Origin of the sequence: Novispirillum itersonii subsp. itersonii ATCC 12639, from assembly GCF_000381985.1 — a bacterium.
GTDB classification, from domain to species: Bacteria; Pseudomonadota; Alphaproteobacteria; order Rhodospirillales; family Rhodospirillaceae; genus Novispirillum; species Novispirillum itersonii.
Genome location: NZ_KB907343.1, coordinates 1 through 56,179 on the forward strand (window position 1 = coordinate 1; position 56,179 = coordinate 56,179).

The 56,179-nt window shown below is 63.3% G+C and carries 56 protein-coding genes, 1 tRNA gene and 1 riboswitch; of the genes, 17 read left to right on the forward strand and 40 right to left on the reverse strand.

Annotation, left to right across the window (positions count from 1 at the left end; all coding sequences use genetic code 11):
- Window positions 1-995 (reverse strand): cache domain-containing protein (locus G365_RS0111245; protein ID WP_155976236.1); only part of this gene is annotated, 995 nt, incomplete at its 3' end.
- Between the two features lie 229 nt (window positions 996-1,224).
- Window positions 1,225-3,081, reverse strand: a complete 1,857-nt coding sequence (gene thiC, locus G365_RS0111250; protein WP_019645631.1) for a phosphomethylpyrimidine synthase ThiC — start codon at window positions 3,079-3,081, stop codon at window positions 1,225-1,227.
- A gap of 45 nt (window positions 3,082-3,126) precedes the next feature.
- A riboswitch (TPP riboswitch) is annotated at window positions 3,127-3,241 on the reverse strand.
- 320 nt (window positions 3,242-3,561) lie between these two features.
- On the opposite strand from thiC, the gene G365_RS24475 reads away from it, so the two are divergent.
- On the forward strand, window positions 3,562-4,593 hold the full coding sequence (locus tag G365_RS24475) for a methyl-accepting chemotaxis protein (RefSeq protein ID WP_019645632.1): 1,032 nt from the start codon (window positions 3,562-3,564) through the stop codon (window positions 4,591-4,593).
- Between the two features lie 23 nt (window positions 4,594-4,616).
- Here G365_RS24475 and G365_RS0111260 read toward each other — a convergent pair whose 3' ends face one another.
- Window positions 4,617-4,946, reverse strand: coding sequence for a DMT family transporter (locus G365_RS0111260; RefSeq protein WP_019645633.1), 330 nt, complete (start codon window positions 4,944-4,946; stop codon window positions 4,617-4,619).
- Entirely contained in the window at window positions 4,943-5,734 is a 792-nt protein-coding gene (gene truA, locus G365_RS0111265; RefSeq protein WP_019645634.1) for a tRNA pseudouridine(38-40) synthase TruA, read from the reverse strand. The genes G365_RS0111260 and truA overlap by 4 nt, the downstream gene beginning before the upstream one ends.
- A gap of 210 nt (window positions 5,735-5,944) precedes the next feature.
- Between truA and G365_RS0111270 the strand changes: the two genes are divergently transcribed.
- Complete coding sequence (locus tag G365_RS0111270; RefSeq protein ID WP_019645635.1) at window positions 5,945-6,568, forward strand: LysE family translocator; 624 nt, start codon at window positions 5,945-5,947, stop codon at window positions 6,566-6,568.
- An 81-nt stretch (window positions 6,569-6,649) separates the two neighbouring features.
- On the opposite strand, the gene fmt is transcribed toward G365_RS0111270, so the two are convergent.
- The 4 genes from fmt to G365_RS0111290 all read right to left on the reverse strand — a co-directional run bounded on the left by fmt (window position 6,650) and on the right by G365_RS0111290 (window position 11,444).
- Window positions 6,650-7,570, reverse strand: coding sequence for a methionyl-tRNA formyltransferase (gene fmt, locus G365_RS0111275; protein ID WP_019645636.1), 921 nt, complete (start codon window positions 7,568-7,570; stop codon window positions 6,650-6,652).
- Complete coding sequence (gene def, locus G365_RS0111280; RefSeq protein WP_019645637.1) at window positions 7,570-8,130, reverse strand: peptide deformylase; 561 nt, start codon at window positions 8,128-8,130, stop codon at window positions 7,570-7,572. The genes fmt and def overlap by 1 nt, the downstream gene beginning before the upstream one ends.
- A gap of 363 nt (window positions 8,131-8,493) precedes the next feature.
- Window positions 8,494-9,675, reverse strand: a complete 1,182-nt coding sequence (locus tag G365_RS0111285) for a hypothetical protein (protein WP_019645638.1) — start codon at window positions 9,673-9,675, stop codon at window positions 8,494-8,496.
- A gap of 308 nt (window positions 9,676-9,983) precedes the next feature.
- Window positions 9,984-11,444: a DUF4139 domain-containing protein gene (locus tag G365_RS0111290; protein ID WP_019645639.1), complete on the reverse strand. Its 1,461-nt coding sequence runs from the start codon at window positions 11,442-11,444 to the stop codon at window positions 9,984-9,986.
- A gap of 118 nt (window positions 11,445-11,562) precedes the next feature.
- Here G365_RS0111290 and G365_RS21235 point away from each other — a divergent pair, with 118 nt between their 5' ends.
- Window positions 11,563-12,852 (forward strand): DNA recombination protein RmuC, encoded by a 1,290-nt coding sequence (locus G365_RS21235; RefSeq protein WP_019645640.1) that lies wholly within the window; start codon window positions 11,563-11,565, stop codon window positions 12,850-12,852.
- Here G365_RS21235 and G365_RS0111300 read toward each other — a convergent pair.
- The 4 genes from G365_RS0111300 to G365_RS0111320 form a co-directional block, all read right to left on the reverse strand.
- A complete protein-coding gene (locus G365_RS0111300; RefSeq protein ID WP_019645641.1) occupies window positions 12,843-13,907 on the reverse strand; it encodes a hypothetical protein in 1,065 nt (354 codons plus the stop codon). The two genes, G365_RS21235 and G365_RS0111300, sit on opposite strands and share 10 nt — an antisense overlap.
- Window positions 13,908-14,036: 129 nt before the next feature.
- Window positions 14,037-14,660 (reverse strand): FecR family protein, encoded by a 624-nt coding sequence (locus tag G365_RS0111305; protein ID WP_081628522.1) that lies wholly within the window; start codon window positions 14,658-14,660, stop codon window positions 14,037-14,039.
- 162 nt (window positions 14,661-14,822) lie between these two features.
- Window positions 14,823-16,040: an NADP-dependent isocitrate dehydrogenase gene (locus G365_RS0111310; RefSeq protein ID WP_019645643.1), complete on the reverse strand. Its 1,218-nt coding sequence runs from the start codon at window positions 16,038-16,040 to the stop codon at window positions 14,823-14,825.
- 284 nt (window positions 16,041-16,324) lie between these two features.
- Entirely contained in the window at window positions 16,325-16,912 is a 588-nt protein-coding gene (locus tag G365_RS0111320; protein ID WP_019645645.1) for an LOG family protein, read from the reverse strand.
- Between the two features lie 346 nt (window positions 16,913-17,258).
- Between G365_RS0111320 and G365_RS24095 the strand changes: the two genes are divergently transcribed.
- Window positions 17,259-17,705, forward strand: a complete 447-nt coding sequence (locus G365_RS24095; RefSeq protein ID WP_019645646.1) for a c-type cytochrome — start codon at window positions 17,259-17,261, stop codon at window positions 17,703-17,705.
- A 91-nt stretch (window positions 17,706-17,796) separates the two neighbouring features.
- Here G365_RS24095 and G365_RS0111330 read toward each other — a convergent pair whose 3' ends face one another.
- On the reverse strand, window positions 17,797-18,705 hold the full coding sequence (locus tag G365_RS0111330) for a LysR family transcriptional regulator (RefSeq protein WP_019645647.1): 909 nt from the start codon (window positions 18,703-18,705) through the stop codon (window positions 17,797-17,799).
- A gap of 146 nt (window positions 18,706-18,851) precedes the next feature.
- Between G365_RS0111330 and wrbA the strand changes: the two genes are divergently transcribed.
- Together wrbA and G365_RS0111340 are read left to right on the forward strand one after the other, a co-directional pair.
- Window positions 18,852-19,454: an NAD(P)H:quinone oxidoreductase gene (wrbA, locus tag G365_RS0111335; RefSeq protein ID WP_019645648.1), complete on the forward strand. Its 603-nt coding sequence runs from the start codon at window positions 18,852-18,854 to the stop codon at window positions 19,452-19,454.
- Between the two features lie 135 nt (window positions 19,455-19,589).
- The gene (locus G365_RS0111340; protein WP_019645649.1) at window positions 19,590-20,306 is read left to right on the forward strand and encodes a pirin family protein; all 717 of its coding nucleotides are present in this window, start codon (window positions 19,590-19,592) and stop codon (window positions 20,304-20,306) included.
- Between the two features lie 78 nt (window positions 20,307-20,384).
- Here the strand turns inward: G365_RS0111340 and nadC are convergent, their stop codons facing one another.
- The 6 genes from nadC to G365_RS22970 form a co-directional block, all read right to left on the reverse strand.
- The gene (gene nadC / locus G365_RS0111345; protein ID WP_019645650.1) at window positions 20,385-21,239 is read right to left on the reverse strand and encodes a carboxylating nicotinate-nucleotide diphosphorylase; all 855 of its coding nucleotides are present in this window, start codon (window positions 21,237-21,239) and stop codon (window positions 20,385-20,387) included.
- A 70-nt stretch (window positions 21,240-21,309) separates the two neighbouring features.
- Window positions 21,310-22,893: an L-aspartate oxidase gene (locus G365_RS0111350; protein WP_019645651.1), complete on the reverse strand. Its 1,584-nt coding sequence runs from the start codon at window positions 22,891-22,893 to the stop codon at window positions 21,310-21,312.
- Window positions 22,894-22,949: 56 nt separating this feature from the next.
- Window positions 22,950-23,948, reverse strand: coding sequence for a quinolinate synthase NadA (gene nadA / locus G365_RS0111355; protein ID WP_019645652.1), 999 nt, complete (start codon window positions 23,946-23,948; stop codon window positions 22,950-22,952).
- 185 nt (window positions 23,949-24,133) lie between these two features.
- Entirely contained in the window at window positions 24,134-25,489 is a 1,356-nt protein-coding gene (locus G365_RS0111360) for a sensor histidine kinase (RefSeq protein ID WP_019645653.1), read from the reverse strand.
- 1 nt (window position 25,490) lies between these two features.
- A complete protein-coding gene (locus tag G365_RS0111365) occupies window positions 25,491-26,174 on the reverse strand; it encodes a response regulator (RefSeq protein ID WP_019645654.1) in 684 nt (227 codons plus the stop codon).
- Window positions 26,174-26,752: a PepSY domain-containing protein gene (locus tag G365_RS22970; protein ID WP_019645655.1), complete on the reverse strand. Its 579-nt coding sequence runs from the start codon at window positions 26,750-26,752 to the stop codon at window positions 26,174-26,176. Before G365_RS22970 ends, G365_RS0111365 begins: the two co-directional genes overlap by 1 nt.
- 139 nt (window positions 26,753-26,891) lie before the next feature.
- Between G365_RS22970 and G365_RS0111375 the strand changes: the two genes are divergently transcribed.
- A complete protein-coding gene (locus G365_RS0111375) occupies window positions 26,892-27,560 on the forward strand; it encodes a haloacid dehalogenase type II (RefSeq protein ID WP_019645656.1) in 669 nt (222 codons plus the stop codon).
- Between the two features lie 30 nt (window positions 27,561-27,590).
- Here the strand turns inward: G365_RS0111375 and rlmH are convergent, their stop codons facing one another.
- The 8 genes from rlmH to rplU form a co-directional block, all read right to left on the reverse strand.
- Window positions 27,591-28,049, reverse strand: coding sequence for a 23S rRNA (pseudouridine(1915)-N(3))-methyltransferase RlmH (gene rlmH, locus G365_RS0111380; RefSeq protein WP_019645657.1), 459 nt, complete (start codon window positions 28,047-28,049; stop codon window positions 27,591-27,593).
- 12 nt (window positions 28,050-28,061) lie between these two features.
- The gene (gene rsfS / locus G365_RS0111385; RefSeq protein ID WP_081628536.1) at window positions 28,062-28,463 is read right to left on the reverse strand and encodes a ribosome silencing factor; all 402 of its coding nucleotides are present in this window, start codon (window positions 28,461-28,463) and stop codon (window positions 28,062-28,064) included.
- Window positions 28,464-28,564: 101 nt separating this feature from the next.
- Window positions 28,565-29,194: a nicotinate-nucleotide adenylyltransferase gene (locus G365_RS0111390; protein WP_051089884.1), complete on the reverse strand. Its 630-nt coding sequence runs from the start codon at window positions 29,192-29,194 to the stop codon at window positions 28,565-28,567.
- Window positions 29,182-30,450, reverse strand: coding sequence for a glutamate-5-semialdehyde dehydrogenase (locus G365_RS0111395; RefSeq protein ID WP_019645660.1), 1,269 nt, complete (start codon window positions 30,448-30,450; stop codon window positions 29,182-29,184). Before G365_RS0111395 ends, G365_RS0111390 begins: the two co-directional genes overlap by 13 nt.
- A gap of 59 nt (window positions 30,451-30,509) precedes the next feature.
- Window positions 30,510-31,661 carry a glutamate 5-kinase gene (gene proB, locus G365_RS0111400; RefSeq protein ID WP_019645661.1) on the reverse strand — a complete coding sequence of 384 codons (1,152 nt, stop codon included), beginning with the start codon at window positions 31,659-31,661 and terminating at the stop codon, window positions 30,510-30,512.
- On the reverse strand, window positions 31,649-32,863 hold the full coding sequence (gene obgE / locus G365_RS0111405) for a GTPase ObgE (protein WP_019645662.1): 1,215 nt from the start codon (window positions 32,861-32,863) through the stop codon (window positions 31,649-31,651). The genes proB and obgE overlap by 13 nt, the downstream gene beginning before the upstream one ends.
- A gap of 117 nt (window positions 32,864-32,980) precedes the next feature.
- A complete protein-coding gene (gene rpmA / locus G365_RS0111410; protein ID WP_019645663.1) occupies window positions 32,981-33,250 on the reverse strand; it encodes a 50S ribosomal protein L27 in 270 nt (89 codons plus the stop codon).
- Window positions 33,251-33,287: 37 nt separating this feature from the next.
- Window positions 33,288-33,587, reverse strand: coding sequence for a 50S ribosomal protein L21 (gene rplU / locus G365_RS0111415; protein ID WP_019645664.1), 300 nt, complete (start codon window positions 33,585-33,587; stop codon window positions 33,288-33,290).
- Between the two features lie 367 nt (window positions 33,588-33,954).
- On the opposite strand from rplU, the gene G365_RS0111420 reads away from it, so the two are divergent.
- Window positions 33,955-34,044 (forward strand) — tRNA-Ser (locus G365_RS0111420).
- Between the two features lie 92 nt (window positions 34,045-34,136).
- Here G365_RS0111420 and G365_RS0111425 read toward each other — a convergent pair.
- Both G365_RS0111425 and G365_RS0111430 read right to left on the reverse strand, forming a co-directional pair.
- The gene (locus G365_RS0111425; protein ID WP_019645665.1) at window positions 34,137-35,336 is read right to left on the reverse strand and encodes a serine hydrolase domain-containing protein; all 1,200 of its coding nucleotides are present in this window, start codon (window positions 35,334-35,336) and stop codon (window positions 34,137-34,139) included.
- An 18-nt stretch (window positions 35,337-35,354) separates the two neighbouring features.
- Window positions 35,355-36,536, reverse strand: a complete 1,182-nt coding sequence (locus tag G365_RS0111430) for an MFS transporter (protein ID WP_043742225.1) — start codon at window positions 36,534-36,536, stop codon at window positions 35,355-35,357.
- A gap of 196 nt (window positions 36,537-36,732) precedes the next feature.
- Here G365_RS0111430 and G365_RS0111435 point away from each other — a divergent pair, with 196 nt between their 5' ends.
- Complete coding sequence (locus G365_RS0111435) at window positions 36,733-37,629, forward strand: LysR family transcriptional regulator (protein ID WP_019645667.1); 897 nt, start codon at window positions 36,733-36,735, stop codon at window positions 37,627-37,629.
- Window positions 37,630-37,685: 56 nt separating this feature from the next.
- Here G365_RS0111435 and G365_RS0111440 read toward each other — a convergent pair whose 3' ends face one another.
- The gene (locus G365_RS0111440; RefSeq protein ID WP_169545123.1) at window positions 37,686-38,180 is read right to left on the reverse strand and encodes a DUF4410 domain-containing protein; all 495 of its coding nucleotides are present in this window, start codon (window positions 38,178-38,180) and stop codon (window positions 37,686-37,688) included.
- Between the two features lie 90 nt (window positions 38,181-38,270).
- Window positions 38,271-39,236 (reverse strand): helix-turn-helix transcriptional regulator, encoded by a 966-nt coding sequence (locus G365_RS0111445; protein ID WP_019645669.1) that lies wholly within the window; start codon window positions 39,234-39,236, stop codon window positions 38,271-38,273.
- Window positions 39,237-39,354: 118 nt separating this feature from the next.
- On the opposite strand from G365_RS0111445, the gene G365_RS0111450 reads away from it, so the two are divergent.
- Together G365_RS0111450 and G365_RS0111455 are read left to right on the forward strand one after the other, a co-directional pair.
- Window positions 39,355-39,996: a glutathione S-transferase family protein gene (locus G365_RS0111450; RefSeq protein WP_019645670.1), complete on the forward strand. Its 642-nt coding sequence runs from the start codon at window positions 39,355-39,357 to the stop codon at window positions 39,994-39,996.
- Window positions 39,997-40,064: 68 nt separating this feature from the next.
- The gene (locus G365_RS0111455; RefSeq protein WP_019645671.1) at window positions 40,065-41,150 is read left to right on the forward strand and encodes an FUSC family protein; all 1,086 of its coding nucleotides are present in this window, start codon (window positions 40,065-40,067) and stop codon (window positions 41,148-41,150) included.
- 41 nt (window positions 41,151-41,191) lie between these two features.
- Here the strand turns inward: G365_RS0111455 and G365_RS0111460 are convergent, their stop codons facing one another.
- Window positions 41,192-42,049 (reverse strand): LysR family transcriptional regulator, encoded by an 858-nt coding sequence (locus G365_RS0111460; RefSeq protein ID WP_211217684.1) that lies wholly within the window; start codon window positions 42,047-42,049, stop codon window positions 41,192-41,194.
- 134 nt (window positions 42,050-42,183) lie between these two features.
- Between G365_RS0111460 and G365_RS0111465 the strand changes: the two genes are divergently transcribed.
- The gene (locus G365_RS0111465) at window positions 42,184-43,182 is read left to right on the forward strand and encodes a quinone oxidoreductase family protein (protein WP_019645673.1); all 999 of its coding nucleotides are present in this window, start codon (window positions 42,184-42,186) and stop codon (window positions 43,180-43,182) included.
- Between the two features lie 51 nt (window positions 43,183-43,233).
- On the opposite strand, the gene G365_RS0111470 is transcribed toward G365_RS0111465, so the two are convergent.
- The gene (locus tag G365_RS0111470) at window positions 43,234-44,226 is read right to left on the reverse strand and encodes a hypothetical protein (RefSeq protein WP_019645674.1); all 993 of its coding nucleotides are present in this window, start codon (window positions 44,224-44,226) and stop codon (window positions 43,234-43,236) included.
- A 128-nt stretch (window positions 44,227-44,354) separates the two neighbouring features.
- On the opposite strand from G365_RS0111470, the gene G365_RS0111475 reads away from it, so the two are divergent.
- From G365_RS0111475 to G365_RS21245, 4 genes are all read left to right on the forward strand, one after another.
- Window positions 44,355-44,825: an Lrp/AsnC family transcriptional regulator gene (locus tag G365_RS0111475; RefSeq protein ID WP_019645675.1), complete on the forward strand. Its 471-nt coding sequence runs from the start codon at window positions 44,355-44,357 to the stop codon at window positions 44,823-44,825.
- 163 nt (window positions 44,826-44,988) lie between these two features.
- Window positions 44,989-45,279, forward strand: a complete 291-nt coding sequence (gene rpmB / locus G365_RS0111485; protein WP_026345295.1) for a 50S ribosomal protein L28 — start codon at window positions 44,989-44,991, stop codon at window positions 45,277-45,279.
- A gap of 108 nt (window positions 45,280-45,387) precedes the next feature.
- Window positions 45,388-45,927 (forward strand): hypothetical protein, encoded by a 540-nt coding sequence (locus G365_RS0111490; RefSeq protein WP_155976237.1) that lies wholly within the window; start codon window positions 45,388-45,390, stop codon window positions 45,925-45,927.
- Window positions 45,927-46,436 (forward strand): thermonuclease family protein, encoded by a 510-nt coding sequence (locus G365_RS21245; RefSeq protein ID WP_019645678.1) that lies wholly within the window; start codon window positions 45,927-45,929, stop codon window positions 46,434-46,436. Before G365_RS0111490 ends, G365_RS21245 begins: the two co-directional genes overlap by 1 nt.
- 100 nt (window positions 46,437-46,536) lie before the next feature.
- Here G365_RS21245 and G365_RS0111500 read toward each other — a convergent pair whose 3' ends face one another.
- The 6 genes from G365_RS0111500 to G365_RS0111525 all read right to left on the reverse strand — a co-directional run bounded on the left by G365_RS0111500 (window position 46,537) and on the right by G365_RS0111525 (window position 52,631).
- A complete protein-coding gene (locus G365_RS0111500) occupies window positions 46,537-47,208 on the reverse strand; it encodes a response regulator (RefSeq protein ID WP_019645679.1) in 672 nt (223 codons plus the stop codon).
- A gap of 120 nt (window positions 47,209-47,328) precedes the next feature.
- Complete coding sequence (lptE, locus tag G365_RS0111505) at window positions 47,329-47,940, reverse strand: LPS assembly lipoprotein LptE (protein WP_019645680.1); 612 nt, start codon at window positions 47,938-47,940, stop codon at window positions 47,329-47,331.
- 217 nt (window positions 47,941-48,157) lie between these two features.
- Window positions 48,158-49,105 carry an Hsp33 family molecular chaperone HslO gene (gene hslO, locus G365_RS0111510; protein WP_019645681.1) on the reverse strand — a complete coding sequence of 316 codons (948 nt, stop codon included), beginning with the start codon at window positions 49,103-49,105 and terminating at the stop codon, window positions 48,158-48,160.
- A gap of 102 nt (window positions 49,106-49,207) precedes the next feature.
- Complete coding sequence (gene argF, locus G365_RS0111515) at window positions 49,208-50,107, reverse strand: ornithine carbamoyltransferase (protein ID WP_019645682.1); 900 nt, start codon at window positions 50,105-50,107, stop codon at window positions 49,208-49,210.
- 52 nt (window positions 50,108-50,159) lie between these two features.
- Complete coding sequence (locus G365_RS0111520; RefSeq protein ID WP_019645683.1) at window positions 50,160-51,344, reverse strand: aspartate aminotransferase family protein; 1,185 nt, start codon at window positions 51,342-51,344, stop codon at window positions 50,160-50,162.
- Between the two features lie 204 nt (window positions 51,345-51,548).
- Window positions 51,549-52,631 (reverse strand): NUDIX hydrolase, encoded by a 1,083-nt coding sequence (locus tag G365_RS0111525; protein WP_019645684.1) that lies wholly within the window; start codon window positions 52,629-52,631, stop codon window positions 51,549-51,551.
- Between the two features lie 327 nt (window positions 52,632-52,958).
- Here G365_RS0111525 and G365_RS0111530 point away from each other — a divergent pair, with 327 nt between their 5' ends.
- On the forward strand, window positions 52,959-54,032 hold the full coding sequence (locus G365_RS0111530) for a PAS domain-containing protein (RefSeq protein ID WP_019645685.1): 1,074 nt from the start codon (window positions 52,959-52,961) through the stop codon (window positions 54,030-54,032).
- A gap of 82 nt (window positions 54,033-54,114) precedes the next feature.
- On the opposite strand, the gene htpG is transcribed toward G365_RS0111530, so the two are convergent.
- Window positions 54,115-55,983 (reverse strand): molecular chaperone HtpG, encoded by a 1,869-nt coding sequence (gene htpG, locus G365_RS0111535; protein WP_019645686.1) that lies wholly within the window; start codon window positions 55,981-55,983, stop codon window positions 54,115-54,117.
- Between the last annotated feature and the right edge of the window lie 196 nt (window positions 55,984-56,179).

Genomic DNA, 56,179 nt, shown 5'->3' on the forward strand with positions numbered 1-56,179 from the left:
AACCCGACCGCCAGCATCATCCACCGCGCCCGCACCGCCTCCGCCATCACCTCGGACTCCGGGGCGCTGACGATCAGCACCCACCGTTCCGCAACACCGTCAACCCCGAACGCCGTCGCGCTGACCAAACTCGGCACACCCGTGACCGGGTCGGCCATTGCCCGCAAAATTGACCCGCCCGCCCGCACATCTGTCAGCAGACGCAGAAGCTCCGGGTTGTCCACCGGCCTGCTGACTGCGGCGTCATCCGGGGTGGCGACCCACTTATCATCATGCGACACCACCATCGCAGAGCCACCGGCATAAGTCTTGATCTCAGCAGCCCGCTTCTGCAGCGTAGTCAGCGGAATATCGACGGAGATCACCCCAATCGCCTCATCCGCCAGATCAAGGATCGGCGTGGCGATGGAGGCCATCAGCGTCGGTACCCCCAGAACATCATCCAGATAGGGCGGCGTCAGAATGGTCCGCCGGGTCTGCAGGGGATGGTCATACCAGATCTTCTCCGCATCACTGCCAGTCAGCGGTGCAATCGCCGTACGGGCAACGCCCTTGTCGTCACGCGCTGCATACAGCAGGAACCGCCCCTTCTCATCCCCCAGATCCGTTCCGGCATAACGCCGGTCCTGGCCATCAAAATCAGCCTGAAATCCCCCGAAGAAGCCGATGTAGTCCGGGTTGTTGATCAGTTCCTTCCGCAGGACCTGCGCGAACAGATCCCGGTCGAAGCCATTTTCATTCTGCAGGAAGGCATGGGCAATCCCGGTCCCGGACCGGGCGACAGAACGGGCGCGGAGCAACAGGCCGGACATCGCCTCCGCCTGTTCTGCCGCCCGCCCCTGCAGGGCTTCCCGCGCCCGGGCCCGGGCGGAGTCAGTCAGGGTGTCAGACGCGTACCAGATCACCGCCAGCAGTGAAGCCAGCACCGTCGCCAGAAACGGGACCAAAATCTGGCGGCGTAACGACCCCCTTGCCCCGGCTGCGCTCTTTTTCATTCCCGAAGTCTCCCCCCGGCAAGGTTATGCCCCACCGTTTTCTCTCTGTTTACCGCATCATTGTCCCGGGCCCGTCCGCACCGGGGAAATCTGCGTCAGCAGAGTAACATAGATGTCACTTTTGGCAGCTTCTAAAGTGATCACATTACCGCCACGCCTGATCCACCCATGAAAAAACCGCTGCCGGGGTCCTCTCCGGCAGCGGTTTTTCTCAGATCTCAAACAGATATTATTCAGCGGCACTGGGGTGATAGATCTCACTGCCCTGCTCGCGGAACTTTTCACTCATCTCACTCATCCCCTTCTGGGCATCTCCCTTCTGGATATCTCCCTTCTGGGCATCCCCACCAAACTCATTGCGGATGTCCTGCGTGATCTTCATCGAACAGAACTTCGGCCCGCACATCGAACAGAAATGTGCGGTCTTATGCGCTTCCTTCGGCAGGGTGGCATCGTGGAATTCCTGCGCCTTTTCCGGATCAAGCGACAGGTTGAACTGATCCATCCAGCGGAATTCAAAGCGGGCGCGGGACAGGGCATCATCCCGCAGGCGGGCAGCCGGATGGCCCTTGGCAAGGTCAGCCGCATGGGCGGCAATCTTGTAGGTCACCACGCCAACGCGCACGTCTTCCTTATCCGGCAGGCCCAGATGCTCCTTCGGGGTGACGTAGCACAGCATAGCGGTGCCGAACCAGCCGATCATCGCCGCACCGATGCCAGAGGTGATGTGATCATAGCCCGGCGCAATATCGGTGACCAATGGCCCGAGGGTATAGAACGGGGCATCGCCACAGTGTTCGCGCTGCTTGATCATATTGGCCTGCACCTTGTGCATCGGCACATGGCCCGGCCCTTCGATCATCACCTGCACGTCCTGATCCCAGGCGACCTTGGTCAGTTCACCCAGCGTTTCCAGCTCGGCAAACTGGGCGCGGTCGTTGGCATCGGCCCCGGCGCCCGGGCGCAGCCCGTCCCCGAGGGAGAACGACACGTCATAGGCTTTCATGATTTCGCAGATTTCCGCGAAATGGATGTACAGGAAGTTTTCTTCGTGATGGGCAAGGCACCACTTGGCCATGATCGAGCCGCCGCGCGACACGATGCCGGTGACACGGTCGACGGTCATCGGAATGTAGGGCAGACGCACCCCGGCGTGGATGGTGAAGTAGTCAACACCCTGTTCGCACTGCTCAATCAGGGTATCGCGGAAGATATCCCAGGTCAGATCCTCGGCGATGCCGCCGACCTTTTCCAGCGCCTGATAGACCGGCACGGTGCCAATCGGAACCGGGCTGTTGCGCAGGATCCATTCACGGATGTTGTGGATGTTACGGCCGGTGGACAGATCCATCACCGTATCCGCACCCCAGCGGATCGACCACACCAGCTTTTCCACTTCCTCGGCAATGCCGGAGGTGACGGCGGAATTGCCGATGTTGGCATTGATCTTGACCAGAAAATTCCGGCCAATCGCCATCGGCTCCAGCTCAAGGTGGTTGATGTTCGCCGGAATGATGGCACGGCCACAGGCTACTTCCTGCCGGACCCAGTCAGCGGTGATATCGTCGGGGATCACAGCATCATAGGGCACGCCGTCACGGGCGCGCAGACGGTCAACATGCTCGCGGGCCTGCTGGCGCAGCAGGTTTTCGCGGATCGCCACGAACTCCATTTCCGGGGTGATGATGCCCTTGCGGGCATAGTGCATCTGGGTGACGTTGCCACCGGCCTTCGCACGGCGCGGCTGGCGGGTGACCGGGAAGGTCGGGGCCAGCATCGCGGCGCTGGCGTTGCCGTTGTCTTCCGGCTTCACGTCACGGCCGGCATACAGCTCGGTATCGCCCCGGGCGATGATCCACTGTTCGCGCAGGGCCGGAAGGCCCTTGTCGATGGCATGGACAAAAGACGGGTCGGTATAGGGGCCGGAGGTATCATACAGACGGATCGGCGGCTCGCCGGAAGACGGCTCCAGCGCCACTTCACGGAACGGCACCGGCACGCCCATCGGGCCTTCGGCATAAACCTTGCGCGATCCCGGCAGCGGGCCGACCGTAATGTTGGTCGGGGCCTTGGTGATGGAATTCATGTGGATCTCCCATGCCTGCAAAAGGAGATCCGGGTTTGGCGAGTGCGGCTTGAAATGGTCCGTCCCTCCGCCGGTATGACCCGGATCAGGTTCTAAGGGTTCCCGGCTTTCTCCGGATCTCAGCCCGACGACACGCGTCGCGGCACCCCTCGGTACTTCGGCAGACAATGAGAGCAGGGCCACGCCCTGTCAAGGGCCGCCCCGGCCCTACGCCTTCCCCCTCTGTCATCTTCCCTATCGCGGTCAGGGAAATGCCGCAGGTGCTAACACAGCAGGCATTCCATGCCCGCAATTTGGGCAGCTATGCTGACATACTTTATCCAAAGTGGTCTCTTTCCAACCTTTCCTGCCCCTTAGGCGATACCACCAAGGTGGCATCGTTTTTGCTGATATAAGTACAAAGAATAATGGGTGGCCATGGACCCAACGAGGTCCGCACAGACGTAATGCAGTCCCAGCCGACAGCAGGAGGCTCCCCCCATGTCCAATCCCGAGCGGATCGTTGCCCTCGCCGAAAAAGTATCAACCGTCACCACCGCCAAAATGAACACCATCCACCAGATCACAGGATCGGTGCGGATGCTGGCGCTGAATGCCCTGATTGAAGCCAACCGCGCCGGTCAGCACGGTAAAGGCTTTGCCGTCGTGGCGACTGAAGTGAAATCCATCTCTCAGGCCATCACCGACGTGGCAAAAGAGCTGGAGCAGGAACTGGCGGGCAGCGCCCGGGATCTGTCTCTGCTTGGGCGTGGGCTGGTTGAGCATGTGCGCGGCACCCGGCTGGCCGACCTGTCCCTCAACATGATCGAGATCATCGACCGGAATCTGTACGAACGGTCCTGCGACGTACGGTGGTGGGCCACCGATGCCGCCGTTGTCGATGCCATCACCACCCCGACCCCGGCGACCGCACGCCGGGCGACGGAGCGGCTGGGGGTGATCCTGTCGTCCTATACGGTTTATCTCGATCTGTGGGTGATTGATGCCAAAGGCTCCGTCATTGCCAATGGCCGCCCCGACCGCTATCCGCAGGCGGTGGGCCGGTCGGTGCCGCAGGGTGAGATTTTCCGCCGGGCCATGAACACACAGGACGGCGGGGACTTTGTGGTCGGGGATATCCGCACCTATGATGCCCTCGGCGGGGCACAGGCTGCGGTGTATGCCACCGCGATCCGGGAAAGGGGCGATACGGATGGCGCTCCGGTCGGGGTTCTGGCCATCTTCTTTGACTGGCAGCCACAGGCGGAGGCCGTCGTCAAAGGCGTGCGCCTCAGCGATGAGGAACGGGCCAACAGCCGCTGCCTGCTGCTGGATTCCAACGGGCGGGTCATTGCTGCCTCAGATGGGCAGGGCGTCCTGACGGAAACCCTGCGACTGGACACCGGGGGGGCAGACCGCGGCCATATCGCTGCCGAAGATGGCACCGTCACCGGCTTTGCCCTGACACCGGGCTACGAAACCTATGCCGGACTGGGCTGGTACGGGGTCATCGTGCAGTCCGTGCCGCAATAACGGGGGCAGAAGCCGGGAAAGGGTCAGTGACTGGATCCGCTGACCGTCAGACCGACCACCCCGGCAATCACCAGACCGATACAGGCAATCTTAAAGGGGGTCAGCTGTTCCCCGAACAGCTGCCAGCCGATCAGGGCGATCACCGTGGTGCCGATGCCTGACCAGATGGTGTAAGCCACGGAGACATCGATCTTCTTCAGGGCCAGTGTCAGCATGGTGAAACTGATGGCATAAAGCACGAACAGCGCCACGCTCGGCACCGGGCGGGTGAACCCTTCCGACAGTTTCATACTGGTGGTGCCAGCCACCTCAAACACGATTGCGCCAGCCAGAAACAGCCAGTACAGGGTCATCGGGTCTCTCCGTCGCGGCCGGGCAGGGGATGCTGTAAGCCTGCGGCATTCTCATACCGCACCGCCCGGAAGTAAAGCCCGGTCGGCGGTGCCGTCGGCCCGGCCTTCGCCCGGTTCCGGGCCTCCAGCGCCCGGCGCACATCGTCATGGCTCCAGCGGCCCAGACCGACCAGGGACAGCGTCCCGATAATATTGCGGACCTGATGATGCAGGAACGACCGGGCGCGGACGAACATCTCAACATGCTCGCCCTGACGGGACACCACCAGCTCATCAATGGTTTTCACCGGGCTGTTGGCCTGACATTCCGCAGCCCGGAAGCTGGTGAAATCATGTTGCCCGACCAGTTCCTGCCCGGCGGCATGCATGGCATCGGCATCCAGCGGCTGGGGCACCCACCACACTTTTCCCGCCTCCAGAACCGCCGGGGCCCGACGGTTGAGGATGCGATAGACGTAAGACCGTTCCACTGCGGAAAACCGGGCATGAAATGTGTCGTCGACCTCCTCGGCCTCCACCACCGCCACCGGATGCGGCCGCAGGTGGGCGTTCAGGGCCTCCCGCACTTTCCGGGCCGGATCAGCGCGGACCAGATCGACATGCGCCACCTGACCATAAGCATGCACACCGGCGTCGGTACGCCCGGCAGCATGGGCGGTCACGGTTTCGCCGGTATAGCGCAGCACAGCCTGTTCCAGCGCGCCCTGTACCGACAGGCCGTTATCCTGCCGCTGCCAGCCGACAAACGGCCCGCCATCATATTCAAGGGTCAGTTTATAACGCGGCATTGCCCTGATTCTGCTGTTGGGAAGACAGTCCCCCGTGTGTAGCGCCTGCCGCCTGCCCCCGCAACGGCGATACCGGGAGAGCAGCGGATTTTCAGCATTCAGGGCTAGAAAATCTAATCACTCCCCCCATTGACGCCCCACCGACCGCAGATCAACACTGACCTCCGGCGGATCCAAGAGTCCGCCAGCTCCCCACCCCACGAGGTCATCATGTCGCTGCAAACCTGGCTGCTGTACGTCACCACAGTCTTCTTCGTGTCCGGCACCCCCGGCCCGAACATGCTGCTGACGATGACCCATGGCATTCATTACGGGGTGCGCCGCACCACGATCACCTGTCTGGGGCTGGCCAGTGGCCTCAGCCTGATTATGGCCGGATCCGCAGCCGGGCTTGGGGCCCTGCTGGCCGCGTCGGAAACGCTGTTTACCGTCGTCAAATATGCCGGGGCAGCCTATCTGGTCTATCTGGGTATCAAGGTCTGGCGGTCCACCCCCACCCCGGTATCGGAATCCGGTGGGGCCGCCGGGCAGCAGTCCGCCTGGGGTCTGTTCCGCAGCGGCTTTCTGGTGTCGATGAGCAACCCGAAAGCGTTTGTCTTCTTCACCGCGCTGTTCCCGCAGTTCATGGATGCCAGCCAGCCGCAGGCAGAACAGCTGGCGGTTCTGGCCGCCACCTTCTTTGCCATTGAGCTGTCGTGGAACTTTCTCTACGCCGCTGGCGGAGCCCGTATGGCCCGCTGGCTGAACACCGCCCGCCGCCTGAAGATGGTCAATCAGGTTTCCGGCGGCGTGTTCGTCGGGGCCGGTCTTCTGCTGACCAGTGTCTCGCGCTGATCCCACCCCATAAGAAACAGGCCGGAAAACCCCTTTCCGGCCTGTTTTATTTTATCTCAGTACGGTTCAGGCCAGTGCGGCTCAGGCCAGAACAGTTCCGGCTGACAGCGGTGTGCCCCGCAGAAAATCTGCGGTCGGCAGAGCCCCCTTTCCCGCCCGCTGCAGACTGAGCAGACGGACACAGGCCCCGTCACCGCAGGCCACCGCCAGCAGGTCATCGGCCACGGTCCCGGCAGACTGGCCGCTCCGGGTGGTCAGGGCTTCCGCCTGCAACACCTTGATCCGCTGACCATCACTCTCAAACCACGCCCCGGGGAACGGCGACAGACCGTTAATCTGGCGGGCGACATCCACCGCCGGGCGTGACCAGTCGATCCGGGCCTCCGCCTTGTCGATTTTGGCCGCGTAGGTCACGCCGTCTTCCGGCTGCGGGACCGCAGGCAGGGTGCCCGCCGCCAGTCGCTCAAGAGCGGTCAGGATCAGACCCGCCCCCTGCTGTGACAGCTGATCGTGCAGGGCGCCGGTGGTCAGGGTCGGGGTAATGGCAAGGGTGTCGGTCAGCAGCATCGGGCCGGTATCCAGCCCGGCTTCCATCTGCATGATGGTGACCCCGGTCTCGGCATCTCCGCTCAGGATCGCCCGGTGAATCGGGGCAGCCCCGCGCCAGCGGGGCAACAGGGACGCATGAATGTTGATACAGCCAAGACGCGGCGCATCCAGCACGGCCTGCGGCAGGATCAGCCCATAGGCTGCCACCACCGCAATATCAGCCTGCAGAGCGGCAAAGTCCGCCTGAGCCTCCGGCGTGCGCAGACTGACCGGATAACGCACAGAGATCCCCAGCGCTTCAGCAGCCTGCTGGACCGGGCTCGGCCGGTCTTTCTGTCCCCGTCCCGCCGGACGCGGGGGCTGACAGTAAACCGCAACCACATCATGACGGGCGGCAATCGCCTGCAGGGCGGGGACCGAGAAATCCGGGGTCCCCATGAAAATGACGCGCATCACGCCTCCTTCCGGGAGGACCGGGCCACCGGCACGTATTCCCCCTTCAGGTCCCCGACCTTCTTGGCCTTGGTCAGGCGGCGCACAATCATGTTGCGCTTCAGCGATGACAGATGATCAACAAACAGGGTCCCGTTCAGATGATCCATCTCATGCTGGATCACCACCGCCAGCAGGCCGTCGGCCTCCCGCTCCCGCAGTTCATTATGCTCGTCGAGATAACGGACGCGGATCCGCGCCGGGCGCATCACTTCGGCGTATTCTTCCGGCAGCGACAGACAGCCCTCTTCATAGGGGGCCAGATCCTCGGATTCCCAGACGATTTCCGGGTTGGCCATGCGGATCGGGGCCGGGTCTTCGCCCCGGTCAGCGGCATCCACCACAATCACCCGCTTCAGAACCCCCACCTGCGGGGCGGCAAGACCGACGCCGGGGGCGGCATACATGGTGTCCAGCATGTCATCCATCAGGGTGACGATGCTGGCATCAACCGCCTCGACCGGGGAAGCCTTGGTTTTCAGGCGCGGATCGGGGGCGACAATGATCGGAAGCAGGGCCATGGTCTGCCTTTGTGTTCGAAAAAACCGGAATGCGTCCGGCTGAGATAAGCCGCCGCGCCACTGAAATCAAGAAATCCTGACAGACCGGCCCGTCACCGGGGAGCCATCAAGGCCCCGCCGGGCAGAAAAAAGAGTGGCCCCTCTCCGGCAGGAGCAGGGCCACATCAAGGATCTCTCGACACGATCAAGGGGACACCATCCCTTATGGGCCATGACCTGAAAGCGGTCTGCTGGCCCCATCCCCGCCGGAAACCGGCAGAGGTCACTGCCGCCACAGGCAAGCCTTACGGCGGGGGCCCGTTCCCAGTACAGGGACCAGATACCCAGATACCCAGATACCCAGATACCCAGATACCCAGATACTCAGATACTCAGATCGAGCTTGCGCTGATCTTTCGGCTTCTGGGGTTGTGCCGGGGCCTGACGGGCGGCAATTCCCGCCAGTCCTTCAACCACCTGCGTCAGGGTAAAAGCTGCCAGACCGATTTCGCGGTCGGCTTCCACCAGACTGCTCTGCAGAGCGCGCTGACTGACATCATCCTGCGGCGAAATACCTGCCAGCGCGGTCAGCGCCGCCTGCCCCTGCCGCAACGTATCTGAGGCCCGGCGTGCAACCTCGGTGATAGCCTGCGCCATCGCCCGGCTCTGACTGTCTTTTTTGCCGCTGTCATTTCCGGCAGCCGTGCCGACCGGGGGCAGATCCTCCTGCTCGCCGGGGGCCGTCCGGTGAGAGGTCACTTCCGGCTGTGGCCCCAGCGGATTGCCGACCGGGGGAATATCCTCGACCTCACCGGAGCTGCTGCGGCTGGCAGCCAGTGCCGCAGCCGCCCGGCGGGCAGCCTGCTCGGCCTTATCATCCGTGTTACCGCCCGTTGCCCCGTTGCCGCCGTTCTGGCCGGACCCACTGTCCCCACCACTGCGGGCACCGGGCTCCGACGGGCTGATCCCCACCGGGGCAAGATCTTCCACCCGCTGGCCGGAGGCAATTTCAAACGAGGTCGGCTGCTGAATCTGCTGCGGAGCCGGGGCAGCGGACTGTGCCACCTGCGCCACCATCTCGGTGGCGGGCAACACCCCCCCATCGGTCACCGGCCGGGTGACCGATGCCGGAATGGCACCGGAGGCCGCATTGGCGGCAGCGGTGCCGCCGGCAGCCTCAGCCAGAACCTGCGCCGCGGCGCGGATACTGCGGGCAGCCCCGGCGACCTGCTGGGCTGCGGCACGGGCAGCAACCACATCATTGCGGCTGACCGCCTGCCGGGCCCCGGCTGCGGCCTCAACCCCGTCAAGACCGGCCAAAATCACCTGCTGGCGACCGGACTGCAGCAACTGTTGCCGGCGCTGACCGCTGTCGCCTGTCGCCCCATCCTCAAACGACCGGTCAGAGGACGACGAAGCCGACTGCGTGGCACTGAGCGACGCCGCGACCGACTCCAGCATCGCATCAAGGGACTGTATATGATTGACGTCTGTATCATCCCGCTTGCTGTGCGGGATTGCGAACGATGCGCCGACTGTGCGGGCGCGTTCGACCGGACCGATCATGGCTTCTGCCTCCAGGGTGTCGTCCCCGGAGAATCGGCGTCCTTGCACACGGGGCCTTAAATTACCCGCACACATCCGAAACCAACCGGGATTTTGACAGATCTCCAGCATGGTGCGACTTCTGGCACCAGTTAGGATGAATCTACCTGATCGTCGCGCGATCTGCCATACCGCGGAGGAACTACGACTCAGACCAACGGCGGCATCCCACCGGGGATACCGCCGTTCCGTGTGCGTGTAAAATCAGCCGAAGAGAAGGAAACAGCGGGGTTCAGGCCCGCCCGTCACTCCCCCTGCCCACGCGGGTCTCAGTATGTGGTGCGGACCGTATACGTCAGGGTTACACTTTTTCCCGCCGGAACCGGCACGGTCCAGACCGCCGCACGTCCATCCAGACGTTTTCCGGGCATCGACTCGGTGAGGATCTTCCAGTCTCCGCCCATCGGCTCAACCACTTCGACCGTCTCGGCGGTGGTTTTGGCGTTGCGCAGAATGATCTCGTGGCTGGTTTCCTGCGTGCGGTCACTGATCTGCACCAGATTGGTCAGCCGCCCGCCTGCCGTCAGGTCAAACGCGGCCCCCAGCGGCAGACGGGCAGTTCCGTCCACCGGCAGATCATTGAGCATCGTTGACCCCAGCAAGCGGGCCTGTCCCTTGGAGTCGGACTGGTACAGCCGCACGGCACCGCCCGGCACCGGCTGACCAATCCCCCCCTTGCCGGAGTTGGTCACGGTCAGGAACGACGGGATAGCCTGCGGCACCGCCGCTTCATCGCCGCTGTCACGGGTCCCCGCCCCTGTCACCACATAAACGGTCTTGGCGGGCAGGGCATCCGCCCGCAGCAGGGTAATCTGCCGGGTTTCATCCGGGGCCAGAGAAACCGGGTGATCGACGGTATAAAGATACACGTTCCCGAACGCCTCACGCTCCGGCAGCGCGGCCCGCTTTTCCATCATCGGGGCAGCCGCCATTGCCACCATCGGCGCCGGGCGCGGCGGGGGCATCAGATCATGCGCCGATGCCTCCACCTGCCCCGCCACCAGCGCCAGCTTCACCGCATTCCAGGGCTGACGGGTGGTATTGCTCAAGGTGGCGGCAGTGGTCAGCTGCGCGGTTTTGCCATCGGCAGAAAGATCAATCACGTGATCGGCTGACCATGACAGCCCCTCGGACAGATACCGCAGGGCCACCACCCCTGCCCCGGCAGAGGCCGCATCCGCCGAGACGGTCAGCGCCGGGGTCAGCGGCAGATCAGGCGGCAGGGCATCAAACAGGACCGCCCCCGGCAGGCCGAGGCGGATCTTGCCGTTGATCTCCAGCACCGGCTCCGGCTCCGCCCGCAGGACCCGGGCCTGTTCCTGCACTTCCTTGCCGTCAACCTGCCGGATCAGGGTAATCACCTTCCCCTCATGGGCCCGCAGCAGATCCTGCATCAGCGGCCGGGCCGGGCGCCATGCCTGCTCCCGCACTGCAAAGGCCGGGCCGGAAACCGGGACCACCCGCACACTGGGCGGAATCAGCCCGCTGCTGACATTGCCGAACGTCAACAGCGACTCGCCCTTATCCAGTGTCACCGGCCGCTGTTCCTCGATCAGGGCCGGACCGGCCTGATACAGGGTCATCGCCACGGCTGACCGCTCCGCCACCCCGGCAGCGGCGGCAGGCAGAGACAGCCCCCCGATCGCGGCCACTCCAGCCAACAGCAGAGCCGCCCGGTGACTGCGGCCAAACGCCGGACGAAAACGCGGAATGGTCTGGAAACGGGCCATAGCGGCAAACTCCTTCAGGAGAGAAAAGAACATTTCAGAAACGCAGGCCTTGGCAAGGCACAGGCGGCAGCGTACACAGGCAGTATCTCATCTCACAGCTATGGCGAGAATACGGTCAATGGGTGGCACAATCTGGGGAGATGGTCTGATCTGGGTGTTTGTGGTGGTGGCCATACTGGCCTGTGCCGGGGCGGTGGCCGCCATCATGGTTGCCCTGCGGGTGGCACGGCATGCCTCGCCCCTTCCCGGCGGAGGAGATTTCGACCAGACCGCCCGCGCCCTGTATTCCGCACAGGCGGAACTGGCCGGGCGGATGGCCCAGATGGCACAGGCGCAGGCCGCTGCCAATGCCCAGCTGGCAGAGCGGATGCATCATCAGGAACGGACGGTCTCCCGCGTGCTGGAAGAACGGCTGGCAGAAATGTCGCGCCGGGTGGGGGAGGGCCTGCATGTCACCACGGAACGCACCTTTGCCCACATGAATGCACTGGGCGAGCGGCTGGCGGTGATTGATGCCGCCCAGAAAACCATTCAGGATCTGTCCAGCCAGATCATCGGCCTGCAGGATATCCTGTCAAACAAACAGGCCCGTGGTGCCTTCGGGGAAGTGCAGCTGAATGACCTGATCACCGGCACCCTGCCGCCGTCGGCCTACCGCTTTCAGGCGGTGCTGTCGAACGGGCGGCGCGCCGATTGCCTGCTGGCCCTGCCCAATCCACCGGGGCCGATTGTGGTGGATGCCAAATTTCCGCTGGAAAGCTATTACGCCCTGCGCAATGCCGCTGACGACACCGGCCGGATCCATGCCGGGCGGGCCTTTGCCGCTGACGTGCTGAAACATGTGCGCGATATCGCCGAAAAATACATCATTGCCGGGGAAACCGCCGAGTCGGCCCTGATGTTTCTGCCGTCTGAAGCGGTTTATGCCGAACTGCACGCCAGCTTCCCCGAGGTGGTGGAAAAAAGCTACCGCGCCCGGGTCTGGATCGTCAGCCCCACCACCCTGATGGCCACCCTGAACACCGTACGGGCCGTGCTGAAAGACGCGCGGATGCGGGAACAGGCCGGGGTCATTCAGGGCGAGGTCGAAAAGCTGCTGGAAGACGTCAGCCGCCTGGACTCCCGGGTTGGCAAGCTCGCCACCCATTTCGCGCAGGCGCAGGATGATATCCGGCAGGTACAGATCAGCACCGATAAAATCACCAAGCGTGCCGAACGGATCGAAGATGTACAGATCGGCGATGACCGCAGCGCGCCGGACGCTGCCCCGCCCCAGCAGCAGCCTCTGACGGCCCCGCCCCGCCCCCAGCCGCCGGAACGCTGGGCCCGCGGGCCGATCGGCCACCCCGCACCCGGCCCACAGGGGCCGGGACCACAGACACAGGGCCGCCAGGAGCCTCAGGCCTGAATATTCAGGGTCTGGCCGCTGGTCACGGCAAGGCCCAGCGCCAGCCCTTCCACCTCGGCGGACATCTGTTCCACCACCCCACGGTATCCCCGGCCCGGCCTGTCCTCGGGCCGGGCTGCGCCGGAGGACGCCGCACCGCTCCCATCAGCCTGTTGCCGGGCCGCTGGGTCAGGCTCCTGCTCCTGCGGGCCGGGACGCAGTCCCCGTAGAATTGATACGATCTGACGGGCAAGGGCGACGGCCCGGGCAGCGTCCCCCTGCGCGGCCAGCAAAACCGGGTCAACCCCGGATCCCCCCGCATTCCCGGCGGAGGCCGACGCATCGCGCCCCTCCCCCTGCCGGGCCTGATCCTCCTGTCGGCGGGCAGCGTCCTGCTCTGCGGCATCAACAGTCCCGTCACCGTTCAGGTCCTGCCCGCTGGCCTGAAGAGCCCCCTGCGTGGCGGACCCGGTTGATACCGGCGTGACAGATCCATCAGCGGCAGCCCCGGCAGATGCAGACGAATCCGCCGCCGGAGCCGTTTCAGGGCCGGAGGCCGCCGCCGGACTGTCTCCGGCAGAGGCATCCCCCTGCTGCCCAGCTCCTGCCGCGCCGGACAGAAAAGCCGTGGCCGAAGCGGCATGTAACGTCCGCAGCGCCGCGCTGATATCGCGCAGAACCCCTTTGACCGCCTGCGCGATAGCCTTGGCACGGTCCACATCCCCGGCAGCAGCAGCGGTTTGCGCCTGCGTTTTCAGGCGCTCCATCTCTTTGCGGGCTTTTTCCAGCTTTCGGGCGGCTTCCGCCTGCTCTTCCTTCCGGCGGTCAGTCGCAACCTGCTGCTGACGGGACCGGCGGGCATCGTCCAGCGCCTTCTGACGAATATCCAGTTCCGTCTCAAAACGGTCTGCCAGACTTTGCGCCTGCAACAGGGATTTGCGCTGCGTTTCCGTCAGGCCGGTGAGATCCATCAGGGTGGAACGCGCACCGGAAGAACGGCGCTGCCGGGCCTTGCGCAGCAGCGTGAAATAGTCATCTCCCCCACCCAGGGGGTTTGACGGGACCTGCGAAGCCATGGCGTTCTGCCTTTTTCCGGGGTCTGAACTCTGTCTGTCACCGGAGTATTCTGACCCCAGCGCAGACCGATGATACCGGATTCGCCAGCCTCCGGCGAGAGGCTGGGTGCAAAACCGCCCTCCGTAATCTTATGGCGCGAACGAAACCGTTGCCACCGCCCGGTTCACCTTCTGCTCCGGCCAGATCTGAACATCGCCCGGGGCCCCGCTGTGCCCCAGAACGGTCCCCTGTCCCGGGGCGTCAAGCAGCACACGGCCCGCAGCATTCTGTACCTCAACCTTCCCTTCCAGCAGGAAGACATCAAGGGCACCGTCCAACGGCCCGCCCCAGAACTGCGTCCCCCGGATCCCCAGCGTCGCCACCGGCGTCCGCACCACGGCACCGGGGGTCGGCGATGCCACCAGCAGGAAAGCACCGTTCAGCAGGCTCATCACCTCCCGCGTGGTACCGGGGGGGCCGACCACCAGATCGTTCAGGGTCATCGCCCCATTGCCGCCCAGCGTCAGGTCCGAGTCATCCTGCAGGCGGGCCTGTACCCGGCTGTCTTTGGTCCCGGTCAGCAGGGTATCGCCTTTAAACAGGGCCGCTCCGGCCTCAAGGCGTCGGTTTTTTCCGTCAAAGGCAGCAGAGACCTCGCCCTGCACCTTCACCACAACCCCGACCTGTTCCCGCGCCTGCGCCGGGATCACCCCCGCAACCAGCATCATCACCGCGATGGCCGCCGCCACCATTCCCCAACGCCGCCAGATCATGCTGTCCGCTCTTTCCGTAAAAATCAGTTGCCATCACTACGCGGCAATCATACCCGCCGGATTACTCCGGCCCGACGATTACACAGGGCTGCGGACAAAAAGAAAAGACCCGCTGCACTGCAGCGGGTCCTTCCTCACAGGGCTGTGACCGGGCAAGCCGGATTACGCACCCATCTTGCGGCGCAGACGGCCATCCAGCTCTTCCAGGAACAGGGTGGTGGTCATCCACGGCTGTTCCGGGCCGATCAGGATCGCCAGATCCTTGGTCATCTTGCCGGCTTCGACGGCTTCGACGCAGACCGATTCCAGCGCTTCAGCAAACTTCACCACGTCCGGAGTGGCGTCGAATTCGCCACGGAACTTCAGGCCACGGGTCCACGCGAAGATCGAGGCGATCGGGTTGGTGGAGGTTTCCTTACCCTGCTGGTGCAGGCGGTAGTGGCGGGTGACGGTGCCGTGGGCGGCTTCGGCCTCGACGGTCTTGCCATCGGGGCTCAGCAGCACGGAGGTCATCAGACCCAGCGAGCCGAAGCCCTGCGCCACGGTGTCAGACTGCACGTCGCCGTCATAGTTCTTGCAGGCCCAGACGAAACCACCGGACCACTTCATGGCGCAGGCGACCATGTCGTCGATCAGACGGTGTTCGTAGGTGATGCCACGGGCCTTGAACTCGGCGGCGAATTCGGCGTCGAAGACTTCCTGGAACAGATCCTTGAAGCGGCCGTCATAGGCCTTGAGGATGGTGTTCTTGGTCGACAGGTACACCGGCCAGTTGCGCAGCAGACCGTAGTTGAAGCAGGAGCGCGCAAAGCCACGGATGGACTCATCCATGTTGTACATGCCCATGGCGACACCGGCGCCCGGGAACTTGAACACTTCGTACTCAACCGGCTCACCACCGTCTTCCGGGGTGAACTTCATGGTCAGGGTGCCCTTGCCCGGCACGCGGAAGTCGGTGGCGCGATACTGGTCACCGAAGGCATGACGGCCGATGACGATCGGCTGGGTCCAGCCCGGAACATAGCGCGGCACGTTCTTGCAGATGATCGGCTCGCGGAACACGGTGCCGTCGAGGATGTTACGGATGGTCCCGTTCGGGGACTTCCACATCTTCTTCAGCTTGAATTCTTCAACGCGCTGTTCGTCCGGGGTGATGGTGGCGCACTTGACGCCAACGCCGTACTGCTTGATCGCATTGGCGGAATCAATGGTGATCTGATCGTTGGTCTCGTCACGCTTTTCGATGCCGAGATCGTAGTACTTCAGGTCAACATCGAGGTACGGCAGGATCAGCTTGTCTTTAATGAACTGCCAGATGATCCGGGTCATCTCGTCGCCGTCGAGTTCGACGATCGGGTTGGCAACCTTAATCTTGCTCATTGGTCAGGCCCCTGTGGAGGTGAAGCAGGTTCAAAGCTGAAATCCGCCGGGGTGCGCCCCGATATGCCCACCCGGACGGGGCAGACACCCTGCCCCCTGCAGATGGTCACCACCGGCACCGGTTTGATGCCTCGGACGCCGCACATTATGCACAAGGCGGCGCTGATGCAAGCCGGAATGGTTTTCCCGGTGGGTGGGGTCACCCTGCCCGAAGGGGCAGGGTGAGGCAAACTGAGGCAAAGCAGCGGGTCCGCAACAGCCGGAACCGGTGCCAGACCCGGTGGTCAGAACCGTTCCGGCTGCGACGGCTGCGGGGTCACCGGCAGCAGAGCCCGGGCGGTTTCCAGCGCCTGCGGCGCGGTATCGACCACCGAGAACATGCCCATGTGCTTATCCCGGATAAACCCGGCCCCCTGCATCGACCGGCAGAACGCCAGCAGGCCGTCCCAGTACCCGGCAGTGTTAACCAGCACCACTGGCTTGTCATGCAGGTTGAGCTGCTTCCATGTCAGGATCTCGAAGGTTTCATCCAGTGTGCCGAATCCGCCCGGCAACACGGCGATGGCATCACTGCGGTCAAACATCATCCGCTTGCGGGTGTGCATGTCAGGGACCACATGCAGCTCGGTCAGCCCCTCAAGGGCAATTTCGGCAGTCTGCAGATGCTCAGGGATAATTCCGACCACCTCACCGCCGTGGGCCAGCACCGCACGGGCCACCACGCCCATGATACCGATACCGCCGCCGCCATAGATCAGCCGCACCCCGCTTTCCGCCATCGCCTTGCCCAGCGCCGCCGCGTCTTCGGCATAGGCTGGCAACACCCCCGGCGAGGCCCCGCAAAACACACACAGTGAACGCAATACCGCCATCGGATCGTCCTTTCCGTCATCCGCGCTGACAAACCGGGCGCACAATCGCGGCCCGGCAGAGCAGATGTCAAGAGACCCGGGCAGGAAGGGGGCGGGAAAGCGAAGAGATGGTGACACCCCCAGGCCCTGCGGTTTTCCCTTACCGTTCACCGGGTTACCGTGGGGTTACTGCAAAACGGTCATGACTGCTGCGTTGCAAAACAGTTCATCTCCCGTTCATGCTACTCACTGTTTCGTGATTTGCTGCCGGTGCCGTTCACCCGTTACCAACAGAGGTTGCCTGAAGCAGCCCAAGCGGCCTGCGGCCCGGCCCAACCAAAACCAATTTAACCCGGAGTATCCCGTCATGCGTGTTATCCAGGCCCTGACCCTCGGTGCTGCCCTGCTGGCCACCACTGCCGCCGCATCCTTTGCCGGTGACGCCGATGTCGTCAAATACCGCCAGAAGAACATGGAGATCATGGGCGCCCACATGAACTCCATTGCCGCCATCGTCAAAGGCGACGTCACCAACAAGGACCAGCTGGAAGCCCACGCCAAGGGCCTGTCCGCCGCTGCCGTGATGGCCCCCGGTGCCTTCAAGACCCAGGCGCAGACCAGCGAATCGACCGCAAAGCCGGACGTGTGGGCCGACTGGGCCAAGGTTGAAGCCGGGTTTGAAAGCCTGCGCACCAAGGCTGACGCCCTGGCCGTCGCGGCTGCTGCCGGGGATCAGGCTGCCATCGGCGCTGCCGTCGGCGATATCGGCAAGAGCTGTAAGTCCTGCCACGACAACTTCCGTGTGAAGAAGTAAGGCAGGTCCGGCATCAGGCCGGACCCAGAACAGGGCGGGGATCGGCAGGTCCCCGCCCTTTCTTTATAGGCCTCTCAGGGTTTTGCCCCGATCAGGGCTCCCACGCCGGTTTTCCTGAAAATTTTTCGGCCAGAAAATCAATAAACACCCGTACTTTGGCCGGTACAAAACGGGTGTGGGCATGCACGGCAAACACCGATGCCCGTTCATCCCGCCAGTCCGGCAGCACCTGCACCAGACGCCCGGCGCGGATGTCATCCCCGGCCATAAACATCGGGGAATAGGCAATGCCATGCCCGGCACGGGCCGCCGCAATAATAATCTCGCCGTTGTTGGCACGCATTTTCGGCTCGGCCACCCGTACGGAAATCTGTCGCCCTTCCGGCCCGGTCAGTTCCCAGATGCCTTCGCGCTTAAGGTAGGTGTACAGCAGACAGTCATGATTGATCAGGTCTTCGGGGCGATGCAGAGTCCCCCGGCGGGCCAGATACTCCGGGCTGGCCACCAGCACCCGGGAATTGCAGCACAGCCGTTTGGCGATCAGGCTGGAATCGGTCAGGGTGGCGATCCGCACCACCACGTCCACCCCCTCTTCCAGCACATCGACAAAGCGGTCAGACAGACTGAGTTCCGGGATCAGATCGGGATAGCGGTCCATAAACTCCGGCAGCAGAGGGCCGATATGGCGCACCCCGAAGGTCATCGGCACATTAATCCGTAAGATGCCGCGCGGGGCTGCGGCCAATGTACCGATCTCAGCCTCGGCTTCCTCCGCTTCGGCCAGTATCCGCTGGGCACGGGCATGAAACACCGCCCCGGCATCGGTCAGCGTCACCTGACGGGTGGTGCGGTTGAGCAACCGGACCCCAAGCCGCTCCTCCAGTGCTGCCACCTGCTTGCTGATCGCCGCTTTCGACAGATTCAGCCGTCTTGCCGCAGCTGAAAACCCGCCTTCGTCCACCACCCGGACGAACACTTCCATCACTGACAGACGATCCACCGCCCACCCCCATCGTTTCCGTATGGGAGACAATCTTATTCCCCCAAGCCGGATTGTCCAGAAACGTGGGAGGCGTATCTTAACCCCATCAGCCCACCCGACAGGCTCACCGCCGATCCCGGCGCCGCCATATCAGGAGACACCCCATGGCCCGCGTTCTCGTCCTCTACTACTCCTCCTACGGCCACATCGAAACCATGGCCAAGGCGATTGCCGAAGGTGCCGCCAGTGTTGAAGGCACCACCGTCGACATCCGCCGCGTGCCGGAACTGGTGCCGGATGAGATCGCCCAGAAGTCGGGCATCAAACTGAATCAGGAAGCCCCGGTTGCCACCGTTGAAGAGCTGGCCAACTACGACGCCATCATCTTCGGCACCCCGACCCGCTTCGGCATGATGGCGGCGCAGATGCGCAACTTCCTCGATCAGACCGGCGGACTGTGGTTCAACGGCAAGCTGATCGGCAAGGTCGGCAGCGTATTCGTGTCCACCGCCACCCAGCACGGCGGTCAGGAAAGCACCCTGCTGTCGTTCCACACCACCCTGCTGCACCACGGCATGGTCATTGTCGGCCTGCCGTACTCCTTCCAGGGCCAGACCACTCTGGCGGAAGTGACCGGCGGCAGCCCGTATGGCGCCACCACTCTGGCCGGGGGCGACGGCTCCCGTCAGCCGTCCGCCAACGAACTGGACGGTGCCCGCTTCCAGGGCCGTCATGTGGCGGAAATCGCCACCAAACTGCACGGCTGATCTCCCGGTCCGCCCCCCTGCCCCCAGACGGGGGTGCGGACCGTCACCTTCTCCGCTCCCCCTGCCGCCGGACCGGACCCCTATAACCGCCCGGCGGATCAGACTCCCCACCCCTTTTTGACAGGAGAGGCCGCGATGCTCGACCTTCGTCCGTTTGACTCCCTTGGGCGTTTTGAGATCGACTGGCTCTCCGCCCGCTATCACTTCAGCTTTGCCAACTACCACGATAGCAGTCGCATGGGCCTTGGGCCGTTGCGGGTCTGGAATGATGACACCGTCCGGGCCGGGGGCGGCTTTGATCCCCACCCGCACCGCGACATGGAAATCATCACCTACGTCCGCAACGGTGCGATCACCCACCGCGATAATCTCGGCAGCCATGGCCGGGTGCCGAAGGGCAGCATTCAGGTAATGAGCGCCGGAACCGGGATCGTCCATTCCGAGTTCAACCTCGACCCCGACGACATGACCCTGTTCCAGATCTGGATTCATCCCAACCGCCGTGGCCTGACTCCGCGTTGGGAGATGCGCGACTTTCCGACCGAACCGGGCACCCTGCATACGCTGGCCTCTGGACGGGATGCCGATATTGCAGCCGGGGCCATCCCGATCGCGCAGGATGCTGCCGTTCTTGGTGGGGTGCTGCCGAAAGGGGCGTCGTGGGTGACGCCGCTGCATGGCCGCGGGGCTTATCTGGTTCCGACCTTCGGCAGCCTGATAGCAGAAGCCGGGAGCAAAACCGTCACCGTCAACGCCCGCGACGGCCTGCTGGTGCAGGGCGAAGCCGGTCTGACCCTAACCGCGCAGGAAGACACCGAAGTCACCCTTGTTGACGTTGCTCTTCCGGAATAATCAATCCCGGACTCCCTGTAAAAACGTCGGGCGCGGCGGGTTCTCCCCACCGCGCCCGATGTCTGTTTCAGGGTATCCTTACAGACTGGTGAAATCCAGCCCGACATCCAGCGTTTTAGCGCTGTGGGTGAGGAAACCGAGAGAAATCAGGTCAACTCCGGTGGCCGCCACCTCGTTGACGTTATCCGGGGTGATACCGCCGGAGGCTTCGGTGGTCAGCCGCCCGGCCACCATCGCGACCGCCTGCCGCAGTACCGGCGGCGGCATGTTGTCCAGCAGCACCGCATCGGCCCCGTTGTCCAGTGCCAGCAGCTCCGCCAGCTGTTCCAGCGTATCGACCTCGACCTCAACCTTGACCATATGGCCAAGGCGGTCGCGCACCCGGCGCACCGCTTCGGTGATCGAGCCGGCCACACCGATGTGATTGTCCTTGATCAGCACGCCGTCATCCAGACCGAACCGGTGATTGGTGCCGCCACCGACACGGACCGCCCACTTCTCCAGAATCCGCAGTCCCGGCGTGGTCTTACGGGTGCAGGCGATCCGCGTTCCATGCGGAGCGGCCTGATCAACGCAATGCCGGGTCAGGGTGGCAATACCGGACAGACGGCCCATCAGGTTCAGGGCAACCCGCTCGCCGGTCAGAATCCCACGGGCCGGGCCGGACACCTCAGCCACCACCGTACCGGCGGTGATGGTGTCGCCGTCTCTGGCGTGCAGGGTCACCTCCACCGCCGGATCAACCAGCGCGAACACCCGGCGCGCCAGTTCCAGCCCACAGACAACACCAGCCTGACGGAAGGTGAAGGAACAGCGGGCGGTCAGTCCGTCGGGGGCAATGGCGTCGGTGGTGATATCCCCGGCGCGACCCAGATCTTCCCGCAGGAAGCCTTCAAGCAGCGGGTCGATGATCAGGGCGTGCGGCATGCTCATTTGTCAGGAGTCTCCTGAAAAGAATGGGATACGGAAACCGTATCACGGAAGGCAGATCACGGAAGATGGATCAGGTGGCAACCACAGCCAGCGCTGCAGACTGCCCATCCTCACCCAACCGCTGGGTCATGCGCCGGGCGAGGGCCGGATTGACCTCGGGATAATCGCGCCGCCAGTGGGCCCCACGGCTCTCGCGGCGGCGCAGGGCTGCATCGGTCACCAGACCGGCAATGGTCAGCAGGTTGCGGGCCTCCACCGCCTGACGGATCTCCGCCTGACTGGCATCCATTGGCAGCGGCTGCAACGGCACGGCGGCAATCTGCGCCGCGACGGCCGAGAGACCGGCTGCATCGCGGACCAGACCCACCTGCTGACTCATTCCCGCCCGCACGGCCTGCACCGGCCCGGCGTCCACACGGGACAGCACCGGCACCGGAGTCGACAGATCCACCGCCGTCACCGCCTGCGGACGGGACAGGGTCGCCCGCAGATCCGCCGCCACCTGCCGGGCAAACACCAACCCTTCGAGCAGGGAATTCGACGCCAGACGGTTGGCCCCATGCACCCCGGTGCAGGCAACCTCACCACAGGCCCACAGCCCGGACCGGCTGGTGCGCCCACGCGGGTCGGTGACGACCCCGCCCATGGCATAATGGGCAGCGGGGGTGACCGGCACAGGATCGGTCAGCGGGTCCAGTCCGGCAGCGGCACAGACCTCCATCACCTGCGGGAAACCGGAAACACCTTTGGCCTTCAGGGCCGGGCGCAGATCAAGACGAACCGCCTCCCCTGCCGCAATCCGCTGTCCGACGGCACGGGCCACCACATCACGGGGGGCCAGATCCGCCAGCGGATGCTCAGCGGCCATAAAAGCGCCTCCGGCAGCATCCAGCAGCACCGCCCCGGCCCCGCGCAGGGCTTCAGTCAGCAGCGGCAGCCGGGCCCCGGAGCCATCGGACACCGCCAGCGCGGTCGGGTGAAACTGCATGAACTCCAGATCGGCCAGCATCGCCCCGGCCCGGGCGGCCATCACCAGCCCGTCGCCGGTGTTTTCCGCCGGATTGGTGGTATCGCGCCACACCATGCCCCAGCCGCCACTGGCCAGCACCACAGCCCGGGCAGCCAGAACCTGCCAGCCAGCCGGGCCATGAACCTGCACCCCGGCAATGCGGCCATCGGCTTCCACCAGATCAACCGCCAGCGTATCGGTCATCACGGTGATGTGGTCGGCAGCCTGCACCGCCGCCGCCAGCCAGTCCGCCACCACCCGTCCGGTGCGGTCGCCCTGGGCATGGATGATCCGGTCAACCGAATGGGCCGCCTCACGCCCCAGCAGCGGCGCCCCGGTGCCGTCCCGGTCAAAGGGCAGCCCCCGGTCGATCAGATCGCGCACCGCCACCGCCCCCTGACGGGTCAGCAGCGACGTCACCACCGGATCTGTCAGCCCGGCCCCGGCAGCCACCGTATCGGCCAGATGCATTTCCGGCGAGTCGCCTGCCCCCAGCGCCGCGGCAATGCCGCCCTGCGCCCAAGGGGTAGAGCCCGAGGCCAGCGCCCCGGTCTTGGTCACCAGAACCACCGGCAGCGGCGCCAGCGCCAGCGCCGCACTCAGTCCGGCCACACCGGACCCTATCACCACCACGGGAGCAGACATCTGCGCCTCCTGCCGTCTTACAATGACGGCGTGTTGTGTTATCTCTTCAGAGCTTGTCAGCGGCCGACCGACAGCATCCGCTCCACGCTGGCGCGGGACCGTTCGATCAGATGAGCGGGCACTTCGACGCGGGGCTCCAGCGTCCGCAGGCTGGCGGCGATGTTCTCCAGCGTGATCCGCTTCATGTGCGGGCACATGTGACAGCTACGCACGAACTCCACCGCCGGATTGGCCGCGATCAGGTTATCCCCCATCGAGCATTCGGTGATCAGCAGCACCCGGGCCGGTTTTTCCTTGGCAACGAAATCAGCCATCTGTGCGGTGGACCCGGCAAAGTCGGCGGCCCCGATCACTTCCGACGGACATTCCGGGTGGGCAATGACCGTGATGTCACCATCGTAGTCAGCACGGATCGAGTTGATATCACTGGCAGAATACTGCTCATGCACTTCACAGGCGCCATCGAAGGGAATGATGTTCACCTTGGTCTGCGACTGCACATAGGCCGCCAGATATTTATCGGGCAGGAACAGTACACTGTCGCTGCCGGTTTCAGCGGCAATCGCCTCAACGATCTTCACTGCGTTGCCCGAGGTACAGCAGATGTCAGCCTCAGCCTTCACTTCTGCCGAGGTGTTGACATACACACAGACCGGCACACCGGGGTGTCTGGCCCGCAGCGCCCGCACATCGACGGCGGTGATCGAGTCGGCCAGCGAACAGCCCGCGCGCATGTCGGGCATCAGCACCACTTTATGCGGGTTCAGAACCTTGGCGGTTTCCGCCATGAAGTGGACACCGGCCATGACAATCACGTCGGCTTCGGTGCCGACGGCTTTCTGGGCCAGCGCCAGCGAGTCGCCAACGATATCGGCAACACCGTGGAAGATTTCCGGCTTCATATAGTTATGGGCCAGAATCACCGCATTCCGCTCGGCCTTCAGGCGGTGAATTTCTTCCACCACCGGCACAATCAGCTTCCATTCCACCGGGGTCAGGCTGTCACGCATACGGCCATAGATGGCATCGAGATCAAGACGGGGCTGAACGGTCATAACGCTGCGGTCCCTTTCAGACCTTCCGACGCAGACAGACACAGGCGACGCCGGAATGACGAGATGGCGAATTATGCTTGTTTCGAGCACTCTATAAATGCTCACTTGGAGCATAAATTTAATGCTCTTATAGAGCATAAAACGCAGAACTGCAACATTTCACGGAATGGGGTTTCTCTCCCCCCTCAGTCCCGGGTGGCGGCGGGCAGGCGCAGGGCAGCCCGCAGACCACCGAGATCCGGCGAACGGTCCAGCGTCAGGGACCCTCCGCTGGCCCGGGTCAGATCATCGACGATCGACAGACCGAGGCCACTGCCGGGCTTGCTCTCATCCAGCCGCATCCCGCGCCGCAGCACTTCGGCAATCCGGTCATCGGGGATCCCGGGGCCGTCATCCTCGACGGTCAGCAGCAGCATCCCGTTGTCTTCCCCGGCCCGGATCATCACGGTCCGCTTCGCCCACTTGCAGGCGTTATCGACCAGATTGCCAAGGATTTCTTCCAGCGTGTCCTGCTGCCCCCGGAAGGCGGGCGGATCATCGTCCAGATCCAGATCGAAATGATGATCGTGCAGACGCTGCATCACCCGCAGCAGACGCTCCACCGACGGCACAACCGGGGTTGCCAGACTCCGCACTTCGCTGGCGGCCTGCGCCCGGGCCCGGGCAAGATGGTGATCGACATGGCGGCGCATGGCATCCACCTGCTGACGCAGCAGCATCGCCCCTTCGTGATCCCCGCGTTCTTCCAGCGCCTCGGCCTCATTGGCAATGATCGCCAGCGGAGTTTTCAGGGCGTGGGCAAGGTTCCCGGCCTGTGTCCGGGCAGTGTCAATCATCTGACTGTTGTGCACCAGCAGGGCGTTCAGGTCGTCAACCAGCGGCTGCACTTCCACCGGATACCGGCCTTCCAGCGTCGCCCGGTTGCCGCTGCGGATCTGCACCAGCGCCAGCCGCAGCCGCCGGAATGGCGTCAGCCCGAAAGTCACCTGCCCCCAGACCGCCAGCATGATCCCCAGTGCCAGCAGGCCGAGGGAAAAAGCAATGGTCTGGGTGAATCCGCCAAACAGGCGGCGCAAGCCGGACTCATCCCGCCCGACCAGCAGCCGGAACGGATAGGGAGCCTCAGGGATCGTGATCACCCGCTCCACCACCAGCAGGCGCTGGTTGCCGGGGCCGATGGCGCGGTGAATATGGATCAGCCCGTCATCACGGGTGGAGGGATTCTGGACCCGGATCACCTCATCCCACAGCGACCGGGACCGCATCTCGATTCCCTGCGGGCTTTCGATCTGCCAGTACATCCCCGACAGTGGCCGCTGGAACAGCGGTTCCGGCACCAGAGACCGCAAGACCGGGTCACCACCCGGGGTAATTTCCAGATTCGCGGCCATGTGGTCGAGGGCCAGCACAAGCCGGCCGACCATCTGCCGTTCGACATAGCTTTCAAACAGAGCCTGAAGACCAACCCCGGCCAATGCCAGTGCCACCACCACCCAGACGGCGGCACTGGCCAGCAGGCGGAGACGCAGGGACCGCCACACCTCAGGCCGGATCCTGCGCGGTCTCGGTCCGGGATTCCATGCGATAGCCAAGACCGCGCACGGTATGGATCACATCGACCCCCAGCTTACGGCGCAAGCGGCCGATAAACACCTCGATGGTGTTGGAGTCGCGGTCAAAGTCCTGCGCATACAGATGTTCGGTCAGCTCGGTGCGGGACACCACCTTGCCCTGATGGTGCATCAGGTAGGCCAGCAGACGGTATTCGTGACTGGTCAGCGACAGCGGAATCCCGTCAACCGAAACACTGGAAGAGCGGGTATCGAGCCGAATCGGGCCGCAGACCAGTTCGCTGCTGGCATGACCGCTGGCCCGGCGGATCAGCGCCCGCACCCGGGCCAGCAGTTCTTCCATCCGGAACGGCTTGGCGAGGTAATCATCGGCCCCGGCATCGATGCCATCAACCTTTTCCTGCCAGCTTGAGCGCGCGGTCAGAATCAGCACCGGCGTCGCCAGACCGGCAGCCCGCCAGCGCTTCAATACGGTCAGGCCATCCAGTACCGGCAGCCCCAGATCCAGCACCACCACGTCATAGGGTTCGGTCTCGCCCATGTAGTGGCCATCTTCGCCATTCTCGGCGGTGTCCACCGCATAACCCTGCGCAGTCAGGGCCCGGACCAGCTGGGCCAACAGGGTCTGTTCGTCTTCTATGACCAGTACACGCATTATTCCGGGGTCCTGTCATCGGTCACCGGATGGGTTTCCGGCGCGTCATCATCTTCATCATCCAGCCCGAACCACGACAGCACGCCAAACGGGCCGGACGGCTGCGGGGCCGCGCCGTTGCGCACGTCGCGGCGGCTGTCCTGCGCCCCCATCCAGCGTTCCTGCCGCTGCATCGGGGCCACTGCGGCAAGGACCTTGGGATCCCCCCGGTACCAGCGGGCCAGATCATGCCCCCGGGCCTTGACCAGGGTCAGGGTGGTGGCATCGTACTTCAGCTTCAGGATGCTGCCGCTGGGGGTCAGCATTTTCAGTTCATAGACCCAACGGTCATCATCGTCATCAAGCTCCGCCTCCAGCATCTGGGCGTCAAAATCCTTCTCGGCCTTCACCAGCAGCTCCCGCAGCGGCACGGCCTTACCGGCCTGCATGGCCCGGCGGGCCTGCTCATGATCCGGCGGGCGGACCGTTGACGGGCGGGACCGGTCATCGCCCCGCGCCGGATCATCGGGACAAAGCAATGTCCCGGTCACCGCGACCGCGCCAAGAGCGACAATGAGAGAAAGGGCGAAGCGTTTCATACCGGAAAGACTAGCACTGACACCTGAATGCGTGCTGAACTGAAAATCAGACCGTCACTGTGCCGATGTTCGCCTCTGTCCGCAACCTTTGCCGGATCCGGCGGCAGGAAGACGGCAAACGGGGGGATATGCTGCAACCATGAACGACGCCAGAATCGAAGTCTGCGTCTTTGACGCCTATGGCACGCTGTTTGACGTTCATTCTGCGGTCCGACGGGCCGGGTCGGCCCTCGGCTCCCGCGCCGGGGCCATCTCGGCCCTGTGGCGCAGCAAACAGCTGGAATATACATGGGTGCGCAGCCTGATGCACCGCTACGCCGATTTCTGGAGCTGTACGGAAGAAGCGCTGGATCACGCCCTGACCGTTTACGGCGGAGCTGATCCCACCATACGGAATGCCCTGCTGAATGCCTACCGGACGCTGGATGCCTATGCCGACGTCCGCCCGGCGCTGGAGCGGCTGCGGGACCGGGGCAAGCGGCTGGCCGTGCTGTCGAACGGCACGCCGGAGATGCTGAAACAGGCGGTCGAGGCCGCCGGGCTGGCTGATTTCGGGATGCTGCTGCTGTCCGTGGACGGACTGCGGGTGTTTAAGCCCGACCCCCGGGTCTATGCGCTGGCTGGTGATGCTCTTGGCATTTCCCCGCAGGCAATCAGCTTCCAGAGTGCCAACGCCTGGGATGTCGCCGGGGCAACGGCTGCCGGATTGCACGGGGTATGGATCAACCGGATCGGCGCAGCCCCGGAATACGGGGGGGCAACCAAGATGCTGCCCTCTCTGGCCGGGCTGCCGGAGCTGGTCAGATAATATGCCTGCCGGTCAGCAGGGCACGGGGCATCAGTCCCGGTGATAGGGGTGACCGTCGAGAATACACTGGGCCCGGTACAGCTGCTCTGCCAGCAACCCACGCACCAGCATATGCGGCCAGGTCATCACCCCGAAGCTCAACAGCAGATCGGCCCGCTGCCGCACGGCGTCGGAATGACCGTCAGCCCCGCCGATCAGAAAGGCGACACAGGGCACCGCCTCATCCCGCCAGCGGCCGAGTCGGTCAGCAAAGGTCCGGCTGTCCAGTGCCTTGCCGCGTTCATCCAGAGCCACCACCCGAGCCCCGGCAGGGACGCAACCCAGCAGCAGCTCCCCCTCCCGCGTCATCCGCTCGGCGACGGGCAGGGGGCGCTTTTCCTCGACCTCACGGACCGTCAGGCCCCCGCGCAGCCGCCCGGCATAATGCTCGAACAGACTGCGCTCCGGCCCGGCCTTCGACCGGCCAACAGCGGCAAGAAGAGACTGCATCCCAGGTCTGAATCAGGAGAAATCAGCAGAATCCGGGCCCGGCACGCCAAGGCTGGCGGCATAGGCGTCCCGGCTGGACTTTTCCCCGACCGGGGCAGACAGGCTGGTGCCTCCCCACATCTTTTCAAGATTGTAGAAGGCGCGCACTTCCGGACGGAACAGATGCACCACCACATCCCCGGCATCCAGCAGGACCCAGTCACAGGTCTGAGTGCCTTCGACCTGCGCATACAGGCCCATGCCCTTCAGTTTTTCCTGCAGGTGGTCCGCCATGGCGGCAACATGGCGCGGCGAACGGCCGGAGCAGATAATCATGGTGTCGGCAAACGAGGACTTGCCGCGCAGATCCAGCACGATGATGTCTTCGCCCTTGTCGGCATCCAGCGAGGCTTCGATGAACGCAGCCACCGACATGCCGGGCTGCACCGCGTCAACGGTTGTAGAAATGGTGGAACTCCTGTCCGGATCGCGGACTGATGATTGAGGAAAGAAAAGGGTACACAAATAAAAAGACACTACATCGCCACCGCCCGCAAGGCGGTGGAAGATGCAGGATGTCGGCGGATTGGCAGGAACACCCACGCCGGTGGCGGCAGATCCGCCAGCCGATGGGCCCGCCACGCCGGGCAGCGGGCAGCGGCCAGACGGTGGGCTGCCTGCCCGGCCAATGCCGCCCCAGAATACGGCCCCCGGTCAAGAATCGCAACCGGCACCGTCCGGAAGATCTCGGTCCAGCGGTGCCAGTGCGGTATCTGCACCAGATTGTCAGCCCCCATCAGCCAGACAAAGGCCACCTGCGGAAAACGCTGCCGCAGGGTGTGCAGCGTATCCACAGTATAGGTGGACCGGAACGCCTGCTCCGGGGCCCAGATCCGGATCCGCCGCTCTGCGGCCACAACCCGGCGAGCCAGTTCCAGTCGCTGCGCCAGCGGGGCCGTTCCGGTCCGCGCCTTCAGCGGATTCTGTGGTGACACCAGCCACCAGACCTCATCCAGCCCCAGCCGGGTCAACGCCATCTTGCTGATATGAAGATGTCCCGCGTGGGCCGGATTAAACGACCCGCCCAGCAGCCCGACCCGCCGCCGCCGCGAGTCGCCCCACGCTGACGGCGGCACAGGACCAGATGGAAGGATTACGGGCGGCACTGTCCGTTTCCGCGTACTTTGTACTTAAAGGTGGTCAGCTGCTCCACCCCAACCGGGCCACGGGCATGCAGCTTCCCGGTCGAAATGCCGATCTCCGCCCCCATGCCGAACTCCCCGCCATCCGCGAACTGGGTAGAGGCATTCCACATCAGAATCGCCGAGTCGAGGGCGTTCATGAACGCTTCCGCCGCATCGGCATCCTCGGTCAGGATCGCTTCAGTATGCTGGCTGGAGTGGGCACGGATATGGGCGATGGCCTCGTCCAGACCATCCACCACCTTCACCGACAGGATCGCATCGAGATATTCCGTGTCCCAGTCTTCCGGCGTTGCCACCTGCATCGACGGCACCAGCGCCCGCGCCGCGTCATCACCCCGCAACTCACAGCCCGCCGCCTGCAGATCGGCGGCAATGCCGGGCAGCAGAGCCGGGGCAATCGCCCGGTCAACCAGCAGGGTTTCGGTTGATCCGCAGATGCCGGTACGGCGCATCTTGGCGTTCATCACCACCGCCTTCGCCATCGCCGGGTCAACCCGTTCGTGCAGATAGGTATGGCAGATCCCGTCAAGGTGTTTGAACATCGGGATCCGGCTTTCAGCCGATACCCGCTCAATCAGGGATTTTCCGCCACGCGGCACAATCACATCCACGTACTGGTCCATCCGCAGCAGCAGGCCGACCGCCGCCCGGTCAGTGGTCGGTACCATCTGGATGGCATCGCGCGGCAGCCCGGCTTCGTCCAGACCGGCGTGCAGACAGGCGAGAATCGCCAGCGAGGAATGATAGCTTTCCGACCCACCGCGCAGAATAGCGGCGTTGCCAGCCTTCAGGCACAGTCCGCCCGCGTCGGCGGTAACATTGGGGCGGCTTTCATAAATGATGCCGATCACCCCCAGCGGAGTCGAGACCCGGTCAATCGTCAGGCCATTGGGGCGCTGCCACGACGACAGCACTTTACCCACCGGATCCGGCAACGCCGCAATGTCTTCCAGACCTTTGGCCATCGCTTCAATACGGGCATCATTCAGCAGCAGACGGTCCAGCAGCGCCGGTGTCAGCCCTTTCGCCGTTCCCGCAGCCATATCTTTAGCATTGGCATCGCGGATGGTGGCAGCACCGGCCCGGATAGCAGCGGCGGCGGCGGTCAGGGCAAGGGTGCGTCGCGGTGACGGCGCGGCAGCCAGAGCGGTCTGGGCCGCCCGGGCCTTGCGGCCAAGGTCGGTCATCTGCGCTTCAAGGGTCTGCTGCGTGGTCATCACGGGCACCTTTCGTTTTAGCCTGTTGGGGTGGCCTGTTGGGGTAACGTCTTGGGAATTCAGTCGATAGCAAGGTCGTCGCGGTGGATCAGCTCCTCGCGACCACGGTAGCCGAGGATATCCTCAATTTCCGAACTCTGGCGGCCACGGATGGCACGGGCATCCTCAGCACTGTAAGCGGTCAGGCCCTTCCCCAGCAGAGTACCGTCAGCGGTTTTCACCGCCACCGCATCCCCGCGCTGGAAGTCGCCCTCAATGGCAGTCACCCCGGCAGGCAGCAGGGAACGCCCGTCGCGCAGGGCCTTCACCGCCCCGGCATCGACAATCACACTGCCCAGCGGTTTGATCGCGCCGGAAATCCACTTTTTGCGGGCCGCGCGCGGGGTGGTGGAGGGCAGGAACCAGGTGCAGGGCCCCCCTTCGGTCAGGGCCTGCAGCGGATGCATCGGCTTGCCCGGCGCAATGGCCATCGCACAGCCCGCCCCCATGGCAATCTGCGCCGCCAGCAGCTTGGTCACCATCCCACCGGTGCCGACTCCGGGCCGGGCCTCACCCGCCATGGCCCGCACGTCCGGCGACAGTTCGCGCACTTCCGGGATCAGCCGGGCGGTGGGATCAATCTTCGGATCAGCGGTGTAAAGACCATCAATGTCAGAGAACAGCACCAGCGTGTCAGCCCCGCACATCATTGCGACACGGGCCGCGAGACGGTCATTGTCGCCAAAGCGGATTTCCGTGGTGGCGACGGTGTCGTTTTCATTGATGACCGGCAGCGCCCCCAGCTTCAGCAGAGTGTCGAGGGTGGCGCGGGCATTCAGGTACCGGCGGCGGTCTTCCGAGTCGCCAAGGGTCAGCAACACCTGAGACACGATGACCCCATGATGGGCCATCACATCCTGATAGGCATGGGCCAGACGGATCTGACCGGTGGCGGCGGCAGCCTGCTTCTCTTCCAGCTTCAGCACACCGTCAGGCAGACCGAGGTGGCGGCGGCCAACGGCCACCGCCCCGGAAGACACCACCACCACCTCCACCCCACGCTGGCGCAGGGCGACGATATCTTCGGCCAGACTTTCCATCCACTGACGGTGGACGTGGCCGCTACGCTGGTCGACCAGCAGGGCCGAACCAATCTTGAGAACCACGCGACGGGCCTGCGACAGGCGATCACGGGAAAGCAGGGGTTCGGCCACAGCGGTCATGGACGCCATTCTCCGTCTTCGGTGAGAGGAGTGGACCAGCCTTTCTCCTCGTCGTCTTCATCCTCATGGGCTTCAGCGGCATCGTCTTCATCGACGATTTCGTCATCCCAGTCCTCGTCGTCCCAGTCCCCGCCTTCGTCATCATCGGCCACCGGCAGATGTTCAAAGCGGCGGATCCCGGTGTTAGAGGCCTCACGCGGGCCAAAGCCCCGCGCTTCACGGTCGGATTTCACAAACTCATTCAACGCCCGCAGGATATCGGTCAGATTCATCCCGGCGATGCTGGACATCGCCATCACCGGGCGGCCCCCGGCAGCCTCACTGACAATCCGGCACTGCTCTTCCGTCAGCTCCGGGAACAGGGCGTCGATCTTGTTCAGCACAATGATTTCCGGCTTGCCGACCAGATTGCCACCATACGCTTCCAGCTCATGGCGGACGATGCGGTACGATTCGCCCGGATCATCGGCGGTGCCGTCGATCAGATGCAGCAGCACCGCAGTCCGTTCAATGTGCCCCAGGAAGCGGTCACCAAGGCCGTGGCCTTCATGCGCGCCTTCGATCAGGCCGGGAATATCGGCAATGACAAATTCATCGCCATCCACCGACGCCACCCCCAGATTCGGGTGCAGGGTGGTGAAGGGATAGTCCCCGATCTTCGGGCGGGCGCGGGTCACAGCGGAAAGGAACGTGGACTTCCCCGCATTCGGCAGACCGACCAGACCAACGTCAGCGATCAGCTTCAGACGGAGCCACACCTCAATTTCCTCGGCCGGTTCGCCGGGGTTGGCATGGCGCGGGGCCTGATTCGTCGACGACTTGAAGCGGGCGTTCCCCCAGCCCCCGTTGCCGCCGCGCAGCAGAACCACACGCTGACCGGGCTCAACCATATCCGCCAGCAGGGTTTCTTCCGATTCGTCGAACACCTGCGTGCCGACCGGCACCTTGATGATGCAGTCGTAGCCGTCACGGCCGGTCATGTTGCGCCCGGCGCCATCGTGACCGCGTTCGGCTTTGAAATGCTGCTGATACCGGAAGTCGATCAGGGTGTTCAGGTTGGCCGCAGCCTCCAGAATCACGTCGCCACCGCGTCCGCCATCCCCGCCATCGGGGCCGCCGAATTCGATGAACTTTTCCCGACGGAAGCCGACGCAGCCATTGCCGCCGCCACCGGACTTCACAAAGATCTTCACCTGGTCGAGAAACTTCATGACTCTGACCCTTCCCTTAAATCCTGAACACCAGACAGTACCGGGACCATCAGAACACCAAAAAGGGGAATGGTATTCCATTCCCCTTTTCGACCGAAGATCCGGTGCGGATCGGTGTTATTCGGCCGCTTCGGCCGCCGGAACTACCGACACGAAGGTGCGGCCCTTGAAGCCCTTGTGGAACTTCACATTGCCGTTCACCACCGAGAAAATCGTGAAGTCGCGGCCGAGGCCAACGTTCTCACCCGGGTGCCACTTGGTGCCACGCTGACGGATGATGATGTTGCCGGCGAGCACAGCTTCGCCGCCGAACTTCTTGACGCCAAGGCGTTTGCCTTCGGAGTCGCGGCCGTTACGGGACGAACCGCCTGCCTTTTTATGAGCCATTGCTCTGCTCCTTTAAACTCTGCGCTACGCGCGAATATCAGCCGGTGATGCCGGTGATCTTCACCAGAGTCAGGTACTGGCGATGACCGTTCTTGCGGCGATAGTTCTGGCGACGCTTCTTCTTGAAGACGATCACCTTTTCGTCACGGAACTGCTCCAGCACTTCAGCGGTGACGGCGGCGCCGTCAACCACCGGAGCGCCGACCTTGTCGCCGACCAGCAGGACCTGGTCGAACGTCACGGAAGCGCCAACGTCGGCAGCGAGCTTCTCAACCGCGACGATGTCGTTCTGGGCGACCTTGTACTGCTTGCCGCCGGTCTTGATGACTGCGAACATGATGGTGCAACCTTTACGTAAGACATGGGCCGGGCCCGGTGGGGCCCGTTCGAAAGAGGGCGCAATAATACGCAGGGGGTCGCCTCTGTCAATGGGGACAACAGCGAAAAATGACTCTTTTTCGACTGTTGCCGGACATGGCATCGCCCTGCGGCACACGCCGCGCGCTCACCATACGGAATTTGTGAAAAAACACCAGCCTTGTCATATGGCCGTCACTCAAAACGCGGCCCCCGTCAGCCCCCGCCATAAAAATGGCAGACCGGGGAAAATTGCCCCTTGCCAAAACACAAGAGCCGGGATACGTTCCGCCCCCTCCGATGACCGCTGACACATTGTGTCGCTTCATTTTTTTTCGGAACTCTGCGGAGAGGTGCCGGAGCGGTCGAACGGGGCGGTCTCGAAAACCGTTGTACCCGCGAGGGTACCGTGGGTTCGAATCCCACCCTCTCCGCCATTCCCTTGCAGGGCCAAATAGATGGCCTTGCATCTCAGGAATGCTTCCGAAAACAGAACCCGCTTCGAACGCATCAGGAAGCCTCGCGCAGATCAGCCGGGGCTTTTCATGTTTGTCTTCAGTGATCCTCCGCCCGAATAGATCGCCCGCGTGAGATCTTCGGGGAATCGCCCCCCCGGGGACTGCCCTTCCAGTCCTGCATTGGTAAAAGCCACCACCGTCATCCGGTTGGCATGGTCCACAAACCACGAATGCCCATAGGCCCCACCTAACCGCCATGTGCCCACCGATTCCGGTGAGCCTGCCGCCGCAGGATTGCGCAGCACCGTAAACCCAAGAGCGAATCCACGCCCCGGCCACGGCAGCAGATCCATTCCGGGCGTCTGATCCGTCGCCATCGCCGCGACCAGTGCCGGAGATAACAGCGGCTGGCCGCCCTGCCGCAACACCTCAAGCACCCTGAGAAGATCGCCTGCAGAACCGATCATTCCGGCCCCACCGGACGCAAACGCCCCCGGATCACAGGCCCGCGCCAGCGACATCCGCAGGCCCTCGGCTCCGTCAAGAAAAGGCAGCGGAATAATCTCAGGATCGGCCATCCGCCGCGACACGCCACCCTCATGGATATACCCGGTCGCCAGACGTGCCGGATCGGCAACGGCAAACCCGGTGTCCGCCAAGCCAAGCGGGCCGGTGACAAGGGCCCGGATGGCATCGGCCAGCGGCTGCCCTGTAACAGTCTCGATCATCAGCCCAAGAACATCGGTGGCAATGGAGTAGCCCCATGCCGATCCGGGAGCAAAGAGCAACGGGACCGACGCAATACGCCGGACATTCTCTTCCAGAGTGAGCGGGGAAAGATCCATCCCGTCGGAAATGCCAGCCCGGTGGTAGGGGCCATCCGCAGGCTCCAGAAACCCATATCCTAATCCTGCGGTATGACTCAGCAGATGGCGGACCGTGATCGTGTCAGCCCGGCCATCCGGGGAGAGCGGCCTGAAGTCAGGCAGCCAGTCCGTGACGGGGGCATCAAGGGTAAGCAGGCCCTGCCCGATCAGCGCCATAACGGCAACCGAGGTATAAACCTTAGAGACAGAAGACAGCCGGAACAGCGTCTCCACCGCCATCGGCTGGCCTACGTCGCGGTCAGAAAAACCGGCCGCACGGCTGTAGAGGAGTTCGCCATCTTTGGCGATCAAAACAACCGCCCCAACGACCCGCTGCTCTGTCAGCGCAGTCTCAATAACGGCATCAACGCAGCCTGACAGGCTGCCGCCCATGATGAGTGACATGATAAGATCCTGATTCTATTAGAGTGAAGAGGCTGAAAAACCATGACGTCTGGCACACCAGACAACGGTCAGGGCTGGCACCAGCAGGCCAAGCAGGGCGACCGGAAAGGTGGCGGCCCCCACAGTTTCAAGTAACAGGCCCCCGGCCAGACCGCCCCCCGCAATCGCCACATTCCAGACCGTGACGAGCATCGACTGGGCGACATCGGCGGCATCCCCAGATGCTCGGGCAAGCGCGGTCTGAAACAGCGTGGCCGCTCCGCCAAAGGACAACCCCCAGACCGCCACAGCGCCATAGAGTACCAACGGGCTGCCCTGCCCCATCCAGAGGGCAAGGGCGGCAAGGGCAAACAGGGCCGTACTGACCAGCGTCAGACCGCGCAGACGCCGGTCAATCAGCACCCCGACACCCCAGATCCCCATCAACGACATGACGCCGAAGAGCAGGAGGACGTGATCCGTCCGGTTCTCCAGCCGGACCGCCGACAGAAACGGGGCGATATAGGTGTAAAGAATGTTGTGAGCGAGAACGAACGCCAGCGTCACGAACAGGACCGGGCGAACCCCTGCCCTGCCAAGCACACCAAACAAAGAGGCCCGCCGGTCTGGTGCCTGTCCCGAAAAATCAGGAACCTTCGCCAGAATCCAGACGATCAGGATCAACGTCATGCCACTGATCCCCACGAAGCAGGCCCGCCACCCGATGACAGACCCGATGAAGACCCCGGCGGGAATCCCCAGAGACAGGGCAAGCGGAGTCCCGGCCATTGCGATGGCAATCGCCCGCCCCTTCAGAGAATCAGGCGCCATCCGGGCCGCATATCCTGCCAGAAGCGCCCACAGGAGCCCTGCGGAAGCACCGGCGATAAAGCGCGCCACCATCGTCAACCCATAGCGGGTCGAAACAGCCGTGATTGTATTGGCAATGACAAAGCCAACCACCGCCGTCAGCAACAAGGGTCTGCGGCGCAGAGACTGTGTCGCCATCATCAAGGGAACCGCCGCAAGCAGCGAACCAACGGCATAAGCGGTCACAAGCTGCCCCGCCAACGCGTCCGGAACCCCAAGCCCGGCACCGATCTGTGGCAGCAGGCCTGCGGGAAGAGCTTCGGTCAAAGTCGTAATGAATCCTGCGCTTGCCAGAGCAAGCAGGCCGGAGAGCGGCAGCCGTACGCCTACGGCATGGTTCACCGGCGTCATCCCATCCCCCCGTGGTCTGAGGCAGACCCACCGGAGGGGCGCAGCACCATGACAGAAAAAAAGAAAGCCTTGAGCATACAGTGACCTCCTACGCGATGAATGCAGACGGCCATCAGTATGCGGCAGTGGAAGAAGCGGAAAATCAGGCTACAATTCCAGAGACTTCAGAATAATTTTCCATAATAGCGAGATCGACTTGGATACGCTGGGATCGCTCAATGCCTTTGTTCAGGCCGCAGAAACCCGCAGTTTCACCATCGCCGGGCGACAGCTCGGCCTATCCCCCTCAGCGGTTGGTAAGGCGATCGCCCGGCTCGAAGAGCGGCTTGGAGTGCGCCTGTTCCACCGCTCCACCCGCACGGTCACACTGACACCGGAAGGGGCACTGTTCCTTGAACGCTGCCGACGCATTTTCTCGGAATTTGAGCAGGCGGAGCTTGAGCTGTCTCAGACACGGGCCGCACCACGGGGCAGGTTGCGCGTCAGCCTGCCCTTGGTCGGCATGCTGATGATGCCGACACTGTCCGCCTTCATGCGGGTCTGGCCCGACATTGATCTTGACCTCGACTTCACAGACCGGCTTGTGGATATCATCGACGAGGGCTTTGATGCGGTGATCCGCACCGGAGAGGCAGGCGACTCCCGGCTGATGACACGGGTGCTGGGAAGCTTTAGCTACCAACTGGTCGGATCACCCGCCTATTTCGCCGCCTATGGCATTCCCCGGCACCCCTCTGACCTCGCGGGCCATCGCTGCCTGCGGCACCGCTACCCAAGCACAGGCAAGCTGGAAGACTGGCCCCTTGCCACCGATCAGACCGGAACCCCGGTCACTCTGCCGACAGCGGCCACGTCCAGCGCCATTGAGCCTTTGGTTTACATGGCCGAACAAGGCCTTGGCATCGCCTGCCTGCCTGATTTCGCGGTCCGTACCCAGCTTGCAGCAGGCACATTGGTCAGCGTCATAGACAAGACGGTCCTCCATTCCGGCACCTTCCGGGTTCTGTGGCCCTCCAGCCGCCAGCTCTCGCCAAAAATCCGCGTCTTTGTGGATTTCATGGCAGAAACCCTGCTCCCTCAGCCAACTCCATAAAAAAACGCCCGCCATCGTACAGGCAGGCGCTTTTTCCCTACTCTCGTCAGACGGGCTTACTGGGTGTTGCCGGTTGGGAAAATACCATTGGCAATCCCTTCAGCAGCTTCGTCAATTGTGGCCTGAGACTGGTCGTAGAACGCCCCATAGCCCCCCGGATTAGAATTCCGCTGAACATCAAACCTGCCAATGACAGCACCGGACTGCACATCAACAACATCAACCGAGGCATACAGTTTGTTAGACCCGGCAAACACCCCGACAAACACCCGGGCAGCACCATCGACAATCTCATATTTCGTAATCCGGATGACCAATCTTGCCGGCTGCACTCCCTGCGGTTTTTTAGCCGCAAGAGCCGCCTGTACGGCCTTTTCCAATTTCCGGTCCAGATCAGCCGGGGCCTGAACCCCTGCCGAGACCGTCGCCTTCACCTCTGACACCCGTAATTTTGATTGCACGTCTGAAGGAATCGCCTGCTGCGGCACAACCGCTGTTGAACAGGCAGACAAGGCCAGAAGGGCCAGAAAACTAAGGATAAGACGGTTCACGTTTGACGCCCCTACACGGATGAGAAAACGCCCACCGGATACCACTATAAAGATATTTTATCCATTCAAATTAAATCTATGATTTATCATCTACCCCTTATACAGCCGGGCCAGCCCTTCTGCGGCATCCTGCATCGCCTGCCGCAATTCGGCTGGCTCCAGCACTTTCAGATCAACCCCAAAGCGCAGAAACTCTCGTGCGGTATCGTGCAGAGACCCAATCGGAACAGTCACCTCCTGCCAGCCATCCGCCCCCACATCATCGACCAAACACAAACGGGCACAGGCATAGGCGCTCAAATAATGCGGCACCAACACCCGCCCCCACTCAGACAGCCGAATCCGGGCAGTGCCGGTATACATTTCCTCCGACAGCCGCTCCGTCGACTGCCGCCAGTAGGCTGCAAGATCAAAATCCTCCGGGGGGCTGAAAATCGCATCGGTCACCAGCAGGTCATGAACCCGGGCCACCCGATAGGTCCGCACCGATCCTTCCGTGCGGGCGGCCATGTACCAGGCCCCGCCCTTCAGCACCAACCCCAGCGGCTCGGTGGTGATCTGCTTTTCCTTCTTCCAGCTGCGATAGCGCATATGGACCCGTTTGTGATTCCACACCGCGTCAGACAGCGACGCCAGATGATCCGGAGATTCGCCTTCACTGAACCACCCCGGCGGGTCGAGATGGAAGCGGTTGCGCAGACGGTCAGCACTGCGGCGTAACTCTTCCGGCAAAGCCACGGCCAGCTTGCGCTCGGCGCTGGCCACCACCGCCCCCAGCCCCAGATCCGCCGCCGGGCCGGGCAGGCCGGTCATGAACAGGGCTTCGGCTTCAGCCGGAGACAACCCGTTCAGCCGCACCCGGTATCCCTCCAGCAGGCGATAGCCGCCTTCCGGCCCCCGGTCAGCATACACCGGCACCCCGGCCAGGGTCAGATGGTCGATATCCCGGTAAATCGTCCGCAGGGACACCCCGGTTTCCGCCGCAAGCTGCGGGGCCGTCACCCGCCCGCGTGCCTGCAGCGTGGTTAAGATCGTCAACAGACGGCTGGCCCGCATGATGTTCCCCGGATTTTAAAATTTCATCCATAAACATGACAGAATCTGACAGGTATGTCGCCGTACTGTCAGGCCCGGATCACCCCGGCCCTTCCGGCCCTGACTGAGGAGCATCCCGATGACCACCACAGATCCTGTCATCCTGTATTACTGCCCGCAGACCCGTGCCTCCGGCACCCGGGTCATGCTGGAAGAGCTGAAGGTCCCCTACACCCTGCATGTCATGAACCTGAATGCAGGAGAGACCCGTAGCCCGGATTTTCTGGCGGTCAATCCGCTGGGCAAGGTCCCGACCATCCGCCACCGGGAAGCCATTATCACCGAACAGATCGCCATCGCCCTGTATCTGGGGGATACCTTCCCTGACGCCGGACTGGCCCCGGCTTTTGATGATCCCACCCGGGGCCCGTACCTCCGCTGGATGGTCTATTACGCGGCCTGCTTTGAGCCGGCTGTACTCGACCGCGCTAACGGCCATGATCCGGGGTCGCCGTCGCGGTCGGTGTATGGTGATTTCGCGACCATGCTGAGTACCTTTGAAGCTGCCCTGACACCCGGCCCCTATCTGCTGGGGGATCGTTTCAGTCTGGCTGACATCCAGTGGGCAACCGCCCTGCAATGGACCCTTCAGTTCGGTCTGGTGCCGGAACGTCCGGCCCTGCGGGACTATGTCAGCCGGGTGACTGACCGCGAGTCTTTCCGGCTGGTGTGGGCTGATGATATCCGGATCCTCGAAACCCAGCAGCCCACACAGCCCTGATCCTGTTCCCGCTGCCCCCTCCGGTGACGTATAAAAAGCACCTGTACTCACCGGAGGGGAACAACGGGATGTGGACCCGGACACAGATCCTGAATTTCTGGCGGGAAGAAATCCGCCAGCTGGTGACGGTGCAGTCCAGCGACCGCCCATGGCAGCTGCCGGTGGCCGCCGCGCTTGCCACCGGCCTGCCCCTGCTGGTCGGGGCATGGTTCGGGCATCTGGCCTACGGTCTGGTCTCCTCACTGGGCGGACTGGCCATGCTCTACCTGCCGCGCACACCGCTGCATCACCGGATGGTGGTGGTGATGGCCGCCGCCTTCGGCATGACCGGCTGCTACGCACTGGGGCTGATCAGCCACCAGATCCCGGCCCTGATGATGCCGATGCTGGTGTTCATCACCCTGCTGGTCACCATGGTCTGCCGATTTTATCGGCTGGGGCCGCCGGGAAACCTGTTCTTCATTATGGCGGCCTCAATCGGAGCATACTCTCCGGCTGACGTACCACACATTCCGCTGATGGTTGGCCTGCTGGCGATGGGGACCCTGCTGGCCGTTCTGATCGGTTTTTTCTACAGCCTGCATGTGCTGCGCTTTCACAGCCCGCTGCCGGTCACGCCACTCCCGCCCCCCACCTTTGACGGTGTGGTGGTGGAGTCGGTGGTCATCGCACTGGCCGTCGGGGCCTCGCTGGGACTGGCACAGATCTTTCAGATGGAAAAAGCCTACTGGGTCCCTGTCAGTTGTCTGGCCGTGATTCAGGGGGCCTCACTGCGCGCCGTGTGGAGCAGGCAGCTGCACCGGATCCTCGGCACGGCGATCGGGCTTGCCATCGCGCTGGCGGTGCTGTCGCTGCCGCTGACACCCTGGACCATCCCGCTGATCATGATGGCTTTGACCTTTGTGATCGAAACTGCGGTGGTACGCCATTATGCGTTCGCCGCCGCCTTTATCACCCCGATGGCGATCCTGCTGGCAGAAGCGGCAACGCTGGGGCACACCGACCCGATGCTGCTGGTCCATGCCCGCTTTGTTGACACCTGCCTTGGCAGCGTCATCGGTCTGGCCGGGGGGTACTGCCTGCATCATACGGTGCTGCGCAGCCGGATCGGCACAGCCCTGCGACGGCTGATCCCCGCACGGTTTTTAACCTGACAGGACAGATCGCTTAAAACAGAAACGGGCAGACCCTTCAGTCAGGCCTGCCGCATCGGCGCGGTGATCGCGGTCAGATGATCCGCCACCGCCCTCACCCGCGCGGACTGCCGCAGATCCGGGTGCAGCACCAGCCACAGGTCGCGGGTTGCCGCAGGGGCCTCACACAGACAGCACAGACCGGGCAGATCCTGTGCGATCATCTGCGGCAGGGCTGCCAGACCCAGCCCGGCCTGTACGCCGGAAATCAGTGAGGCCAGATCATTGGTGCTGAGGGCTAAGGGCCGGGAGCCGCGCACAGTATCCAGCCAGACCTGCTGCGGTGACCCGGACAGCCCGGCATTATAGCCAAGGAAGACCCGGTCCTCCTCCGGCACCGCCTTCAGATAACTATCCGCCCCATACAGACCAAAAGACATCCGGCCCAGCCAGCGCGCCACCAGACCGTCTCCGTCCGGGCGTGACAGACGCAGGGCAAGATCAGCATCGCCCCGACTGAGGTTGGCAAAGCCGCTGTCGCCGCTGACATCCAGAAATAATCCGGGATGCGCCTGCCGCAACGGCAGAAGACGGGGAACAAGCCACTGACTGGCAAAAACCGGCGGCGCACTGATCCGGACCAGCCCCTCCAGACGGTCATCGCCACCGCGTGCCTGCCGTTCCACGGCCAATACCGCTGCTTCCACCGCCGCCGCCCGGTCCCGCAAGGCTTCGCCTTCCTGCGTCAGCAGATATCCCCGGGGCAACCGGGTGAACAGCTTCAGGCCAAGATGAGTCTCCAGCGCCGAAATCCGCCGGGAAACCGTCGCATGATCGGCTTTCAGCCGTCGGGCTGTTTCCGACAGACTGCCACAGCGGGCCAGCTCAATGAAAAATCGCAGGTCATCCCAGGTATGCATGGCCTCCTCCATCGGTGCATATTTGCACAGAGAGTTTGAGAGTATACCGAATTTTCCATGCCTCAGGAGGGGCGTAGGGTCTGCCCTCTCCGGCAGGCACGCCGGTTTCCTCCCCCCTGAGTCATGAGGCCATTATGCCGACATCCCCATCCGATACCGTCACCGCCTGTCAGGTCGTCCTGTCCCAGCCCGGTGGCCCCGAGGCACTGACCCTGCGGTCTGTTGCCCTTCCCCCACCGGGGCCGGGGGAAGTGCTGATCCGCCAGACCGCGATCGGCGTTAACTTTGTTGATATCTACCACCGCACCGGACTCTATGCGCTGCCGCCGCTGCCGGTTCCGCTCGGGGTGGAAGGCTCCGGCGTGGTGATCGCCGTCGGTCCCGGCGTCACCACGCTGTCAGAAGGTCAGACCGTTGCCTATGCCGGTCTGCCGGTCGGCGGCTATGCCAGCCATCGTCTGCTGCCGGAATGGCAGGCCATGCCGGTGCCGGACGGCATTGCGGACAGTGCCGCTGCCGCCATGCTGCGGGGCATCACCACCCATATGCTGCTGACCCGGGTGTTCCCGGTCGGGCCGGACACCACCCTGCTGGTTCACGCCGCCGCCGGAGGGTTAGGGCTGATCCTGACCCAATGGGCACGACGGCTGGGGGCCACCGTGATCGGCACCGTCGGCTCAGAAGACAAGGCGGCTCTGGCACGGTCCTTCGGCACAGACCACACCATTCTGTACCGTCAGCAGGATTTTGTGCAGACCGTGCGCGACCTGACCGGCGGACAGGGGGTGGACTATGCCATTGACGGTATTGGCGGTGAAACCCTGCGCCGGACGCTGGACGCGGTCCGCCCCTTTGGCATGGTTGCCAGCGTCGGTCAGGCCAGCGGCAGCCTGCCCGATATTCCCCTGACCGACATCGGGCCGGGGCGGACCCTGTCGCTCAGCCGCCCCAGCGTGTTCCGCTATCTCAGTGATCCGACGACCTACCGTACCGCAGCGGCAGCCCTGCTAGCGCAGATCGGGCAGGGGCTGCGTCCGGTGATCGGGCTGGAGCTGCCCCTCGATCAGGCCGCCGAGGCACACCGCGCACTGGAAGCGGGCAGAACCTGTGGATCCATTCTGCTGCGCCCCTGATGTCAGATGAACCGCAGCCCCGGCCTGTCAGCGCCGGGGCTGCGCCTGCCTTTACTCCGCCGGTTGCGGCGCGGCCCGGAACACCCAGCGGCGGAACAGACCATCCGGCAGGCGATGAACCAGCCGCGCCAGCACCACCATCACCAGCACCGCCAGCACAAAACGGCTGACCAGCACACCGGACCAATGCCCCCCCATTGCCAGCAGCAGGGCGGTGTCTTCGATCAGGCTATGGCAGATCGACATAAACCAGACCGACAGCACCACATCCCGCTCCGGCAGATGCCCGGCCCGCGCTTCAGAGATGATGAGACCACCGCCGTAGGTCAGACCAAGCAGGGCCCCGACCATGGTCAGCGGCCCCGCCACCGGCGACATCCCCATCAGCCCCAGCACCGGCTGCAGAAGACGGGTCAGAAAAGCGGTGACACCCAGCATATCCATCAGGCGCAGCACCACCAGCAGCACCACAATCACCGGAAAGATCATCAACAGCGACTCGGCGGAGTCGATTGCCCAGTGCAGCCAGTCACCGGAGGGGGTCGCCGTCGTGGCAATCATCACCGACCCCGGTTCCTGCAACACCCCGGCCGCCTGATAGCCCAGATTCAGCAACGCCCCATGCAACAGGGCAAACCCGACCCGCAGCAGCAGGGTCAGGGTCAGGCTGGCCCCGGCCTTCTGCGCCACCCGCAGCTCAACCGGCAGATTGTGGGCCGCCAGCATCATACAAGCCAGAATCGTCAGATCCGCCGTGGACAGATCGAGTGTTGGCAGCAGTCCCAGCAGAACGGCAATACCGCCATAAATGCCGATCAGGCAGGTGGTGGCAAACACCAGCCCGGTCGCGGCAGGCAGGCCGACCAAAGCCATCACCGGGGCAAACACCAGCCCCATCAGATCAATCAATCCGAAATGAACGGCGATTCGCACCACGATCATCACCGGGACCATAATCTTCAGCAACGTCCAGTACAGACTGGCCGACTGGGTGACAATCATGCGGAAAAACGCCGGGACAGACGCCGGAGCGGGAGAAGACATGGCGGAAAGACCTGACAAGAGACAAGGACGGGATCCGCTGATTTGTAGCCGCACTGCCCTGAAAGAGGTGGTCAAAGTTTGCGTCTGGGTGAAATATTTCACCAGAAACAGATCATTTCCGGTGAAAGATGCCACTCGACCGACTCGACCGCAAAATTCTCTCGATTCTGCAACTGGATGCCGGACTGACCAATGCCGCACTGGCGGAAAAAGTCGGGACCTCCCCCTCATCGTGCCTGCGACGGGTGCAGCGCCTGCGCGACTCCGGCGTTCTGCGGCACACGGTGGCGCTGGTCGACCCTGCCGCTGCCGGGCGCAGCCTGACCGCATTGGTGGAGGTGTTTCTCGATCATCACGGGGTGCCGCAGCGACAGGATTTCGTCCGCCGCCTGGTGCAGGAACCGGCGGTGGCGCAGGCATGGGCCGTCACCGGAGAGCCCGACGTGATGTTGATGATGCATCTGCGGGACATGCAGGAATATCAGGTGGTCTGCGACCGCCTGTTCGGCCATGATGCCAATGTCGTCAGGTTCCGGTCTCTGTTCGTGATGGAAACCTACAAGGCGGAGACTGCGGTTTCTTTCAGCGAAGACTCCTGAAAATGGCCGGTCTTTACTCCGGCAGCCTGCCGGAACGGCACATCAGGGCCGGGTTTGATCAGGACGCTTCTGGTGATTTCACTTGACGGAACCGGTTCAGATCTATATCTACCGGCCTTCCTAAACCGAGTTTCATACCGAATTTGCAGAAGAGGATAGGATCATGGCTCGTCGTTGCGTCGTGACCGGCAAAGGCGTTCAGACCGGTAACAACGTCAGCCACGCCAATAACAAGACCCGCCGGCGTTGGCTGCCCAACCTTCAGGTGACCTCTCTGGTCTCCGAATCTCTGGGCGAAACCGTTAAGCTGCGCGTGTCGACCAATGGCCTGCGCACCATCGAACACCGTGGTGGCATCGACGCCTTCCTGTTGGGCACTGCCGCTTCCGAACTGCCGACCGATCTGCGTCGCATTAAGAAGCGCGTCGAAGCTGCCAAGGCCACTGCGGCCTAAGCCTTCTGCTCGGTATTCTGATTGCAGGGCCTGCACGGTGATCGTGCGGGCCCTGTTTTCATATCCGGACAGGGGATACCCCGACCCCGGAGAAGAATGAGGCAGGGCGTGCAGACTCCGACTCTGGAAGATCATCCGTTCTTTACCGACGGCGTGACATGGTCCGCCATCGGCCATTATGTCGAAGAAGGCGGGCGGGTTCTGCCAGCGGTCGGCACCTACCGACTCCGGCAGGCCACTGCCGGGGATGCCCGCCTGACCGGGGCAATCCTGCCCTCTGACCCCGACGACGATCTGCCGGAGGCCCCGGCCCGCTGGCGGCTGGATGTCAATCTGCGTCTGGTTCTGGTCGGCGGCGACCATACCGCGTGGCAGGCGGTGATGCTGATCGACGACCCCGACAACGGCGGTCGGGACGCCTTCTGGTCATGGCACAGCCTGACCATGGGCGATCTGACCGGGCACTTCAGTGCCGTTGGTGACAGCTTTCTCAATCAGGCCTTTTCCGAAGATGGCAGCTACGGGCTGACGGAGTGCTTCCTTCTGGCTGAAGAAGATGAAGCCTATCTGGTCCGTGGCGCAGTCGCCCGCGATGGCCAGACCATCGGCGCCTGGGCACTGGAACTGACTCTGGCGGAGGAAAGCTGATGCGCCCCCCGATCACCATCCCCCTGATCACCACCCTGATGCTGATGCTGTCGGTGCTGGCCGCCCCACAGGCCTTTGCCGCCGGGAAAGTCACCGGCAAGGGCCGGATCTTAGACGGCGACACAGTTGCCATCGGTAAAAAGCATATCCGCCTGCGCGGGCTGGATGCCCCGGAACGCGAACAGCTGTGTAAACCGCTGTCCGGCGGTACGGCTGCCTGCGGGCGACAGGCTGCCACCGTTCTGAAGACCCTGATCGCCGACCGACCATTGGTCTGTCAGATCGTCGAAGAAGACTCCTACGGCCGGCAGGTCGGGTTCTGCTCCGTCGCCGCCCGCGGCAAAGACCCGGCATGGAACCTCAACCGCGAAATGGTGCGTCTGGGCTGGGCTGTCGCCTACTGGACCGACGACTTCACGGCAGAAGAAAAAGAGGCGAAGGCAGCCAAGCGGGGGTTGTGGGCCATGCGCTTCCAGCCACCGGAAGACTGGCGGAAAGCACACCGCTGATCAGCCTCTGACAACAGAAACGGGGACACCCTTGGGGTGCCCCCGTTTTATAAACCCGTTGTCTGATAACCCGCGTCTAAGAGACTCCCTGAGAGCCGTGTCAGACCGGATCATCCGGGGTAACCCCCAGACGGCTGGCCGCGACCACCGCCCCGGTGCGGTTGGTGACCTTCAGCGCCTTCAGAATGCTGGTAACGTGCAGCTTGACCGTGCCTTCCGCCAGACCAAGGGTAAAGGCAATATCCTTGTTGCTGCGGCCCTGACCGATCAAGGCCAGCACCTGACGCTGACGCGGTGTCAGCGTTGACAGCACATCTTCCGGCGTCTGCGGTACCGGGCGGTTTGCGGCCGGGGCTGTACGGGCAATAGCGGATGCATGTTGCGCCCCCAGCACCTCCGGCGGCAGATAGACCCCGCCGGACAGCACCAGACGAACAGCCGACAGCATCACCTGTGCCGAAGACGTCTTGGGGATAAAGCCGGATGCGCCGAGACTGACGGCCTCCAGCACCAGCTTGCGGTCATCGCTGGCCGACAGGATCACCACCGGGATTTCCGGGTGGCGTGACTTAAGCAGGCACAGGCAGTCATTCCAGGGCATCCCCGGCATGACCAGATCCAGCAAAACGATATCGACCCCCTCTTCGAGGCGGGTTACCGCTTCGTCAAAAGAGCAGGCTTCGAGAACGGTCAGATCTTCGGTCAGATCCTGCAGGACCCGCTTGAGACCGGCACGGAACAGCCCATGATCGTCGGCGATCAGTACGCGCACCCGCAGCGTCTCCTTATTCCAAACTCTGCAACCCCACCCAATGGTTATACACAGCAAACGGAACGGGCGGCACGAAAATCGTGCCGCCCGTTGAAATTCTTTACAAACTTTTGTGGTTGATCAGCGCAGCAGGTATTCAGCGAAGTACTGCCGCAGCCCGGTCTCAAGCTGCTGATCGACATCGCGCATCAGCTCTTCGACCAGATCGAACCACACCTGCTCGCGGTCAGCCAGCGATGCCTTTTCGTTGATCGAGCGGGTGCGCCATGCCGACGTGAAGGTCTCGGCCTTCACCCGTCCATCGGGACCTCGCAGCTGAATCACCACATTGGCCTTGGCGTCGTACTTGGCTTCCTGATCATCGGTGAAGAAGCCGACGACGCCTTTCTTGGTGCTCAGGCGGGTTTCGACCACCGACGCATCGCGGATATCCACCACCAGCGTATCCACACCGGCCCCGGTGGTATGCAGACGGTCCTGCACCCAGCGGCGGACAGCCTGCTCCGGCGACACCGGCATCAGGTGTTCCACATTCGGGTTGCGCAGCGGTGACACATAGGTGGTCTGAATCCGCGGCCCCTGCGTGGCAAGGGTCAGCGGCGGCAGGTTGGTGAACCGCAGCTCCGGCGTTCCGCGCTTGGGCGGCCCTTCGGAGGCACAGGCGGCCAACGTCACAGCAACCAGCATCAGCGCCAGCGGACGGAGAAGAGAAGACAGGCGGGGAAGGCGCATGGATCGGAACGTCCTGTTTAAAAAGCGGTTTCGTTTGCCATCAGAGAGGGCGGCACACCCGGTTGCAACCGTGCGGAAGCATCCAGTCTGCCGCCACAGCCCCTAACAATCCGTTAGTCGCGCAGGCGGATTCTCAGTTCGCCGCTGCACGCGGATACCTCTCAGTTCGCCGCTGCACGCGGATACCTCTCAATTTGCCGCTGCACGCGGATACCTCTCAATTTGCCGCTGCACGCGGCAGGGCCGCAAGATCGGCATCGGTAAACACATAGTCCGTCGAGCAGAACTGACAGACCACGCTGACCGTGCCGTCATCCTGACGCATCTCCGCCAGACTCTCGACGCTAAAGGTGGCAAGAGTGTGTTCCACCCGTTCCCGCGAGCAGCGGCAGCCGAAGGCCAGCGGTTTTTCCGCCGACACCTGCAAACCTTCCTGATGGAACAGACGGTACAGCAGATCCGGCCCCGGCAGGTCACTGTTCAGCAGTTCTCCGGCAGTCAGGCTGCCCAGCAGCACCACGGCGGTCCGCCAGGCATCCTCCGCCTCTTCCGCATCCTGCGCCAAACTGTCGCCGCCATGCAGGGGCATACGCTGCACCATCAGCGCCCCGGCCTGCCAGTGCCCGTCCTCACCCTGCGGGGGACGGGACGCCACCTTAATCGCGGTTTCCAGCTGCTCGGACGAGCGGAAATATTCATGGATACATTCGGTCAGAGTATGGCCGGTCAGCTCGACAATCCCCTGATAGCGGTCGGTATTGTCCCCTTGATCGACCGTAAAGGCCAGATACCCGGTCCCCAGCAGCGCCTGCACGCTGACTTCGGCATCGGTCCCGGCATCGTCCAGCCCCGGCGCCTCGGGGTCAAAGGTCGCGCAGGCCCGCAGCATTCCGGCAGAGGTGACATCCGCCACCAGCTGACGCACCGGGCCGGACCCCTTGGCCTGCAGGGTAAACACCCCGTCAAACTTCAGCGCATCGGCCAGCGTCACCGCCAGCGCCGCCGTTTCCGCCAGCAGGCGGGACACCTGACGCGGATAGGCATGGCGCTTTAGGATTTCTTCCGCCGCCACTGACACCCGCACCAGACGGCCACGGGCCGCGCCGTTATGCAGCAGGAAAGGCAGGGCGAAATCGGCGGTCTGGTGGGTATGGGTCTCAGTCATGATCGGTATCCCGGGGCCTGAAAAGAAGATCGGAAAAAGCAGTCAGCCTGCACGGCGGACCGCACAGGCTGAAAAGCAGGACTGCATATAGGGCAGGATATCTTAAACCGAAAGACACCACGCCAGAATGCCCTTCTGGACATGCATGCGGTTTTCGGCTTCGTCCCACACCACGGAATTAGGACCGTCGATCACGGCATCGACCACTTCCTCACCCCGGTGGGCGGGCAGACAGTGCATGAACAGGGCGTCTTTCTTCGCCTTGCCCATCAGGGTTTCATTGACCTGATACGGGCGCAGCAGATCGTGCCGTTCACCCGGCTCAAAGCCCATCGACACCCAGCAGTCGGTGACGACGATATCGACACCCTCCGCCAGCGCCATGGCGTCAGTGCCTTCGATCACCGAGGCCCCCTGCTCACGCGCCCAGGCAATGATCTTGGCATCGGCCCGCAGCTCTTCCGGTCCGGCAATGCGCATTTCAAAGCCAAAGCGGGCCGCCGCCTGAATCCACGAATGGCAGACATTGTTGCCATCCCCGGCCCACAGCACGCTCTTGCCTTCAATCGACCCGACGCCAAAACGGTCTTCATAGGTCTGAATGTCGGCCATGATCTGGCAGGGGTGAGTTTCGTGAGTCAGGCCGTTGATCACCGGCACACTGGCATATTCGGCCAGTTCTTCCACCTTCACCGGATAATCCGTGCGGATCATGATGGCATCGACAAAACGCGACAGCACACGGGCGGTGTCCGCAATGGTTTCACCATGGCCGAACTGGCATTCCGTCCCGGTCAGGACCACCGTTTCGCCCCCCAGCTGGCGCATGCCGACTTCAAACGACACACGGGTCCGGGTGGACGGCTTCTCGAAAATCATCGCCAGGGTCTGACCGTTCAGAGGTCGCTCGCGGGTACGGCGCAGCTCGGTTGCACGGGCAAGAATGCCCCGCAGGGTAGCGGTATCCAGACGGTCGATGTCGAGAAAGTGCTTGATGGTCATGATCGTTACAGTACTCCACCCTCGCGGGCAGGCTCCCTTTTGAGGGAGGGGCTTACGCAGCCCCTCCGGCGGACAGGGCTGCACAGGCCCCATCCAGTTTTTCGATGGCGGCGGCGATTTCCTCTTCGCCGATGGTCAGCGGCGGCAGCAGGCGGACAACATTATCCCCCCCGGCCACGGTGACCATTCCCTGTGCATGCAGGGCCTTCACCAGATCGGAATTGGTCACGGCACACTTCAGGCCAATCATCAGGCCACGGCCCCGCACCTCGGTCAGGACCGACGGATACTTAGCAACCAGAGCCTGCAGCTTCGGCCACAGCGACGCCGCCGTAGCGTTCACCTGATCGAGGAACCCCGGCGCCAGCACCACATCCAGCACACCATTCGCCACCGCCATCGCCAGCGGATTGCCGCCGAAGGTGGACCCATGGCTGCCGGCGGTCATGCAGGCTGCCGCCTTCTCGGTCGCAAGGCAGGCCCCGACCGGAAACCCGCCACCCAGCCCCTTGGCCACCGCCATCACATCGGGGGTGATGCCGGTCCATTCATGGTCAAACAGCTTGCCGGTCCGGCCAACGCCGCACTGCACTTCGTCAAACATCAGCAGCAGGCCATATTCATCGCACATGGCCCGCAGACCGCGCAGATACTCGGCAGAAGCCGGGGTAATCCCGCCTTCGCCCTGAATCGGCTCGACCAGCACGGCGGCGGTCTCCGGGGTGATCGCGGCGCGGGCTTCATTCAGGTTGCCAAAGGCAACGTGGTCGAAGCCTTCGACCACCGGACCGAAGCCTTCAAGATACTTCTGCTGCCCGGCGGCGGCCAGCGTCGCCAGTGTGCGGCCATGGAAGGCATTCCGTGCCGTGATGATCCGGTACTTGCCATTGCCCTGAGACTGCTGATAGCGGCGGGCGATCTTGATCGACAGCTCCAGCGCTTCAGCCCCGGAGTTGCAGAAGAACACGGTGTCGGCAAAGGTGTTTGCCACCAGCCGCTCCGCCAGCGTCTTCTGCCCCGGAATATGGAACATGTTGGAGGTATGCCACAGCGTCGCCGCCTGATCCTGCAGGACCTTCACCAGATGGGGATGGGCGTGGCCCAGCGCATTGACGGCGATCCCCGATCCGAAATCAAGGAATCGTCGGCCATCCACCGTGTACATCCAGGCACCTTCGCCCCGCTCAAAGGCGAGGTCGAACCGAGCATAGGTGGGCATGACAGCCGGGATGGTCATCGCTTTCCATATCCTTGAACAGGGGGATCGGCGGGAAGTCAGCGGGGCAACGCCCCAAAAGAGAGAAAAGATCCCCGGAAAGCGCGGGATTGTGCGGGCTTAACCCGGCCTTGTCAACGGACAGACCATGACAGAATCACCGTTGCTGGGCTGGATTTGGTCAGGGAAGAGGGTAAGAAAAGCTTAGGGCCCAATTCCCGCAGGTCAGTCGCAGGACCGTGCCGTCGGGACCCCGATCCCCAGAGTCCGCCTCTCCAACAGAGCCTCCCGCCGGAAGCTGTAGAGTTCCGCCGGGCGCCCCCGCCCGACGGCCTCCAGCCTGCCGGTCGCTTCCACCACATCCAGACTGGCAATCGTACGCCGGAAATTCTGCTTATGCAGGGTGGTGCCAAACAGCGCCTCAACCACCCGCTGCAACTGCAGCAGGGTGAAGGTCGGCGGCAACAGATCAAACACCACCGGGCGATAAGCCAACTTGCCCCGCAGCCGGGCCAGTGCAGACGCCAGAATCCGACGGTTATCCAGTGCCATCGGGCTGCCAAGGCGGGCCGCCACTGCCAGCCGGACCGGATCGGGCAACGCCCCGGCATCCCCGGCGGCACGGGCCAGTTCAGCCCGGTCCCGCAGGGCCTCGGGGACCAGACCGGCCTCATACAGCACTTCATAGCGGTCCAGCGCCCGAACCGGATCGAACACGCTGGCGGGGCCGGACCCGAAGCTGGTTTCCATCCGTTCTGTCCGGTGGCGGCGCTCTGCCACGGTCGGGGCCGCTTCAGCCCAGTCGGCCAGATGCGGGCGGATCACCTGATCAATGATCGCCGGGGTGCCGGTCCGCCAGTCTTCCCACGGCAGAAAGCCGTACCAGTCGCGCCAGCTGGCCTCGCCGCTGCCTGCCAGCCGGTCTTCCTGCGTCAGCGCCAGATACGCCACCGTCACCACCCGCGGGCCGCCATACAGTTCACGCGGGTCGCGGTTGCGCCCGCCAAAGGTGAACAGCTGCTCAACATAGCGCAGACTCAGACCGGTCTGAGTTTCCACCCACTGGCGGCATCCGTGATCCAGCGTATTGTGACTGACCGGATCAAAGGGGCCGAAGGGAAGGCTGTCCGGACTGTCCGCCGCCAGAATCGGGGCACCCTGCTGCGCCGGGGTCGCCAGCGCATGCTGCATCCGCCGGGCGACCAGCACGCGCGGCACTTCGTCCGTCACGGCGGCGATCACCGCTGTCAGCGACAGGGTGGCAGCCCCTGCGGCGGGGGAAAACGGTGCCTCAACGCCGGTGCTCACGGGCCTGACTGCCTCCTGCTGAATGATCTGCCATAGCCCCCGTCTCCGGCGGCAGGCAGAGCGGGTCATCCGGGATGCCGCATCCTACCTCATGCGGTCCGGCAGACAAGATCCGGTTTTTTGCGGTTGCCCTGCCCCTCGGAAAACACGGGGCCAAAAAAGCCGGAGGACGTATGACCATAGTCCCAAGGAACTACACCAACTGACAGGACAGAACACGGCCCATCAGCGTATGATGGCAAATGATTACCGGTCTCACTACCGGATCTGGCAACCAGCCGGTATGGAATAAGCCTGTATAGAATGAGAAGGACGGCGTGTGGCGGTATGGCGATCCTTGATCTGCGAACCCTTCTGCTCATTCTGGTTCTGGTCAGCTTCGGCTGCGCCGCCCTCTGCATCGTCCTGTCCCGGGTCAGCAACCGCGGGGGGACGCTGACCGCACTGGCGTGGGCGGAAGGCCTGCTGGGCGGGGGCTTCGCGCTGGTGGCTGCCCGTGGCGCATCGCTGGACGTACTGACCTATGTGGTTGCCAATATCCTGATTGTCGCCGGATATGGCGGACACTGGCTGTCAGTCAGGCGGCTGACCGGCCAGCGTTTCCCGTGGACCTGGGCGATGGCGGTTCTCGCCGCAGTGGCGGGCCTTCAGATCTGGCTGACGTTTTTCACCCCGACCCTGTCCGGGCGGATCATCCTGATCTCGCTGGTCTGCTTCCTCATCGCCCTGCTGATCGTCCGGGATGCAATCCGCTGCCAGACAGTCACGCGGATGCTGATCGTCCCCCACGCTATTTTTGCAGTGATGATGCTGTCGCGCTGCTGGATGGCCATCATCACGCCCACTCCGGCCGCACAGCCGTTCCTGTCGTCCGGGCCGCTCCAGCAGGGGTATTTTCTGGGAATTCTGCTGGCACAGCTCTGGATGGCGCAAGCCATGCTGTGGTCGATCGGCATGGACTGGTACCGCGAGGTCGCCGGGGCCGTTGCCGCCCGCACCCAGGCCGAGGAACGCCACCAGATCAGCGAGGCCCGCCTGAATGGCCTGATGGCGCTGGATGCCGCCTGCATCGCCTTTCTTGACCCTGATTTCCGGGTGGCGGATGCCAGTGCATCGCTGTGTCGGCTGCTGGGTGTCGGATCAGCCCGCGATCTGATCGGCGAAACCCTTCAGCCCTATACGGTTCCGGAAGACCGCAGCCGGGTCGCCCTGCTGCACCGGGCAATAACCGAAGGGCAGATCGGGTCATACCGGGTCCGGAAAACCCTGTGCACCCGTCAGAACGCACAGGTCAAGGTTGACCTGACCCTGGCCCCCTTACCCGGCGGCAGCAAAGGCTTTGTGGCATTCTGCCTGCCCCTGACCGATGCCGAGCAGCCGGAAGCCTGCACCCCGGCCTGAAGACGCCCCACTCTTGAAAAAACAGCGGGCGGAAGATTTCTCCTCCACCCGCCACGGACCTGAAAATATCGCCCCCAGCCTTTTACAGCAGGCCAGCCTGCATCAGACGGCTGAGACGGGCGGCAAACTCCACCGGGTCAGACGGGGCCTCGCCCTCAACAATCCGTGCCTGATCGAACAGCAGGAAGGCCATGTCCTCCAGCGCCGCGCTGGTGGTTTCGGCAGCGGCACGGGCCGCCAGCGCTTTGATGGTGGCATGACCGGCATTGATCTCCAGCACCCGTGCCGGAGCAGCCTCCTGCCCCTGATGCTGACGCAGCAAACGCTCCAGATGGATCGACATCTGGCCTTCATCAGCCACCAGACAGCAGGCCGAAGCGGTCAGGCGGGATGACACCCGCACATCCTTCACCCGCTCACCCAATGTCCCCTTCAGCAGAGCAATCAGGGCATCCGTCTGGTCCGCCGGGGCCTGCTCAGGCTTGTCAGCCTGCTCTTCGGCCTTGATGGCATCCAACTTGGCAGCGCCCTGCGCCACCGATTCAAAGGCTTTTTCTTTCCAGCGCAGGCCATGCCCGGTCCAGAATTCATCAATCGGGTCGGTCAACAGCAGCACTTCCACGCCCTTGGCGAGATAGCCTTCCAGCTGCGGGCTCTTGCGCAGGGCCGCCACGGAATCCCCGGTGATGAAATAAATGGCGTCCTGCCCGTCCTTCATCCGGCTGACATAGTCTTCCAGACTGACCAGACCGTCACCATGGGTGCTGTGAAAGCGGGCCAGCGCCAGCAGGTCGTCACGACGCTCAAAATCTTCATACAGGCCTTCTTTCAGCACCGGGCCGAAAGTGCCCCAGAATCCGGCGTACGCGTCAGCATCCTCGGCCTTCTTCTTCAGGTCAGACAGGATGCGCTTGACCAGACCGGTCTTGATCTTCGCCAGCACCGGATTGTGCTGCAGCATCTCGCGGGAGACGTTCAGCGGCAGGTCGGCACTGTCAACCACCCCACGCACAAACCGCAGATACGGCGGCAGCAGGCCATCACAGTCGTCAGTAATAAACACCCGGTTGACGTACAGCTTGACGTGCTGCTTACGGTCCGGCTGGAACAGATCGAACGGCTTCTGGGTCGGAATGAACAGCAGACCGGTATATTCGATTGCCCCTTCGGCACGGTAATGCACGGTCAGCCACGGGTCGTCATAGGCATGACCGACATGGTGATAGAACTCTTTATACTGCTCTTCCGTCACCTCAGAGCGGGACCGGGTCCACAGAGCCGAGGCCTGATTCAGGGTCTCATCCTCGCCGGTTCCGTCCTCGCCCCCCAGCAGGACCACCGGCAGGCCGATATGGTCAGAATAGGTCTTCACCACCTGCCGCAGACGCCAGACATCGAGAAACTCGGCGGCATCGTCCTTCAGATGCAGCACGATCCGGGCACCGCGTGCGGCCCCGGCATCCTCGGTGATGGTAAAGCCCCCTTTGCCATCACTGCTCCAGCACCAGCCGTGCTCACTGCCCGCCTTGCGGGTATGGACCTCGACCTGTGACGCCACCATGAAGGCAGAATAGAAGCCGACGCCGAACTGGCCGATCTGGCTGACATCCTTGCGGGCATCACCGCCCAGCCCCTTCAGGAACTCAGCGGTGCCGGACCGGGCGATGGTGCCGAGGTTATTGATCAGGTCGTCACGGTCCATGCCAATGCCATTATCGGCAATGGTCAGGGTCTTCGCATCCTTATCCAGACGCAGGGTGATGCGCAGATCAGCACCCCCGGCGATCAGCGCCGGTTCGGTCAACGCGGCGTAGCGCAGCTTGTCGCAGGCATCAGAAGCGTTGGAAATCAGTTCGCGCAGGAAAATCTCGCGCTGGGAATAGAGGGCGTTGACAACGATATCGAGCAGTTTGGCCACTTCGGCCTGAAAGGTCAGCGTCTCAGCGGACATGATCCATAATCCTCTTGCAGGAAGCGGGACAGGACACGCCCACAGGTGGCACGGACGGAGCCTGACGGCCTCCGGCCCGGCGGTGTCCCGTGGGGCGGTCTCGCGCCCCGGGCCAGCAGCCCCGGCGCGCGGACACTGCCGCACCATATGAGGCAAAGTGGCAAAAAGTTCAAGAAATCAAAAAGCAAGAGGAAAA

What these genes read in the sequence shown, in the direction of transcription:
- rpmB (WP_026345295.1), top strand. Translation starts at nt 44,989, where the DNA reads ATGGCTCGTCGTTGCGTCGTGACCGGCAAAGGCGTTCAGACCGGTAAC.
- G365_RS0111455 (WP_019645671.1), top strand. Translation starts at nt 40,065, where the DNA reads ATGTGGACCCGGACACAGATCCTGAATTTCTGGCGGGAAGAAATCCGC.
- fmt (WP_019645636.1), bottom strand. Translation starts at nt 7,570, where the DNA reads ATGCGCGTCATTTTCATGGGGACCCCGGATTTCTCGGTCCCCGCCCTG.
- G365_RS0111340 (WP_019645649.1), top strand. Translation starts at nt 19,590, where the DNA reads ATGCTCGACCTTCGTCCGTTTGACTCCCTTGGGCGTTTTGAGATCGAC.
- G365_RS0111430 (WP_043742225.1), bottom strand. Translation starts at nt 36,536, where the DNA reads ATGACGCCGGTGAACCATGCCGTAGGCGTACGGCTGCCGCTCTCCGGC.
- G365_RS0111320 (WP_019645645.1), bottom strand. Translation starts at nt 16,912, where the DNA reads ATGGCGGTATTGCGTTCACTGTGTGTGTTTTGCGGGGCCTCGCCGGGG.
- G365_RS0111375 (WP_019645656.1), top strand. Translation starts at nt 26,892, where the DNA reads ATGAACGACGCCAGAATCGAAGTCTGCGTCTTTGACGCCTATGGCACG.
- G365_RS0111285 (WP_019645638.1), bottom strand. Translation starts at nt 9,675, where the DNA reads ATGATCGGTCCGGTCGAACGCGCCCGCACAGTCGGCGCATCGTTCGCA.
- proB (WP_019645661.1), bottom strand. Translation starts at nt 31,661, where the DNA reads ATGGCGTCCATGACCGCTGTGGCCGAACCCCTGCTTTCCCGTGATCGC.
- lptE (WP_019645680.1), bottom strand. Translation starts at nt 47,940, where the DNA reads ATGCGCCTTCCCCGCCTGTCTTCTCTTCTCCGTCCGCTGGCGCTGATG.
- obgE (WP_019645662.1), bottom strand. Translation starts at nt 32,863, where the DNA reads ATGAAGTTTCTCGACCAGGTGAAGATCTTTGTGAAGTCCGGTGGCGGC.
- G365_RS0111300 (WP_019645641.1), bottom strand. Translation starts at nt 13,907, where the DNA reads ATGGCTTCGCAGGTCCCGTCAAACCCCCTGGGTGGGGGAGATGACTAT.
- truA (WP_019645634.1), bottom strand. Translation starts at nt 5,734, where the DNA reads ATGCCGCGTTATAAACTGACCCTTGAATATGATGGCGGGCCGTTTGTC.
- rplU (WP_019645664.1), bottom strand. Translation starts at nt 33,587, where the DNA reads ATGTTCGCAGTCATCAAGACCGGCGGCAAGCAGTACAAGGTCGCCCAG.
- G365_RS0111460 (WP_211217684.1), bottom strand. Translation starts at nt 42,049, where the DNA reads ATGCATACCTGGGATGACCTGCGATTTTTCATTGAGCTGGCCCGCTGT.
- G365_RS0111520 (WP_019645683.1), bottom strand. Translation starts at nt 51,344, where the DNA reads ATGACCATCCCGGCTGTCATGCCCACCTATGCTCGGTTCGACCTCGCC.
- G365_RS0111350 (WP_019645651.1), bottom strand. Translation starts at nt 22,893, where the DNA reads ATGTCTGCTCCCGTGGTGGTGATAGGGTCCGGTGTGGCCGGACTGAGT.
- G365_RS21245 (WP_019645678.1), top strand. Translation starts at nt 45,927, where the DNA reads ATGCGCCCCCCGATCACCATCCCCCTGATCACCACCCTGATGCTGATG.
- def (WP_019645637.1), bottom strand. Translation starts at nt 8,130, where the DNA reads ATGGCCCTGCTTCCGATCATTGTCGCCCCCGATCCGCGCCTGAAAACC.
- nadC (WP_019645650.1), bottom strand. Translation starts at nt 21,239, where the DNA reads ATGAGCATGCCGCACGCCCTGATCATCGACCCGCTGCTTGAAGGCTTC.
- htpG (WP_019645686.1), bottom strand. Translation starts at nt 55,983, where the DNA reads ATGTCCGCTGAGACGCTGACCTTTCAGGCCGAAGTGGCCAAACTGCTC.
- G365_RS0111310 (WP_019645643.1), bottom strand. Translation starts at nt 16,040, where the DNA reads ATGAGCAAGATTAAGGTTGCCAACCCGATCGTCGAACTCGACGGCGAC.
- nadA (WP_019645652.1), bottom strand. Translation starts at nt 23,948, where the DNA reads ATGACCGTTCAGCCCCGTCTTGATCTCGATGCCATCTATGGCCGTATG.
- G365_RS0111530 (WP_019645685.1), top strand. Translation starts at nt 52,959, where the DNA reads ATGGCGATCCTTGATCTGCGAACCCTTCTGCTCATTCTGGTTCTGGTC.
- thiC (WP_019645631.1), bottom strand. Translation starts at nt 3,081, where the DNA reads ATGAATTCCATCACCAAGGCCCCGACCAACATTACGGTCGGCCCGCTG.
- G365_RS0111260 (WP_019645633.1), bottom strand. Translation starts at nt 4,946, where the DNA reads ATGACCCTGTACTGGCTGTTTCTGGCTGGCGCAATCGTGTTTGAGGTG.
- hslO (WP_019645681.1), bottom strand. Translation starts at nt 49,105, where the DNA reads ATGACTGAGACCCATACCCACCAGACCGCCGATTTCGCCCTGCCTTTC.
- G365_RS0111290 (WP_019645639.1), bottom strand. Translation starts at nt 11,444, where the DNA reads ATGGCCCGTTTCCAGACCATTCCGCGTTTTCGTCCGGCGTTTGGCCGC.
- G365_RS0111270 (WP_019645635.1), top strand. Translation starts at nt 5,945, where the DNA reads ATGTCGCTGCAAACCTGGCTGCTGTACGTCACCACAGTCTTCTTCGTG.
- G365_RS0111445 (WP_019645669.1), bottom strand. Translation starts at nt 39,236, where the DNA reads ATGCGGGCCAGCCGTCTGTTGACGATCTTAACCACGCTGCAGGCACGC.
- G365_RS0111365 (WP_019645654.1), bottom strand. Translation starts at nt 26,174, where the DNA reads ATGCGTGTACTGGTCATAGAAGACGAACAGACCCTGTTGGCCCAGCTG.
- G365_RS24475 (WP_019645632.1), top strand. Translation starts at nt 3,562, where the DNA reads ATGTCCAATCCCGAGCGGATCGTTGCCCTCGCCGAAAAAGTATCAACC.
- rsfS (WP_081628536.1), bottom strand. Translation starts at nt 28,463, where the DNA reads ATGTCGGTGGCTGCGTTCATCGAAGCCTCGCTGGATGCCGACAAGGGC.
- G365_RS0111450 (WP_019645670.1), top strand. Translation starts at nt 39,355, where the DNA reads ATGACCACCACAGATCCTGTCATCCTGTATTACTGCCCGCAGACCCGT.
- G365_RS0111465 (WP_019645673.1), top strand. Translation starts at nt 42,184, where the DNA reads ATGCCGACATCCCCATCCGATACCGTCACCGCCTGTCAGGTCGTCCTG.
- rlmH (WP_019645657.1), bottom strand. Translation starts at nt 28,049, where the DNA reads ATGCAGTCTCTTCTTGCCGCTGTTGGCCGGTCGAAGGCCGGGCCGGAG.
- G365_RS24095 (WP_019645646.1), top strand. Translation starts at nt 17,259, where the DNA reads ATGCGTGTTATCCAGGCCCTGACCCTCGGTGCTGCCCTGCTGGCCACC.
- G365_RS0111425 (WP_019645665.1), bottom strand. Translation starts at nt 35,336, where the DNA reads ATGTCACTCATCATGGGCGGCAGCCTGTCAGGCTGCGTTGATGCCGTT.
- G365_RS0111305 (WP_081628522.1), bottom strand. Translation starts at nt 14,660, where the DNA reads ATGATCTGGCGGCGTTGGGGAATGGTGGCGGCGGCCATCGCGGTGATG.
- argF (WP_019645682.1), bottom strand. Translation starts at nt 50,107, where the DNA reads ATGACCATCAAGCACTTTCTCGACATCGACCGTCTGGATACCGCTACC.
- G365_RS0111470 (WP_019645674.1), bottom strand. Translation starts at nt 44,226, where the DNA reads ATGTCTTCTCCCGCTCCGGCGTCTGTCCCGGCGTTTTTCCGCATGATT.
- G365_RS21235 (WP_019645640.1), top strand. Translation starts at nt 11,563, where the DNA reads ATGGGTGGCACAATCTGGGGAGATGGTCTGATCTGGGTGTTTGTGGTG.
- G365_RS0111395 (WP_019645660.1), bottom strand. Translation starts at nt 30,450, where the DNA reads ATGACCACGCAGCAGACCCTTGAAGCGCAGATGACCGACCTTGGCCGC.
- G365_RS22970 (WP_019645655.1), bottom strand. Translation starts at nt 26,752, where the DNA reads ATGAAACGCTTCGCCCTTTCTCTCATTGTCGCTCTTGGCGCGGTCGCG.
- G365_RS0111475 (WP_019645675.1), top strand. Translation starts at nt 44,355, where the DNA reads ATGCCACTCGACCGACTCGACCGCAAAATTCTCTCGATTCTGCAACTG.
- rpmA (WP_019645663.1), bottom strand. Translation starts at nt 33,250, where the DNA reads ATGGCTCATAAAAAGGCAGGCGGTTCGTCCCGTAACGGCCGCGACTCC.
- wrbA (WP_019645648.1), top strand. Translation starts at nt 18,852, where the DNA reads ATGGCCCGCGTTCTCGTCCTCTACTACTCCTCCTACGGCCACATCGAA.